The sequence below is a fragment of the Streptomyces sp. NPDC036984 genome (assembly GCF_055607665.1).
In genome coordinates, this window is the sequence record NZ_JBVJRL010000003.1 from 115,344 (window position 1) to 173,014 (window position 57,671).

Consider the following 57,671-nt stretch of genomic DNA (forward strand, 5'->3'; position numbering starts at 1 on the left):
CGGGGGCCTCGGTCTGGAGGCTCGCCGGGAACTGGTCGATGGTGAAGTGGCCGGTGAGCATGTCCTCGCTGAACTCGAAGCCGTATTTGCGGCCGTATCCGGCGAGCCAGTCGGCCAGCGGGTCGGCCTGGTCGGCGGGCGGCTGAGCGTTCTTGAGCTCGACGTAGCGCTGCCGGACGCCGCCGAAGACGTCGATGCCGAACAGCAGCCGGGCGTGCGCGGCGCCCACCGCCTTCGCCGCGATCGGGCCCGCGTACGTCAGCGGCTCCCACAGGACCAGGTCGGGCTTCCAGGACCGGGCGAACTCCACCAGGTCCGTGATGATGGGGAAGTTGCTGACCCGGTGCCAGCCCTTCGCGGCCGCGAGGATGCCGGGCTTGAGGTACTCCCAGGTGGACTTGGCCGGATCGTCGAAGGCGTCGTACGGCTCGGGTATGCCGACCCGCATCTCGGCGCGGGTCTCCGGCTTGTGCGCCGTGATCCGCCACGGGTTGCGGTCGCTGCCGAGCGGCACCGCCGTCAGACCCGCTTGGGTGACCACGTCGGCGAAGGCGGGCTGACCCGCCACCCGGACCTCGTGGCCCGCGGTGCGCAGCGCCCAGGCCAGCGGCACCATGTACTGGAAGATGGTCTTCTCGGGATTCACGGCGAGCAGGACGCGCACCGGGCCTCCTCCTTTCAGGCGGACGGACGTTCGGTGGTACGGCCCCGGTGAGCGGCCGTCAGCCGCTCCAGTTCGGGCACCAGTCGGTTGGGTGTGGGCATGTCCTCCAGCTCGGTGCGCAGCCGGTGCGCGCCCGCACGGAACGACGGATCGCTCAGCAGCGCCGCCAGCCGGGCCCGGACCACGGGCCCGGTCGCCTCGCCGGCCGGGACCTGCACCGCACCGCCCTGCGCGGCCAGGCGGCGGGCGAGTTCGGGCGCGTCGGAGTCGGAGGGCAGCAGCAGCTGCGGCACCCCGGACAGCGCGACGGTCGACAGGGTGCCGAAGCCGGCGTGGTGGATGACGGCGGAGCAGGTGGGCACGAGCGCGTGCAGCGGGACGTAGGAGACGACGCGGGCGTTGTCCGGGACGGTGCCGAGCTTGTGCTGTTCGGACTCGGCGATGGTGGCGACGACCTCGATGTCCAGGTCGGCCAGCGACTCCAGGATGTCCTGCACCCCGACGCCGTACCCGCCGTACCGCTCGGCCGCGACCAGCCCCAGGCTCAGCGCCACCCGCGGCCGCTCCGGCTCGGCCCGCAGCCAGTCCGGAACGGTGGCGGCGCCCCCGTACGGCACGTACCGCATCGGCACATAGCGCAGTGCCGCCTCCATGCGGACCGAGCCGGGCAGCTGGTCGATGGTGAACTGGCCGGTGACCAGGTCCTCGGAGAAGCCGAAGCCGTACCTGCGGCCGTAGGAGGCCAGCCACTCGCCCAGCGGATCGGCGCGCTCCGGCTCCGGTCGCAAGGCCCGCAACCGCAGGAAGCGCTCCCGGGTGACGCCGTAGACGTCCAGTCCGAACATCAGCCGGGCATGGGCGGCACCGCAGGCCCGCGCCGCGATCGCCCCGGCGAAGGTCGTGGGCTCCCAGATCACCAGGTCCGGCCGCCAGAAGCGGGCGAACTCCACCAGCTCGGCGACCATCGGCACGTTCTCCACGCGGTGCCAGTGCCGCACCTGACGGGCGTACGCCGCCCGCAGCGGCTCCCACGCGACCGCGTCCGGCGGCCGGACGGCCGCGTCGTACGGCTCCGGGAGCCCGGTCAGCCCCGCGGCCTGGGGGGCCAGCTCCATCATCCGCGCCGGATCGAGGGAGCGGCCGACCCCTACGGCGGTCAGCCCCGCCCGGGTGATCTCGTCGGCGAACGCCGGCTGGGCGGCGAACCGCACCTCGTGCCCGGCGGTGCGCAGCGCCCAGGCCAGCGGGGCCATGGCCAGGAAGTGGGTGCGTTCGGGATAGGTGGCGAACAGGACGCGCATCGGCTACCGGTCCCTTTCGCCGACGGCGTCCGGCGACGGTCCGCCGGGGGCGCCGGGGGTGCTGCGTCCGCCGGGGGTGCTTGGCGCGACCGGTGTGCCATCAGGGCCCGGTGTGTTTTCTGCGCCTGTGCCGGAGGCGCCCGGTGGGCCAGGCGTGCCGTGTCCCCCGGGTGTGCTGTGTCCGGCCACCCCCGGCTCCCGGGCGACGGCGGCGCAGGCGCGGCGGACGCCGTCCGCGAGGGGCACGGCGGCCCGCCAGCCGGTGGCTTCCTGGAACGCGGACGGATCCACCACGAAGTCCAGCAGGTCCGTGGGCAGGGCCTGCTCGGCGGGCGGCACCGACACCACCGGCACCGCGGCTTCCCCGGTGCACGCGGCGACGCCGCCGGCGATCTCGTGGAACAGGTCGGCGATGCGGGTGCCCCGGCCCGTGCCGACCAGCCAGTGCCGGCCCGCCAGCGTGTCCACGGCGTCCAGCGCGGCGCCGAACGCCCGTGCCGCGTCGTCCACGCACAGCAGGTCGCGCCGGACCGTCCCGTCGTGCCACATGGTGAGCGGTCGGCCCGCGAACGCCCGGCGGGCCATGGTCGCGACCACCCCGCGGTCCAGCTCGGTCGGGTCGGTGCCCTGCCCGTACAGCGTGGCCAGGCGCAGGGTCGCCCCCCGGGTCAGGCCCTCCTCGGTGGCCTCGCGCAGGGTGCGCTCGGCGTCCGCCTTCTGCCGGTCGTATCCGGTCAGCGGCCGGTCCGGGAGATCGCTGGTGATCCGGCCGCCGGCCGACGCGCCGCACTGGGACATGGCCCCGGAGAACAGCACCACCGGCGCCTGCCGCCTGCGCTGGGCCCGCACCGCGGCCACCAGCGCGCGCATGGTGCCGGCGTTGACCTGCTCCGCTGCGCTGTCGTCGCCGGCCACCCGCCAGGCGTTCGGCCCCCGCATGTAGGCGGCCAGGTGCACCACCGCGTCGGCGCCCTCCAGCGCCTCGGCGACCGCGCCCGCCGCGGTCAGGTCCAGCCGCCTCGTCTCCACGTCCGCGACGCTCCGCCGGGGCACGAGGGGCGCCCGCCGGCCGACCAGTCGCAGCCGGACCGGCCGCGCCGCCAGCTCACGGGCGACGGCCGTGCCCAGAAGACCCGACGCACCCAGCACCACCACCGTCGGCCTCGTCCGTCGGCCTGCCACGCGTTCTCCTCAGATATGCCAGCCGTGATCCGCACGGAGCCTGCCGCTCCCGGATCGGGGAAAATTCCGGTCTCGTGTCCGTCCCGTTCTCCGGGACGTCCGCCGCCGTCACGCCGGAGCGGTGCGCCAGCTCAGCGGCGGGGGGAGAAGCCGGTCCAGATTCCGGCCGATGTAGTACTCCCATTCGTGCCGGTGGACCTCGAACGTGTGCAAATCCCAGAAACGCCCGCGGAAATAGAGATAGTCCTCGAGGACCGCCGTCCGGCTCGGCTCGTCCTCGCTCAGTCCGAAGGCGGCGAAACTGGCCTGGGTCGTCTGGGCGATCACCTTCGAGATGTCGTACGTGGCGAACGCGAAATTGACGGTGAGGTGGACGGCCTCCGCTCCGACACCCATCCGGGCCTGCTCCGGATCCAGATAGAGCCCGCACCGCAGATGCCCGGCCGGACTGAGGCCGTGCAGCATGCTGAACCCCAGCACCCTGCCGCTGACCCGCTGCCGGACCAGGAAGGCGGCGCAGCACCGCGCCATCAGCTCCGCCGCCGGATCGCCCGCGGTGCGCACGCTCTCGAGTCCGGTCCGCAGCAGCGTGCTCACCACGTTCTCCCGCGCGTCGGCGGTGGTCGCCGGAACGAGCGCGATCCTGCGGGTCTGGGTGTGCGGGAACATCAGGACCGCTCCAATCCTGTGGGGAACCGGTCGCGGTCCCAGCTCATCTCGCCCGTGGTCGTGGGCAGTCGGGCGATGTCGGCGAAGTCCTGCGCGGTGAGCCGGAGGTCGCAGGCGGCCACGTTCTCCTCCAGCCACGCCAGCCGTCGGGTGCCCGGGATCGGCACCACGTCCGGGCCCTGCGCCAGGACCCAGGCGATGGCCACCTGGGACGGCGTCGACCCGTGCCGCCGCGCGATGGTCCGCAGCGTCTCGACGATCACCTGGTTGGCCCGGAAGGCGTCCGGGGCGAACCGCGGGTCCCGGCTGCGCGAGTCGGCCGCATCGAGCCCGGACCGGTCGACCGTGCCCGAGAGGAAACCCCGGCCCAGCGGGGCGAACGCGAGGAAACCCACGCCGTTGCGCCGGCACCAGGGCAGTACGGTGCCCAGATTCCCGGTGGCCCAGACCGACAGCTCGTACTGCACGGCCGTGATGGGGAACACCGCGTGCGCCCGCTCCAGTTCCTCGACCGTCGCGTGGGAGATGCCCAGCGCCCGCACCTTGCCCTCGGTCACCAACTCGCCGAGCGCGCCCCAGGACTCCTCCAGGGGGACGGTCGGGTCCACGCGGTGCAGCTGGTACAGGTCGATCGTCTCCCGGCCGAGCCGGCGCAGCGAACCCTCGCAGGCGCGCCGCAGATGGCCGGGCGATCCGTTCCGGTGCAGAGTGCCGTCGGGCGCGGGCACCAGACCGCACTTGCTGGCCACCTGGCCCTTGCTGCCGTGCAGCGCCCGGCCCAGCAACTCCTCGTTGCTGTACGGGCCGTAGACGTCCGCGGTGTCGAAGAGGTCGATGCCGAGGTCGACGGCCCGGTGCACGACCCGGACCGACTCCTCGTCGTCACGGGCGCCCGGGTTGTAGCCGTGCGACATGGAACTGCATCCGAGCCCGAGCGCACTCACTCGGAAATCCTCGGAGAAAATCGTCTCCCGCATCATTCTGACAATCCGTCGTTGGAGGAAGGGGGATGTGGTGACTCGCCTTCTTCGACAAAGGAAGAAAGCAGCTCCGGACTCGCCTGGCAGATAAAGGAGACGGCGTCGTCCGCGCCGATGTCGGGTGCCTGGTAGGTGCGATATCCGGCGGCCGTCGCAACGCGTACGGTCATCAGGCCGAGCCAACGTTGCACGAATGACTGGCGAACTGTCCAGCCGATGACCGCATTTGTCTGCAGTACCGCCGTGGACCTGCTGAGCAGTCCGCAGCGCAGCACGACATAGCGGCCCGCGCGTGTGTGCCCCAGGGCCCGGTACGCGACGACGGCCAGGACGACGGTGACCGGCGCCGCGGCGAGGGGCAGCGGCCAGGCCCACCCGGGCACCGCCCCGGTGGCTCCCAGCCAGGCCAGGACTCCCGCGGCGGTGAGCGGGACCAGCAGCGCCCACCACAGCCGCCGCCAGAGCGCGGCCCGCGGATGCGGCCGCAGGGGCGCGTCCAGCGGACTCGCGTCGTCGTCCAGCACGAGGCGCGCCACACGCCGCGCCTCGCCGACGGGACCGCGCGGCAGGATACGGCTGGCCGGCTCACTGCTCAGCGACCAGCTGCCGAGCCCGGTGGAGATGACCTCCGTCTCGGCCAGGCCGATCCAGCGCCAGAACAGCGGCTCGCTGAGGTGCAGACCCCGCAGCCGGGCGTCGTCACGGTGGACCTCCCGGGTCTGGAACAGCCCCTGCCGGGTGACCAGCGCCGTCCCGGTCTCCGTGGTCGTACGGACCAGCCGGAAACCGTAGTTGTCGGTGACGAAGCCGGCCGCGAGACCGGCGACGCCGATCAGGAACACCGCGCCGGTGCCCAGCGCGACGGTCCACCCGGTACCGAGACCGGTCCGGTCGAGAAGCGAGGTCACCGGCTTGCGCAGATCGAGACCCACGAGGAACAGCGACCAGTAGAGGCCGATGAGCAGGAAGCCCGCGACGAAGAACGCCCAGAGGCTGACGAGGTTGTAGGCCAGCCAGGACCAGCGGAGGGTGGCCAGCGTGGTCTCCGCCGGGTTGGGCTCGCCCGCGGCGGCCGGCGTCTCCTCCGGTGTCTCCTCTGTCTTCTCTGCATCTTTGCAAGGCGGTTCGGCGGCCGGTGTCCGTGCGTGCAGCAGCTCCCGGCGCAGCCGCTCGGCCGTGGCCCCGGAGACCGCGTTCAGGACGAACGGCGCCTGCGCGTCACCGGAGCCGATGTGCACGACGCGCACCCTGGCCAGCCGGTGCCAGAAACGGGCGGTGGTGTCCACCGTGCGAATGCGTTCCCGGGGTACGTAGCGGTACTTGCGGATCAGCGTTCCGACGCGTTGCTCCACTCGCTCGTCCGTGACCCGGTACCGCGTTCTGAGCCAGCGCCACAGGTCGCCCAGCGGACGGGCGGCTCCCAGGGCGCTGCCCACGGCCGAACTCCACACCGCGGTGGATCCGGGATGCAGGTCCAGCACGAACACCGTCAGATAGCTCGGCAGCATGGAGAGCAGAAAGGCGATGGCGTCGATCCATACCACCCGGATGTCGAGACGCAGCCAGGCGTCCGGATCCGCGCCGGGGCGGGCGGCCGTGTCACCGCTCATGTGGCGTCCCCGGGTGTGCTCTGGGTGATGGCGGTGAGCCGGGTCGCGAGGTCGGCGGCCGTCTCGGCGGTCAGGCCGGAGATGATGACCTGGCCCTGCCGGGACGCCGTGGTGACCCTCAGCGTGGCGAGCCCGAAGAGCTGCTGGAGCGGGCCGCGCACGGTGTCGATGGTCTGGATCCGGGAGACGGGGGTGACCCGCCACTCGCGCACCACCCAGCCGCGCAGCGAGTAGACCGCCTCGTCGCTCACCTCCCAGCGGTGGATCAGATAGCGGCAGGTGGGCGCGACGGTCACGCGCAGTGCGTAGACGGCGCCCAGGACGCCCAGGAGCGGTTCCAGCCAGGGCCTGGACGGCTCGAACAGCACATGGACGAGCGCCAGGGCGCCGAGAACGCCGCACCCCTTGACCAGGTTCGCCGTCGTCCACCACAGGATGCTTTTCCGCTCGACTCTGTTGCGCGGCGGACGCATCCGCAGGGGTATTCCAGGATTCGATACGAGGGTCATTCCAGTCGGTTTCTCGGTCATGGCGACGATGCTGCGGCACGCCGCCCGCGCGCAGCAATCGACTGATTCCGGCCGGGCCGGGACGTCGTATTGCGGCGGCTGCTCAGTTCTCTTCGCCTTCGGTGGTGAGCACCGTGACGGCCGCGTTGTCCAAAGTGGAGATGATCCAGTCGGCGAGATTCTTCTCGGTGCGCTCGGCGGCGGCCTCCCAACGCTGCTTCTGGTCGGCGATGAGGCTCACCTGGAAATGGACGACGTCCTGTGCGTCGCCGCGTTCCAGGTCCCGGCTGCGGCGGATCCGGCGCCGCAGTTCGTTCCGCGACCACCGGTGCTCCTCGGCCTGGGCGAGCCAGCTGTCCTGGTCCGGCTGGGGCAGGCCGGCGACCTCCGCGTGGTGCTGGAAACTCAGCTTCTCGCGCCGCCGATCCGGGCTGAACCGCCGTGCCACCCAGGCGTAGTTGCGCAGTGTCTGGTAGTCGAGCGCCGTCTCGGCGATGGCGTGCTTGTAGCGGTCGGGGTATTCGGCCTGCCCGTAGATGAGCCAGTCCCCGAGCCACCACGCCGAGGAGTCGGCGATGACGTGGATATGCCGTCCCAGATCCCGCCACTCGCCGATGGACATCCCCTGCGATATCTGGAGTGCCGTTCTTTTCGTCACCGCCCGGCCCGCGAGGGAACCACCGTTGTGCGCAATCCGGCGTACGGCCGGACCGTTCATTTCCGATGGTTTCCGCAAAATCCTCTGGTGTCGGATCTGCGGTGGTGCGGTGGCGGCTGAACGACTGGAGTTGATCATGTATGGGCGCCTCATTCCGTACGTGCCCTGTTTCCGTCCGGATCATGGCACGGCGGATATCGAAGACTCCTCGACGACTTCTAAACATCCAGGTGATGTGTCCTTCCCCCGGGCACGGGCCACGGGCAACCGGCACCTGCCGAACGGCCGGGAACGTGCGGCCGGGGAGGTGTGGCCGGCAACGTGCGACCGCGAGCGGGTGGCTGGGAGCGAGTCACCGCGAGCGCGCCGCCGGGAGAGTGCCGCCGGGGCGGAGTGCCGCCCGGGGAGGGCCGCCGGGGGGCGCGAGCGTGCCGTCCGGCGCAGACGAAAGCCCCCGCCGGTCCGGAGGTCTCGCGACCTCGGCCGGCAGGGGCGTGCGGGTCGTCCGCGTCAGTCGCCGGGTGGGGGGACCCGTGCGGTGACGAGGACGACCCCGTCCGTCTGCGGCTGCCGGGCGTACTCCACCCAGTCGACGCCGTCGCACATCTCGTACACGAGCTCCAGTTCCGCGGGCAGCGAGCCGTGGTCCCTGCGGTGCGCCGCCATCGCCAGGTGGAGACGCCCGAGTGTGTACTTGGTGTGCTCGGTGATGTCCGTGACCTCCAGCTCCTCCAGCCCCGCCGCCGTCAGGAAGCCCGGATAGTCGTCGGCCCGCACCATCGGCGCCGTCCGCGTCGCGGCGAGGATCCGCGCGGTGGCCGCGTTCTTCTCCTCGTCGTCGATCTCGGGGCCCAGCAGGATGTAGTCGGTCAGGACGACCCGGCCGCCCGGCCGCAGCACCCGCGCGATCTCCTTGAGCACCCGGACCCGGTCGGTGACGTGCACGATCGACTCGATCGCCAGCACGCGGTCGAAGGAGTCGTCCGGGAACGGCATCCGGGTCGCGTCGGCCTGCCGGAAGCCGGCCCGGTCCGCGACGCCCTCCTCCCGGGCCCGCTCCGCCGCGAGGGCGACGTCCCGGGCGCTGACGGAGATCCCGGTGACCTCCGCGCCCGACCACTTGGCCAGCCGCACCGCGGGCCCGCCCGTACCGCAGCCGAGATCGAGCACCCGCATCCCCGGCCGGACGTCCAGGCGGTCCAGCACCTCGTCCGTCATCCGGGCGTTGGCCACCTCGATGCCGCTGATGTCGTTCGGCCCCCGCCAGTAGCCGTAGTGGATGGCACCGCCGTACAGGTTGGTCAGGACCCGGTTGTTGCGGTCGTAGAAGTCGGCCACGTCATCCGGGTCGACGGCCACGGGGGAGTGGGGTCCGGTCGTCTGCCGGCTCATCCGTGGCCCCTCATCCGTCCGCGCCGGCGTCCGGGGCGCGCAGCAGCTCGGCTGCATGCTCCTCCAGCAGCTCCGCGGCCGCCCGCACCTCCTGGGCCATCGGCCGGTCCGCGTCCAGCGGCGGGGACAGCTCCGCGAGCCGCGCCCACAGGCCGCTCTGCCGGGTGTCGGGCTGCACCATCGCGGCGAGCTGGGTGACACCCAGGGCCAGCGAACCGACGGTGAGCCAGCCGAGCTTCAGCGCGTCACCGACGCCGTTGGCGCCGTTGAGCGCCATCGGGACGTGGTCCTGGTTCCAGCCGTTGGTGGGCAGGGTCGTCAGCGAGGCCGGGTAGACCAGCTGCCGGATCCGCGAGATGAAGGAGGTCGCGCTGATCTGGACCCCGGCGAGACCGCAGCCGCGGCCGGCCCGCGGGGTGAGCATGATCGGCAGGTCGCCGTTGGTGGCCGGGTTCAGCAGCAGGCCGAGCTGACGCTCCGCCAGATACGCGGCCGTGTGCAGGGCCAGGCCGGTCTGCTCCGAGGCCAGGCCGACCGGCATGGCGTGGAAGTTGCCGCCGTGCAGCAGCTGCCCCTCGAAGGTGATCGGGTTGTCGGTGCAGCCCTCGGCCTCCCGCAGCAGCACCTCGCCGGCGAAGGAGATCTGGTCCAGCGCGGCACCCAGTACCTGAGGCGCACAGCGCAGGCTGTACGGCTCCTGCAGCGGACGCTGCTCGGACCGCTCCAGCCCCGTCGGCAGGGTGTCGCGTATCCACCGAGCCACGACCTGCTGCCCGATCTGGCCCCGGGCCTGGCTCACGCCCGCGTGGAAGTGCTCCGGGTTGGCCCCCAGCAGTGTCGCGAGCCGGCCGGTGAGCACCGACAGTGCCCTGACCAGCCGGGTGGCCGACTGCTGGTTGCGGAGGGCGACGGCCAGGCCCACACCGGTGCCGTTGACGAAGGCGAGGGCCTCCCGGACCGGCCACTCGAGCGGCTCCACGCCCAGCTCGGCCAGCGCCTCCTTCGCCGGGCGCGTCCGCCACTCCCCGTCGTCCCCGCGCACCCAGGCCTCGCCGAGCCCGGTGAAGGCAAGGGCGGCACAGGCCAGCGGCTGGAGGTCGCCGCTCGCGCTGACCGTGCCGTCCCGCGGGATCGCCGGGGTGAAGCCGCGGTTCCACAGGTCGGCGAGGACCTGCCAGAACTCGGGCGAAACGGCCGAGAAGCCGCTGCGCATGCTGTTCAGCCGGAGCCGCAGCACCAGTCGGCAGACCTCGGGCGACAGCAGTTCGCCCTGGCTGGTGCCGAGGTGGGAGATGAGCGAACTGCCCTGCTCCATCTCCGAGGTGGCGGGGAACAGCACCAGCGGCCCGAAGCCCTGGGTGAGCCCGTAGATCGGCCGGCCACCCGAAAGATGCTCGGCGATGGTGGCCGCGCTCTGCTCCAGCCGGGCGATCTGCGCGGGCGTGCACGGTTCGATCCGTGCGTCCCAGTCGGCACTGGCGACGAGCTCGGCGAGCCGGCTGCCGGTGTCGCTGCTCGGGACCTCGAGGGCAAGAGTCATGTCAGTCCTTCATGTCCGTAGTGCTCGCGGCCTGGGCGTGGCGGACCTTGCCCAGGGCGGAGCGTTCGATCCTGTCCAGTACCCGGACCCGTCGGGGCCGGATACCGAGGCGCTGGTAGCCCGACGTCAGGTCGGTGTCCGCCAGCGTGGTGCCGGGGTTGAGGACGAGCAGCAGCTCGAAGTGCTCGCCGATCATGGAGTCGGTCACGGGCCGGATCGCCAGATCCCGGCAGTCGATCAGCCCGCGCAGCGCGTGCTCCATCTCGTCCAGGTTGATGCGGCGTCCGTTCACCTTGACCAGGCGTCCGCGGCGCCCGGCGAACCGGAAGGTGCGCTCACCCGTCCGCATCACCTGGTCGTCGCCCGTGAACACCGCCGGCGGGGACTCGCCGGGCCGGAACGCCAGCCGTGGGCTGCGCACCGCGAGCGGTACCTCCGTGTCGCCCGCCGGGTCGACCGGTACGGAGTCGGCGAAGGAGACGTCCCGGAACAGCGTCCAGTGCGGCGGTTCACCGGCACGCCACCGGCGGGTGGCGGTACCGCCCGCCTCGGTGGAACCCAGCACCTCCACGAGCAGCACCCGCTCGGGGCCCGTCGCGGCGAGGAACCGCCGGGCGTCCTCCGGCAGCATGGCACCGCCGTACAACACCGTGAGGTGGTCGAGCCGTTCGACCCAGTCCAGGTGCTCCAGCAGCAGCCGGAAGATCCACGGAGTGGCCGCCACCACCACCCGTCCGCAGCCCGTCTCGGGCATCGCGCCCACGAACGAGGACCGGTACCAGACGGGCAGCCCCATACGGGCCGGCATCACCACACTGGTCAGCGCGCCGTAGAGGTGCACGGGCGGAACGAACGAGACGACCGCCTCCGGCTCCTCCTCGCCGACCAGCTCGGCCAGCAGGCCCGCCTCACCCCAGACGTTCTCCCGCAGCCGCCGCCAGCAGACGCTCGGACCCGTGGTGCCCGAGGTGTGGAAGTCGATCGTCGGGGGCAGGTGTTCACGGATCAGCTCCGCCGGCTCACGGCTCGCCCGGTCCCAGCGCACGATCCAGGCCCCGTCGGCGACTTCGGGGGCGGTGAACCCGAGGGACAGCAGCTTCTCCGGGGCCATTTCCGAATAGTTCATGGGAACTCCTTGTGCGCGGCGCCAGGACAGCGCCCGGCGGTCCGCCGCGGCGGTGCGGTGTGTCCCGCCGGCGGGACCGGAGACTAAAGGGACTGGGCGATTTCCAGGAGATAGCGGCCGTAGCCCGATCCCTGCATGCTCTCGCCGATCTCCGCGCAGCTTTCCGGGGAGATGTAGCCCATGCGGACCGCTATTTCCTCCAGGCAGGCCACGCGCACCCCCTGTCGTTGTTCTATCACCTGCACGTACTGACTTGCCGCGAGCAGCGAATCGTGCGTACCGGCGTCGATCCAGGTGAATCCGCGGCCCAGTTGCGTGAGATGGGCGCGGCCCTGCTTGAGATACACCTTGTTCACATCGGTGATTTCCAGCTCACCGCGTTCCGAGGGCGTCACCGAGCGGGCTATTTCCACGACGTCGGAGTCGTAGAAGTACAGCCCGGTGATCGCGTTGTTCCCCCGTGGCCGGAGCGGCTTCTCCTCGATGGACACGAGATTTCCCTGGGCGTCGGTCTCGCCGATGCCGTACCGCTCCGGGTCGGACACCGGGTAACCGAAGAGCGTGCAGCCGTCCAGCCTGGCGATGGACTCCCGCAGCAGGCGGGGGAATCCGGCGCCGTGAAAGACGTTGTCGCCGAGGATCAGCGCCGTCGGGTCGTCGCCGATGAAGTCGGCGCCGATCAGGAAGGCGTCGGCGATGCCCCGGGGCTCCGGCTGCACCCGGTAGCTGAAGTCGAGGCCCAGCCGGGACCCGTCGCCCAGCAGATTCCTCAGGGCCGGCAGGCTCGCCGGCGTCGAGATCACCAGGATGTCGCGAATGCCGGCCAGCATGAGGACGGAGATCGGGTAGTAGACCAGTGGTTTGTCGTAAACGGGAAGCAACTGCTTCGACGTTCCCCAGGTCAGCGGTTGCATCCGCGTTCCACTGCCACCCGCGAGGACTATTCCCTTCATTGCCTCACCTGTTCGTCGATGAGAGTGTGGCGGAGCGAGACGTTAGCAGCACCCCGCGGTTTCACCGTCCCGCCGGCGAGACCATAACCCTGCTTCCATGAATGCGCCCCGGCCTTCCGGGGGTACGGTGCGGTACGGCACCCGAGGCGGCGGCCGGGGCGGATTGTTCGCCCCCGTGCCCGGGGCTATATTTCCGCGGCATCGTCCGCATTCCTCAACGGTTCGGCACGTCAGGAGATTTCATGTCGCGCACTTCCCGCTGCCGTGTGTGCAACGGCACGGTCACGGAGTTCTTCGATTTCGGACGGCAGCCGCTCTCCGACTGCTTCCTCGCGCCGGGCACCGCCGTGGAGAAGGAGTTCTTCTTCCGGCTCGCCACCGGCGTCTGCGGGGAGTGCTCCATGGTGCAGCTGACCGAAGAGGTCCCCCGGGAGCACATGTTCCACGACGAGTACCCCTACCACTCTTCCGGCTCGCTCTACATGCGCGCCCACTTCGAGGACCTCGCCAAGCGCCTGCTCGCCCGGGAACTGACCGGCGAGAACCCGTTCGTGGTGGAGATCGGCTGCAACGACGGCATCATGCTGCGCACCCTCGCGGACGCCGGCATCCGGCATCTGGGCGTCGAGCCCTCCGGCGGCGTGGCAGACCTGGCCGCCGCCAAGGGGATCCGGGTGCGCAAGTCCTTCTTCGAGGAGTCGACCGCCGAGGAGATCCTCGCGGCGGAGGGCCACGCGGACGTCATCTACGCCGCCAACACCCTGTGCCACATCCCGTACATCGGGTCGGTACTCGCCGGCGTGCGCCGGCTGCTCGCACCGGGCGGGATCTTCGTCTTCGAGGACCCGTACCTGATGGACATCACGGAGCGCACGTCGTTCGACCAGATCTACGACGAGCATTTCTTCTTCTTCACCGTGCAGTCGGTCCGGTTCATGGCCGCCCGGTACGGCCTCGAACTCGTCGACGTGGAGCGCCTGCCGGTGCACGGCGGCGAGGTCCGCTACACCCTCGCCCACCAAGGCGCACGCCGGCCCAGCCCCGCCGTGGACGAACTCCTCGCCGAGGAGCGGGAGAAGAAGATCTCCGACCCGGCGACGCTGGAGCGGTTCGGCCAGAACGTGGTGAAGATCGGCAAGGACCTCACCACGCTGCTGCGCGACCTCAAGGACCAGGGCAAGCGGGTCGTCGCCTACGGCGCCACCGCCAAGAGCTCGATGATCACCAACTTCTGCGGCATCGGCCCCGAACTGGTCGAGTTCGTCAGTGACACCACACCCGCCAAGCAGGGCCGGCTCACCCCCGGCACCCACATCCCGGTCCGCCCGCACGAGGCGTTCTCCGACCCGTACCCGGACTACGCGCTGCTCTTCGCCTGGAACCACGCGGAAGAAATCATGGAAAAGGAGCAGAAGTTCCGCGAAGCGGGCGGCAAGTGGATTCTCTACGTCCCGGACGTGCGGGTCCTGTGATCCCCGGCGGCGGTGGCACACCCCGCGAGGATGCGCCCCGCCCTGCAACGTCACCCCATGCATTGCCAATTGGAGGAGCAGATGGATCCGATGTCCCCAGGCGCCCGCGGTGCCGCGCAGATCTTCAACTCGACCGTGGCCGGATTCGCCATCGCGGCGGCCTGGGAGACGGGAGTGCTGGACGAGCTGGAGGAGTACGGCGCCCTCAGCCTGCCGGACTTCTGCGCACGCCATGACCTCCACCAGGCCAGCGTGTCCGCCACGATGACCGCCCTGGCCTCGGTGGGCGTCGTGGAGCGGCACGGTGACAAGGTGGGCACCGGGCCGGAGTTCGCCGAGGTCTACCGGGGCAAGGCCTTCTTCCACTGGCTGACGGTGGGCTGCGGCGAACTCTTCTCCGACATGGCCGGCGTCAGCCGCAACGCCAACCGCTCCGGCACCTTCTACCGGCGCAACGGCGCCGCCATCGGCTTCGCCTGCCGTGACATCAACGCCCAGTCCTTCGACCCGGTGTTCTGGCAGGCGATGGAGGCGCTGGACTTCGACTTCACCTCCGTCGCCGACCTGGGCTGTGGCAGCGGCGGCCGGCTCGCCCAGATCGCCCGCCGCTATCCGCAGGCGAGCGGCATAGGCATCGACATCGCCGGGGACGCCCTTCGGAACGCCACCGCGGAGGCCCGCGCGACCGGACTCGGTGACCGTCTGGAGTTCATCGAGGGCGACGTCATGGAGCTGCGGCCCGACCCCCGCCTGGAGTCGGTCGAGGTCCTGACCTGCTTCATGATGGGCCACGACTTCTGGCCGCGGGAGAACTGCGTGGCCTCGCTGCGCCGGCTGCGCGAGGTCTTCCCCGGAGTCCGGCGCTTCCTGCTGGGCGACACGGCACGGACCGACGGCATCCCGGACCGCGACAAGCCGATCTTCACGCTGGCCTTCGAGACCGCGCACGACCTGATGGGCGTCTATCTGCCGACGCTCGCCGAGTGGGAGGGCGTCTTCGAGGAGAGCGGCTGGCGATGCGTCGGAGTCCGACCGGTCCAGGTACCCGCGGACTCCGTGATCTTCGAACTGGCCTGATCCCCGGAGGCCCTCGTCCGCCCGCGCCGTGCCGGGTCCAGCCTGCTTCCGGCCGAGCCCGGCCCGCGCGGGCGGCAGGCGATGCCCGGGCTCGAAGGATGCGAACCGTCCGTACCGTCGCAGGCCCTTGCCCCATCCGTGCCGTGGGGTCACCCGGCGTCCGGCCGAGCCCGGCCCGCTCCGGCGGCAGGCGCTGTCCGGGTGGGAAAGAGAGGAGCACCGCTTGCTGGGCGACCTCCTGCCCGCCTCCGCGGTCTGGGCAGAACGCTTCGACGACAGCGACCCGGTCACGCTGTACCCGGAAGAGGCGGCGGCGGTCGCTGACGCCGGTCCCGAACGCAGGAACTCCTTCGGCACCGCGCGGCACTGTGCCCGGCTGGCCATGGCGGCGCTCGGGCGGCCGCCGGCGCCGGTGCCGCCCGGGGTGCGGGGCGCGCCCCGTTGGCCCCAGGGCCTGGTCGGCAGCATGACCCACTGCGCCGGTTACCGCGCGGCGGCCCTCGGCCTCACCTCGCGCCTGCTGGGCATCGGCATCGACGCCGAACCGCACCGACCGGTGCCCCCGGGCCTCGCGGAGGCGGTGTCCCTGCCCGAGGAACGCACCGCTCTCGCGCGACTCAACGCCGAACACCCGCACATCCATGCAGACCGCTTGCTGTTCAGTGCGAAGGAAGCGGTCTACAAGGTGTGGTTCCCGCTGACCCACCGCTGGCTCGGCTTCCGCGAAGCCACCGTCTCCTTCCAGCCGGACGGCCACTTCACCGCCCGGGTGCTGCCCCCGGCCCCCGTGGTCGACGGAAGCCGCCTCTCCACCTTTCCGGGACGCTGGTCGATCAGCCACGGACTCGTCGTCACGGCCATCGCCCTGGAACGGCCGGACGGCTGAGCCTCTCAGCCACGCGCGCCCGTGCACGGGGACTTCCCGGAGCGTGGCCGCCCGCATGCGGGCCACGTGGACGGCGCCGGACGGCCGACGCGCGCCCGGTGCGAGAGACCCGCCCCAGCCGGCCGCGGCCGTGAGGGGCGGCAATGCCGTACCCGGCGGCCCCGCCCACGACTCCCGAATGTCATGGCAATGATCTCGGCATGACCCGTAACCCGTTGACCGGTCCGCTGTTGTAGGCGGTGGGGGGCCTGCTGCCTGTGTCCGGTCCCCGCGGATCAACTCGCCTCTGAACAGCGGGGAGGACAGCGCGCCGTGGCCGTTATGGAGTCGATGCCAGGAGGCACACCCGGGGAAGCGCGGGCTGTGCTCGACGGGATCCTGAAACGCCAGTCGGCGCGTGAGTCCTCGGCACGCACCTACGCCCGTGCCCTGCCCATCGTGCCCGTCCGGGCGCGCGGGCTCACCATCGAGGGCGCCGACGGCCGCCGGTACCTGGACTGCCTCTCGGGGGCCGGCACCCTCGCCCTCGGCCACAATCACCCGGTCGTCCTGGAAGCCATCCGCAAGGTCCTCGACTCCGGAGCCCCTCTCTCCGTCCTCGACCTCGCGACCCCCGTCAAGGACGCGTTCATCACCGAGCTGTTCCGCACACTCCCGCCCGGCCTCGCCGACCGCGCCCGCGTCCAGTTCTGCGGACCGGCCGGCACCGACGCCGTCGAGGCCGCCCTCAAACTCGTCCGGGCCGCGACCGGCCGCACCGGCATGCTCGCCTTCACCGGCGCCTACCACGGCATGACCGCCGGCGCCCTGGCCGCCTCCGGCGGTGCCCCCGACGTGCAGGTCGCCCGCCTGCCCTACCCCCAGGACTACCGCTGCCCCTTCGGCATCGGCGGCGCACGCGGCGCCGAACTCGCCGCCCGCTGGACCGAGTCCCTCATCGACGATCCCAAGTCGGGCGTGCCCCTGGCCGCCGGAATGATCCTCGAGCCCGTCCAGGGCGAGGGCGGGGTCGTTCCCGCGCCGGACGACTGGCTGCGCCGCATGCGACGGCTCACGGCGGACCGGTCCATCCCGCTGATCACCGACGAGATCCAGACCGGAGTCGGTCGCACCGGCGCCTTCTGGGCCGTCGGTCACAGCGGCATCACCCCCGACGTCATGGTCCTGTCCAAGGCCATCGGCGGCAGCCTTCCGCTGGCGGTGATCGTCTACCGCGACGATCTGGACGTCTGGCAGCCCGGTGCACACGCCGGCACCTTCCGCGGCAACCAGCTCGCCATGGCGGCGGGCACCGCGACACTCGCCTACGTCCGCGAGAACGGCCTCGCCGACCGGGCCGCCATGCTCGGGCACCGCATGCTGTCCCAACTCCGCGCTCTGGCCGAGGAGTTCCCCTGCCTGGGTGACGTCCGAGGCCGCGGCCTGATGATCGGACTGGAGCTGGTCGATCCGGAGGCCGACGGGGCCACCTCCCACGCCGGGTCCGCCTCCGACCCCGGGTGCGGACCCGGTGCCGCGTCCGCCTCCCGTACGGGGTACGCCTCCGACGCCCGGTACGCCTCCGACGCCGGGGCGGCTTCCGGTGCCGGGCCTGGCTGGGGTGCCGGGTCCGCCCCTGGTGTGGGGCCGGCGTCGGGTGTGGGGCCCGCGTCGGCCGCCGGGCTTGCCTCCGGTGCCGGGCCTGCCTCCAGTGACGGGTCGGCCACGAGTGTGGGGTCGGCCTCCGGTGTCGGCTCGGCCTCCGGCGACCACCTCGCCGCCCCGACGGGACGGAAGCCCACCCGCATTCCGCCCCCCGCCGCGCCCGAACTCGCCGCCGCCGTGCAACGGGAGTGCCTCCAGCGCGGGCTCATCGTGGAACTCGGCGGCCGTCACGCGTCCGTGGTCCGGCTGCTTCCTCCCCTGACGATCAGCGACGAACAGGCGGCGGCCGTCCTCGACCGCCTGGCCGACGCGGTGGCAGCCGCGGCCCGCCACCACCAGACCCAGGGCCCATACCAGCAACGCGGCCACAGCCCCGCCCAGCGCGCGGGCTGAGCTCCGTACTCCTCCCACCCGGCCCCCGAGGCCGGCTTCGGCCCTCAGGCCGTTACCCCGCACCATCTCGACCCGCCTCCCTTTCCGGGCATTCAGGCCGACGCCCACCGTCGTCGACAACCGCATAGCCATCTCGTCCACGCCCCGCTTCTTCGCCCATCCGGCCCGTCGTCACGGTCCGTCGACACCGGCCCGGCGGCCACCGGCCACGACGCCACGGTGACCGAGCGGACGCCGGAGCGAGCCGCGCCGCCTCCCCATCCCCCAAGGAGCCGTCATGAACGCCACCCCAAACCCCGACGGCCGCTCCGGCGCTCCCGACGAACCGGGAGGCTCCGGTGCCTCGCCCTCTCGCGTACCGCTCACCGAGTCGGTCCCCCAGCAGAAGAGACGGGAGGCGGACCCCGCGCGACGCACAGAGCCCGGCGCGGACCTGCTGGAGGACCCGGATCCCCGTACCGCGGCCGAGGCAGCCGCCGTCGAGAACCTGCTGCGCTGCTGGGTCCGCGAGACCGGCCTCGCCGCCCCCACGACCGGCAGCCTCCACATCCCGTTGCCCGCCAGCGCCACCGCGCTGATCGCGCCCGTCCGCTACTGGTCCCCGACGGGCTGGCACCGCTTCGGCCCGCCGCGCTTCCCGGACGCCCCCGAGACCGCGCCTCCCGTCGACGCCGTCACACTCGCCGCACTGCTTGTCAGGGAACCAGCCGGTGACACCGGCAGCCCCCTCCCCGCCGCGGCCCCCGCTGTGACCGGCCAGGGCGAGGCCGGTGACCTCGTGGCCAGGGTGGCCGATTCCGTCCGACGCACCGCGACCTTCATCCGCCACCGGCGCGACCACCCCGCCGACACCCCCGACCTCTTCCTCGACGCCGAACAGGCCCTCCTCCTCGGACACCCGCTCCACCCCACCCCGAAGAGCCGAGAGGGCCTCACCGAGGCCGAAGCCGACCGGTACTCACCGGAGTTGCGCGGCTCCTTCCCCCTGCACTGGCTCGCTGTCGCCCCCTCTCTCCTCGCGACCGACTCGGCCTGGACCGAGCGCGGCCGTCCCGTTCCCGCCGACCACCTCGTCCGACGGCTCGCCGGCACCGGACTGCCGCTGCCGGACGGCTACACCGCCCTGCCGCTGCATCCCTGGCAGGAGCGGGAGGTACGGCACCGCCCCTCCGTCGCCGCACTGCTCGACTCCGGGCTCCTGCGCGACCTCGGCCCCCTCGGCACTCCTTGGCACCCCACCTCCTCCGTACGAACGGTCCACCGGTCCGGCGCCCCGGCGATGCTCAAGCTGTCGCTGGGCCTGCGCATCACCAACTCCCGCCGGGAGAACCTGCGCAAGGAACTCCACCGCGGAGTCGAGGTGCACCGGCTGCTGCGCACCGGCCTGGCCAAGGAATGGCAGGCCGCACACCCCGGCTTCGACATCGTGCGCGACCCGGCCTGGCTCGCCGTCGACGACCCGGACGGCCTGCCCGTACCGGGACTCGACGTCGTGATCCGGCACAACCCGTTCGCCCCGGCCGACGATGTCGGCTGCGTCGCCGGACTCGTCTCACCTCGCCCCCTCGCCGAGCCGGCCGCCAACGCCCCATCCCACCCGGCGGCTTGGCCGATGCGATCCCGGCTGGCCCAGCTCGTCGCGCGGCTCGCCACGCGCACCGGACGGCCCGTCGGTGCCGTCGCCGCGGAGTGGTTTCTGCGCTACCTGGAGCAGGTCGTCCGGCCCGTGCTCCGGCTGGACAGCGAAGCCGGCATCGCCCTCGAAGCCCATCAGCAGAACACGCTGCTCCTGCTGGACGGCGCCGGCTGGCCCGGCGGTGGACGCTACCGCGACAACCAGGGCTACTACTTCCGCGAGTCCCGCCGAGCCGAACTGGACGCCCGGCTGCCCGGCGTCGGCGAGCGCAGCGACACCTTCGTCTCGGACGAGGTCACCGACGAGCGCTTCGCCTACTACCTCGCCGTCAACAACGTGTTCGGGCTGATCGGTGCCTTCGGCGCCCAGCGCCTCGCCGACGAGCGGCTGCTCCTCGCGGCCTTCCGCCGGTTCCTCACCGACCTCGCCTCCGGGTCCGCCCCGCTGCGCACCTCCCTGCCCGGCCGCCTGCTCGACTCACCCGTCCTGCGCTGCAAGGCCAACCTGCTGACCCGGCTGCACGGTCTCGACGAACTCGTCGGTCCGGTCGACACCCAGTCCGTCTACGTCACCATCGCCAACCCCCTTCATTCCTGAGCGAACACCTCAGCGCACCACGTGAGCGGTGCGCACCCGTGAGCGAGCCGCCCCCGTCCTCCCGCACATCCGAGGAACATGACTCACTTCGTCTCCTGAGAGGAGCGCACCGTGCCTCCCACCGACGCGAGCGCCGGAATCGGCCCCGCCTCTGCCCATCCGGGCTGTGCCGGGCCGCGAGCGGACATCGCGGGCCCCCGGAACTCTGTCTTCCGCGAGTTCACCGTCGTGGACGAGGACCCGGACAGCGAGGACACGCTGGACCTGCGTCTGCCGGCCGAGTTCGTCGCCCTCCGCGCCGGGACGACGGCAGACCTCCTCGGCCGGCTCCCGGCGTGGGGGCAGGTGCCGACCCCCGTGGGCTCCTTCCAGTTGCTGCCCGTACGCATTGATCAGGACCCGTCGCTCGTCCACCGCTGGATGAACGACCCCGCCATCGCGGAGTTCTGGGAGCTGGCCGGGCCCCCGGACCGTACGGAACACCACCTGCGGGCCCAACTGCACGGCGACGGGCGCAGCGTGCCGTGTCTCGGCGTGCTCGACGGCACCCCGATGAGTTACTGGGAGATCTACCGGGCCGACCTGGATCCGCTGGCCCGCCACTACCCGGCCCGGCCGCACGACACCGGCATCCATCTTCTCGTCGGTGACGCCGCCGACCGGGGGCGAGGGGTGGGATCCACCCTGCTCCGATCCGTGGCCGACCTGATCCTCGACCGGCGTCCCGCGTGCGCCCGGGTCGTAGCCGAACCCGATGTTCATAACACCCCCTCCGTCGCCGCGTTCCTGAGCGCCGGCTTCCGGTTCGCGGCCGAGGCCGACCTGCCCGGAAAGCGGGCCGCCCTCATGATCCGGGACCGGGTCCTGCGCGATGTGTTGTAGCGTCGCGTGACCGGCCGCTCACAATGAGATACGAACCGCGGGTCATCGGTGTTCCCGCGCCGGAGAAAAAAAGTTCGCGGCCGTCCCACAGCCCCCATCGCGGCCGTCCCACAGCCCCCCATCGCGGGCGCCGCGCACTGCCTCGACCCTGGCATCCCGCACCGGACCCCGGTGCCGCCCACCGCCTGCACTCTGCTGTCGCCCACCGAGCCCCGGTGCCGCCCACCGCCCCAGCCCACTCGACCTCAGCCCACCGCCCCAGCCCACTCGACCCCGTCCCACCGCCCCAGGAGCCCCGACCGTGATCCCGCCCCCTGCTGTCACCGTGACCACCCGTTTGTCAGTGCAGGGCCGTAGGGTGGTCAGGCTATGACGAAGCCCTCCCTCTCCGAACTCCTGCATGCCGCCGTCGCCGCCGTCGGCGGCACGGAGCGCCCCGGCCAGGTGACCATGGCCGAATCGGTCGCCGAAGCGATCGACGACGCATCCCACCTGCTGGTCCAAGCCGGCACCGGCACCGGAAAGTCGCTGGGCTATCTCGTGCCCGCGCTCGCGCACGGAGATCGGGTGGTCGTCGCGACGGCCACGCTCGCGCTGCAGCGCCAGCTCGTGGAGCGGGACCTGCCCCGCACGGTCGACGCGCTGCACCCGCTGCTGCGCCGCCGCCCGGAGTTCGCAATGCTCAAGGGCCGGTCGAACTACCTGTGCCTGCACCGACTGCACGAGGGCATGCCGCAGGACGAGGAGGACGGTCTCTTCGACCAGTTCGAGGCCGCCGCGCCCACCAGCAAGCTGGGCCAGGACCTCCTGAGGCTGCGGGACTGGGCGGACGAGTCGGAGACCGGCGACAGGGACGATCTCACCCCAGGCGTCTCGGATCGCGCCTGGGCGCAGGTGTCGGTGTCGTCGCGGGAGTGCCTGGGCGCGTCGAAGTGCGCGTACGGCGCCGAGTGCTTCGCGGAGATGGCCCGCGAGCGAGCCAAGCTCGCCGAGGTCGTGGTCACGAACCACGCCCTGTTGGCCATCGACTCCATCGAGGGCGCTCCGGTGCTGCCGCAACACGAGGTGCTGATCGTCGACGAGGCGCACGAGCTCGTCTCCCGTGTCACCGGCGTCGCCACCGGCGAGCTCACGCCCGGCCAGGTCAACCGTGCCGTGCGCCGGGCCGCCAAGCTCGTCGACGAGAAGGCCGCCGATCAGCTCCAGACCGCCGCCGAGGGCTTCGAGCGGCTCATGGAGCTGGCGCTGCCGGGCCGCCTGGAGGAGATCCCCGAAGATCTCGGCTACGCCCTGATGGCGCTGCGGGACGCCGCCCGTACGGTCATCTCGGCGATCGGCGCCACGCGCGACAAGTCCGTCCAGGACGAGGACGCGGTCCGCAAGCAGGCGCTGGCCTCAGTCGAGACGGTGCACGACGTGGCGGAGCGGGTCCTGAACGGCTCGGAGTGGGACGTCGTCTGGTACGAGCGGCACGACCGCTTCGGCGCCTCACTTCGGGTGGCCCCCATGTCCGTCTCCGGACTGCTCAGGGAGAAGCTCTTCGCGGACCGCAGCGTCGTCCTCACCTCCGCGACGCTCAAGCTGGGCGGTGACTTCAACGGCGTCGGCGCCTCGCTGGGCCTCGGCCCGGAGGGTGTGGAGGGCGAGGACCTGCCGAAGTGGAAGGGCGTCGATGTCGGCTCGCCCTTCGACTACCGCAAGCAGGGCATCCTGTACGTCGCCAAGCATCTGGCCCGTCCCGCGCGCGACGGCGAGCGCGCCGACATGCTGGACGAGCTGACCGAGTTGATCCAGGCGGCCGGCGGCCGGACGCTCGGGCTGTTCTCGTCCATGCGGGCCGCCCAGCTCGCCGCGGAGGAGCTGCGGTCCCGGATCCCCGAGTTCCCGATCCTGCTGCAGGGCGAGGAGACGCTCGGCGAACTGATCAAGAACTTCGCCGCCGACCCCAAGACGTGTCTCTTCGGCACGCTGTCGCTGTGGCAGGGCGTCGACGTCCCGGGGCCGAGCTGTCAGCTGGTCGTCATGGACAAGATCCCGTTCCCGCGCCCCGACGATCCGCTGATGAGCGCGCGCCAGAAGGCGGTGGAGGACGCGGGCGGCAACGGCTTCATGGCGGTGGCCGCCACCCACGCGGCCCTGCTCATGGCGCAGGGCGCGGGCCGTCTGGTGCGGGCGTCCGGCGACCGGGGCGTGGTGGCCGTACTGGATCAGCGGCTGGCCACCGCGCGGTACGGCGGTTACCTCAAGGCGTCACTGCCGGACTTCTGGTACACCACGGACCGCAATCAGGTCCGCAAGTCGCTCACGGCGATCGACGCGGCGGCGAAGCAGGCGGAGATGCAGCAGGCGGCGGCAGAGTGATCGCGGGGTGGCCTGACCGGCGTCGGTCGGGCCACCCCGCGATGGGCGACCGTCCCGCGGCCGCCCGGGCACACGCAGGGCCCCGGAACCGGCGCAGGGGTTCCGGGGCCCGGTCAGGGAGCGAGCCGGGGCCCGCCGACCGCAGGCGTCACACGCGCCGCAGCACTGCGACGACCTTGCCCAAGATGGTCGCATCGTCGCCGGGGATGGGCTCGTAGGCCGAGTTGTGGGGGAGGAGCCATACGTGGCCGTCCTCGCGCTTGAAGCGCTTCACGGTCGCCTCGCCGTCGAGCATGGCGGCCACGATGTCGCCGTTCTCGGCGACCGGCTGGCGGCGCACGGTCACCCAGTCGCCGTCGCAGATCGCGGCTTCGATCATGGAGTCGCCGACGACCTTGAGGACGAACAGTTCACCGTCACCGACGAGCTGGCGGGGGAGGGGGAAGACGTCCTCGACGGACTCCTCCGCGAGGATCGGGCCACCGGCAGCGATACGGCCGACCAGCGGGACGTACGACGCGGCGGGCTTGCCGGCGGTGTCCGTGGGCTGCACGGTCACGGCCTGGTCGGAGCCGCGCACCTCGTACGCGCGCGGGCGGTGCGGGTCGCGGCGCAGGAAGCCCTTGCGCTCCAGCGCCATCAGCTGATGGGCGACCGACGAGGTGCTGGAGAGGCCCACGGCCTGGCCGATCTCCCGCATCGACGGCGGGTAACCGCGTCGCTGCACGGAGTCCCTGATGACCTCGATCACCCGGCGCTGCCGGTCGGTGAGCCCGGAGCTGTCCGCCCGGATGCCTGGAGGTCGGCCCGGCAGGGAGCGCTTGTGTCCCTCAGGATTCGTGGCTTCGTTCATCGCGTGTACCGGCTCGACTCGGCCCTGGGAGCGGTCCTGGGCGGTGATGGTGGCACTGTCTGCGGTGGTGGTCACGTCGGCCCCTCTCGATGGTCTCCCTGCTGCACAACGGTAGTTGCTTTCGAAAGGTTGCGCCAAACACACGTTCGAGTGAAAAAGTGCGTTTCACCTGACGCGATCAGGTGTCTGGGTGTATGGCTCACGCGACACTTGGCGGACAAAAGCGGCCATTGTTGTACTCTTCACCGCCGGGGTTGCTCGCCTCGTGGGCTGCGCCCCCAGTCTGCCATCCGGAATCCCGCAGTCCGGGACCCGGGGCCCTTTTGTGCGGGAGTGACGCGCGTTCGCCGCGCGGCACCCACGCTATCCCTCTGAGTGTCCGGCTGATGCGGCTTGGCGCGCGCGTGTCCGTGACGGGCCGCCGCCGTTTGCCGCGACACGCATGTCTGCCTCGGTGAATGCGTCAATCCCCACATGTAGTGGTTGGATGGCTACACCGACCCACAAGTTGTGGTCCCCGGGGTCGGAGAAGGCTCGGCGATCGCCTATGCTTAGGGCTGCTTCGCGGGGCCTGTGGGTCCGGCGAGGCTGACGAGTCTGCTGTGAGGAGGGTTGGAGATCATGCACTGCCCCTTCTGCAGGCACCCCGACAGCCGCGTGGTCGACAGTCGTACGACCGACGACGGCACGTCCATCCGCCGGCGCCGCCAGTGTCCTGACTGCTCCCGTCGTTTCACGACCGTGGAGACGTGCTCGCTCATGGTGGTCAAGCGGTCCGGAGTCACCGAGCCTTTCAGTCGTACCAAGGTCATCAATGGCGTGCGCAAGGCATGCCAGGGACGGCCTGTCACCGAGGACGCGCTCGCCCAGCTCGGCCAGCGGGTCGAGGAGGCGGTGCGCGCCACCGGAAGCGCCGAGCTGACCACCCACGACGTGGGCCTGGCCATACTCGGCCCGTTGCAGGAGCTCGACCTCGTCGCCTATCTGCGGTTCGCCTCCGTCTACCGAGCCTTCGACTCGCTCGAGGACTTCGAGGCCGCCATCGCGGAGCTGAGGCAGGCGACGCGAGGCCCCGCCGTGGATGACGGAGACGCGGAGGCGGGGAGCCAGGAAGACCGGCGCGGGCCCGGCGGGACCACTCAGGTGCCCGTGCCCGCGAACGCCGCCGACTGACCGGCGGGCCGGAACCGGGAGGAGGACCGGGTTCCGGCCGGAAGGCGGCGAACCAAGACCTGTTGCGGGCGACAGCCGAGGGTGCCCGCGACGCAAGACAGATACACGTGCCCTTGGGAACAACGGGGCATTTCAGGGCGTTTTGCCCGTACAGGGAGGCGGCATGACAGAGACGGCGAGCGGTCCGGCACGAGGTTCCCGAGCGAAGGGCGCCAAGGCCACCAAGGGGCTGCGTATCGAGCGCATCCACACCACCCCCGGCGTGCACCCGTACGACGAGGTGACGTGGGAGCGCCGTGACGTCGTCATGACCAACTGGCGCGACGGCTCGGTCAACTTCGAGCAGCGTGGCGTCGAGTTCCCCGACTTCTGGTCGGTGAACGCGGTCAACATCGTCACCAGCAAGTACTTCCGCGGTGCCGTCGGCACCCCGCAGCGCGAGGTCAGCCTCAAGCAGCTGATCGACCGCATCGTGAAGACGTACCGGAAGGCCGGCGAGGACTACAAGTACTTCGCCTCGCCCGCCGACGCCGAGATCTTCGAGCACGAGCTGGCGTACGCCCTCCTGCACCAGATCTTCAGCTTCAACAGCCCCGTCTGGTTCAACGTCGGCACCCCGCAGCCCCAGCAGGTCTCCGCCTGCTTCATCCTGTCCGTCGACGACTCCATGGAGTCGATCCTCGACTGGTACAAGGAAGAGGGCATGATCTTCAAGGGCGGCTCCGGTGCCGGCCTGAACCTCTCCCGCATCCGCTCCTCCAAGGAGCTGCTCTCCTCCGGTGGCAACGCCTCCGGTCCGGTCTCCTTCATGCGCGGGGCCGACGCCTCCGCCGGCACCATCAAGTCCGGTGGCGCCACCCGCCGCGCCGCCAAGATGGTCGTGCTCGACGTCGACCACCCCGACATCGAGGACTTCATCGAGACCAAGGTCAAGGAGGAGGAGAAGATCCGCGTCCTGCGCGACGCGGGCTTCGACATGGACCTGGGCGGGGACGACATCGCGTCCGTCCAGTACCAGAACGCCAACAACTCGGTCCGCGTGAACGACGAGTTCATGACGGCGGTCGAGAACGGCGGCAACTTCGGCCTGCGCGCCCGTATGACCGGCGAGGTCATCGAAGAGGTCGACGCCAAGGCCCTCTTCCGCAAGATCGCCCAGGCCGCCTGGGCCTGCGCCGACCCGGGCATCCAGTACGACGACACCATCAACAACTGGCACACCTGCCCCGAGTCCGGCCGGATCACCGCGTCGAACCCGTGCAGCGAGTACATGCACCTGGACAACACGTCCTGCAACCTGGCCTCGCTGAACCTGATGAAGTTCCTGAAGGACGACGGCAAGGGCAACCAGTCCTTCGAGACCGAGCGTTTCCAGAAGGTCGTCGAGCTGGTCATCACCGCGATGGACATCTCGATCTGCTTCGCGGACTTCCCGACCCAGAAGATCGGCGAGAACACGCGCGCGTTCCGCCAGCTCGGCATCGGCTACGCCAACCTCGGCGCCCTGCTGATGGCCACCGGCCACGCCTACGACTCCGACGGCGGCCGCGCCCTGGCCGGTGCCATCACCTCCCTGATGACCGGTACGGCCTACCGCCGCTCCGCCGAGCTGGCCGCGGTCGTCGGCACCTACGACGGCTACGCCCGCAACGCCGACGCCCACAACCGCGTCATGAAGCAGCACGCCGACGCCAACGGCACGGCCGTCCGCATGGACGACCTGGACACCCCGGTGTGGGCCGCCGCCACGGAGTCCTGGCAGGACGTCCTGCGTCTCGGTGAGAAGAACGGCTTCCGTAACTCCCAGGCGTCCGTCCTCGCGCCGACCGGCACCATCGGTCTCGCGATGTCCTGCGACACCACCGGTGTCGAGCCCGACCTGGCGCTGGTGAAGTTCAAGAAGCTGGTCGGCGGCGGCTCGATGCAGATCGTCAACGGCACCGTTCCGCAGGCCCTGCGCCGCCTGGGTTACCAGGAGGAGCAGATCGAGGCGATCGTCGCCCACATCGCCGAGCACGGCAACGTGATCGACGCTCCCGGCCTCAAGCACGAGCACTACGAGGTGTTCGACTGCGCCATGGGCGAGCGCGCCATCTCCCCGATGGGCCACGTCCGCATGATGGCCGCGATCCAGCCGTGGATCTCCGGTGCCATCTCCAAGACGGTCAACATGCCGGAGACGGCGACCGTCGAGGAGGTCGAGGAGATCTACTTCGAGGCCTGGAAGCTGGGCGTCAAGGCGCTCGCGATCTACCGCGACAACTGCAAGGTCGGCCAGCCGCTGTCGGCCAAGAAGAAGGAGACCGAGGAGAAGAAGGCCGAGGAGCCCGCGGTCGTCGAGCCCAAGGTCGAGAAGGTCGTCGAGTACCGCCCGGTCCGCAAGCGCCTCCCGAAGGGACGTCCCGGCATCACCACGTCCTTCACGGTCGGCGGCGCCGAGGGCTACATGACCGCCAACTCCTACCCGGACGACGGCCTCGGCGAGGTCTTCCTGAAGATGTCCAAGCAGGGCTCCACCCTCGCGGGCATGATGGACGCCTTCTCCATCGCCGTCTCCGTCGGCCTCCAGTACGGCGTGCCGCTGGAGACGTACGTCTCGAAGTTCACCAACATGCGCTTCGAGCCGGCCGGCATGACGGACGACCCGGACGTGCGGATGGCGCAGTCGATCGTCGACTACATCTTCCGCCGCCTGGCGCTCGACTTCCTGCCCTTCGAGACCCGCTCCGCGCTCGGCATCCACTCCGCCGAGGAGCGCCAGCGGCACCTGGAGACCGGCTCCTACGAGCAGTCCATCGACGATGACGACGTCGACGTCGAAGGCCTGGCCCAGTCGGCCCCGCGCGCCCAGGAGCTGAAGGCGGTCGCCACGCCGAAGCCCGAGTCGGAGGCGGCCAAGCCCGCCGCGAAGCAGGCCCACACCAGCGCCGAGCTGGTGGAGATGCAGCTGGGCATCCAGGCGGACGCCCCGCTGTGCTTCTCCTGCGGTACGAAGATGCAGCGGGCCGGTTCCTGCTACATCTGCGAGGGCTGCGGCTCGACCAGCGGTTGCAGCTGATGACACGCCGTTCCTGAAGTAAGGGGCGCCGGCCATGGCCGGCGCCCCTTACTCGTGCGGGACCAGGACGTCAGGGCTGGTGCGCCCTGCCCATGACCCGGGTGAAGGTCGTCGGGTCCTCGTCGAAGCCGTGCACGCCGGGACGGAACATGAACTCCCCGGAATCGTCCCGCACGAACTCGGCGAAGGTGGCGGCCGTCGCCACGGGCACCGAGCCGAAGTCGTCCTCGGCGAGCACCGCGTAGCCCTCACGGACGCGCACGGCCGGATTCAGCACATCGCCGAACGACTTGTGTCCCGACCGCTGTTGGATGACGACACCGACCACCACGCGCGCGTACCGGCCGTCGAGCCGGTCCAGCTCCAGCGTCATGACCTCGTCCCAGCCGAAACCCTTGCCGTCCGTGCTGTCGCGGTTGAGCAGGATCGTGCCGTCCGGCGAGCGGCTGTCGAAATGCACGACATAGGCCGGAGTTCCGTACGGGTCGCCGGACACGAAGGTCGCGGCCACGACGTCGAGGTCGGTCGGCGGCCGACCCGCCGGACTGGGGTCCCACTTGAGCGAGACCTCGACCTTGCGAATTCCCTTGCTGAAGCCGGTCACCAGGCTTCCCCTTCCCCCCTGTGTCTGCATCGACCCCAACGCCCGTTCAGCCGGGGTTCCTTGTCCATCGTGCCACGAGCGCCGGGGCGTACGTGCGGACGATCTCCGCCGGAGCGTGACCGGCGCCACGCTCGGTGGCCTTACGATGGCGCGGTGCTGGTCAAGTGGATTCGCTGCACCGTGGTGGACCGCCGCGGCTTCGAGCGGGGGCAGCGAAAATGGGCGGGGCTTCTGGGGGAGCCGGGTTTTCGCGGACAGGGCGGGGGTTGGAGCCGGCAGCGGCAGGGGGTGGCGCACATCTTCGCCTTCTGGGAGAGCCGTGCCTTCTACGACTCCTTCATGGCCCGCTCCCACGACCGCCTGGCCGCCGCCCAGTCCGGCACGTTCAGGGACGCCCAGGTCAAGCTGTTCGAGTACCGCTTCGACGTGAAGACGGGCTTCGAGCCGCGGTTCACCGACGCCGATCTGGTCCGTGTGGCCCTGTGCCGGGTCCATGAGGAGCGCGTCGAGCACTTCACCCTCATGCAGGAGAAGGTATGGAACCCCGCGATGGCCGGCTCGCCCGGCATGATTCGCGGCATGTTCGCCGAGGCGTCCGAGCAGGAGTTCCTGATCCTGTCGATGTGGCGGTCGGCGGCCGAGCACGGCAAATACCGCACGGAACGGGTGGAACGCCTCGCCCTGCGCGCCCAGACCGAGGCGGACGTCGCGGCGCTCTCCGGTGACATCGTGGAGCTGGAACCGTCCTGGACGGTCTGAGGCGCATGGGTTCGATAAGCAAACCCACTGCCCGAAGGTGCCCCAGGGTGCGTACCGAAACGGCGCTGGACGCTGGATTTGTGTGACCTACGCCGTATGAGGCCCATACGAGTGCTCGACTGGGCACCGTTCGATCTAGGGTTTTGGCATGGCACGACCACGGCGCATCGTCCTTGTCCGGCACGGCGAGTCAACGGGCAACGTCGACGACTCCGTGTACGAACGCGAGCCCGACCACGCCCTCGCGCTGACCGAGCGCGGCCGGCGGCAGGCCGAGGAGACCGGCAAACAGCTCCGGGAGCTCTTCGGCAGGGAGCGCGTGAGCGTGTACGTCTCACCGTACCGCCGCACCCACGAGACCCTCGACGCCTTCCACCTCGACCCTGATCTCATACGCGTCCGGGAGGAGCCCAGGCTGCGCGAGCAGGACTGGGGCAATTGGCAGGACCGCGACGATGTGCGCCTGCAGAAGGCCTACCGCGACGCGTACGGCCACTTCTTCTTCAGGTTCCCGCAGGGGGAGTCCGGCGCCGACGTGTACGACCGGGTCGGCGGCTTCCTGGAGAGCCTGTACCGCAGCTTCGAGGCCCCCGACCATCCCCCGAACGTTCTCCTGGTCACCCACGGCCTTGCGATGCGGCTGTTCTGCATGCGCTGGTTCCACTGGACGGTCGCGGAATTCGAGTCCCTGTCCAATCCCGGGAACGCCGAGATGCGGATGCTCGTTCTGGGGCAGGACGGCAAGTACACACTCGACCGGCCCTTCGAACGCTGGCGCAAGCCGCTCCCGTACTGGGTCTCCGGATAGAGTGGCAGAGCGATGACCGCTGACTCCTCTTTCCTCGGGCGCCTGGAGCGCGCCCTGGCCAGCCTGCGTGGACTGGCCGTGGGGGACGCGCTGGGCTCCCAGTTCTTCGTTCCCGCGAACTACCCGCTGCTGAAGCGCCGCGAGCTGCCCGCCGGCCCGTGGCAATGGACGGACGACACGGAGATGGCCTGCTCCGTGGTCGCCGTCCTCGCCGCCCACCACCGCATCGACCAGGACGCGCTCGCCCGCTCCTTCGCCGAGCACCACGACTTCGACCGGGGCTACGGCCCCGCGGTCAACCGGCTGCTGCGCCTCGTCCGGGAGGGCGAGGACTGGCGCGAGCTGGCCGCCGGGCTCTTCAACGGTCAGGGGTCCTGGGGCAACGGCGCGGCGATGCGGATCGCGCCCCTGGGCGCCTGGTACGCGGACGATCCAGAGCAGGCGACCCACCAGGCGGAGATCTCGGCCTACCCCACGCACCAGCACCGCGAGGCCGTCGTCGGCGCCATGGCCGTGGCCGCGGCGGCGGCACTGGCCGGCTCGCCGGACGGGCCGCCCGCGCCCGAGGCCCTCCTGGACGGTGTCATCGCGCTCGTACCGAAGAGCGCGGTCGGCCAGGGTCTTCGCCGCGCCCGTGACATGCTCGACTACGGCGACGCGACCACCGTCGCGGCCGTCCTGGGCTCCGGACGGCGTACGACCGCCCATGACACCGTCCCCTTCGCCCTCTGGTCCGCCGCGCGGGCCCTCGGTGACTACGAGTCGGGGTTCTGGACCACCGCCCAGGTCGGCGGAGACGTCGACACGACCTGCGCGATCATGGGTGGTGTGCTCGCCGCCGGCAAGGCGGGGGCACCGCCCGCGGAGTGGGTCCAGCGCACCGAGGCACTGCCGGACTGGGTCCCCACGGGGCTCTGACCGGGCTTTCGCCCTGAGTCCGGGCACCTGAAACTCTGCGTGGCCGTCGGGAACTCTCCGTGACCACTCCTCGTTCTTCCGGTATTCGCCGTACGCCGCGTCCCTGGTTCCCGGGCCGGCGGCGGTGAAGCGAAGGTCGAGGCGAGGGGTGGAGGGGGTGCGAGGCGATGCCCGTCCGGTTGGTGCCGGCGCCGGAGCCGGCCCCGGCTGTGCTGTCGGTCGTGGCTCTGGTGTCGGTCATGGCGTGTGCACTGCCGGCCATGGTGCGGCCGGCCGGACCGCCGCGTGTGCCGTCTGGCCCCCGGCAGCGGTCCGAACGGCCGCTTGGCGCGGCGCGGCCCGGATCAACCCATGTGCGGGCCCGCCGTGCCCGCGAGGGCGTCGAGGTCGCCCTTGCGGACCCTGAGCACCAGCCAGGTCGTGAGGAAGGCGAGCCCGGCCATGGCGGCGGCCGGCACGAAGGCGGTGGAGATGCCGTGGGCGAGCACGTCGTGCCCCCAGGGTGCGGGCAACTGGTGCGTCTTGGCGAACTGCGCCTGCTGCTCCGGCGAGGCGTCGGAGAGGAACTTCGGCAGCTGCTTCTTCGTCTCGTCCGTGCTGGCCGACCCGAAGACGGTGGTCAGGATGGAGAGCCCGAGCGAACCGCCGACCTGCTGCATGGCGTTGAGCAGACCGGAAGCCGCGCCCGCCTCGTGCTGGGCGACACCGGACACGGCCGTGACGGTGGCCGTCACGAAGTTCAGGCCCATGCCGAAGCCGAACACCAGCATGGGACCCAGCACACCGCCCACATAGGTGCTGTCGGGCCGGATGAAGGTCTGCCAGACCAGCCCGATCAGCACGAGTGCCGAACCGCCCATCATGAACGGCTTGGGGCCGACGGCCGGCAGGAAGCGCTGGGACAGACCCGCGCCGACCGCGATCGCGACGGTCACGGGAAGGAAGGCGACACCGGCCTCGATGGCGCTGTAGCCGAGCACGTTCTGCACGAACAGCACGATGTAGAAGAACATGCCGAACATCGCCGCGGCGAGGCTCAGCATGATCACGTACGTGCCCCAGCGGTTGCGGTCGGCGAACATCCTCAACGGGGTGATCGGCTCCTTCGCGCGCATCTCGGTGACGACGAAGGCGAACAGCAGCACCACGGCCGCGCCGAACGAGCCGAGGGTGAGGCTGTCCCGCCAGCCCTCCTCCGCCGCACGGATGAACCCGTACACGAGCGAGGCCATACCCAGCGTGGAGGTCAGCGCACCGGCGATGTCGAAGCGTCCCGGATGCCGCTCGGACTCGTTGATGTACAGCGGCGCGAGCGAGGCGATCAGCACACCGATGGGTACGTTGACGAACAGCACCCACCGCCAGTCGAGCCAGTCGGTGAGCATGCCACCCGCCAGCAGGCCGATGGCACCACCGCCCGCGGACACGGCGGCGAACACCCCGAAGGCGCGGTTGCGTTCGGGACCTTCGGGGAAGGTCGTCGTGATCAGCGCCAGCGACGTGGGCGACGCGATCGCGCCACCGACACCCTGCAGGGCCCGTGCGGCCAGCAGTTGCCAGGGTTCCTGAGCCAGACCACCCAGCAGCGAGGCGAAGGTGAACAGCAGGATGCCGGCCATGAACACCCGGCGGCGGCCGAGGATGTCACCGGCCCGAGCACCGAGCAGCAGCAGACCACCGAAGGTCAGCGTGTAGGCGCTGACCACCCAAGTCAGGTCGGTGGTGCTGAACTGGAGCGCGTCTTGAATGTGCGGGAGCGCGATGTTCACAATCGTCGCGTCGAGTACCACCATGAGTTGGCAAGCCGCGATGACGGTGAGTGCGATGCCGGGATGCCCCTCCCGGCGGGCCACGCCCGGTTTCTGGTCGTCCTTGAGCAGCTGAGAGGTCGTCACTATGGGTCCCCCATACAGACATTAGTGAACGATGGCGTTCACTGTCGCGTCCAAAGTAGTGAGTCCTCAACAGTGAACGCAAGCGTTCACTTAATCGTGCGCCGCGCCCCGCGTCCCCCTGTTGCTGCAGCGCGGCGTCACTGCCCCGAAACCCCCCGCTTCCCTTGCATGCTGGAGAAAGACTGATGATTACCTCGCGCTGCACGGCCGTGCCTGCCCGGTCGACTTCCCCTCGTCGGCGCGGTGCGGTGCTGGAGCGCGCGATCCTGGACGCCGCTCTGGAACAGCTCAGCACGGTCGGCTGGAAGGGGCTGACCATGGAAGGCGTCGCGGCCGGCGCCCAGACCGGCAAGGCCGCGGTCTACCGCCGGTGGCCCTCCAAGGAGGACCTGGTCGCGGACGCGTTGGTCACCGGACTGCCCCGGGTGGAGCAGGCTCCGGACCTCGGAAGCGTCCGCGAGGACCTTCTCGACCTGTGTCGGCAGGTGCGCCGGATCATGTACTCGCGGCCTGGTACGGCGCTACGTTCGATCATTCACGAATGCGATCATGTGCAAGTGGCGCGCTTCGAGGGGCTGATCCTCGGGAGTGTGGTGGAGCCGACGGTCGAGTTGCTTCGCGAGGTCATCACCCGTGGCATAGAGCGAGGAGAGGTGCGCTCGGATGCGGCCAACGGATATGTCTTCGACGCCATCCCGGCCATGATGATGTACCGATCGAAGATGTGCGCAAGCGAATGGCATGATCAGGATCTCGAAGAGATGATCGACCGGCTGATGCTCCCGTTGCTGCGACCCTACGGAGCCTGATGCCGCGCGCCGGCGCAGCCGGCGCCGGTCGGGCGACCGGGGTGTCGCACGGCGATCCCGGCGGCGTACGCTAAGGGCGCCATGCCGTACGAACCACCTACTCACACCGTCGAGCGCTCCTTGCGGGCCACGACCGGAGCGAAGGTCATTGCCGGTGTCGACGAGGTGGGACGCGGCGCCTGGGCCGGGCCCGTCACCGTCTGCGCGGCGATCACCGGACTGCGCCGTCCGCCCCAGGGGCTCACCGACTCCAAGCTGCTGACGATCAAGCGGCGCACGGAACTCGCCGAGGCCCTGCGGACCTGGGTGACGGCGTACGCGCTGGGGCATGCTTCCCCCGAGGAGATCGACGACCTGGGGATGACGGCCGCGCTGCGGCTCGCCGCGGTCCGTGCCCTGGACGCCCTGCCGGTCCGCCCGGACGCAGTGATCCTCGACGGGAAGCACGACTACCTCGGCACCCCCTGGAAGGTGCGCACGGTGATCAAGGGCGATCGCTCGTGTGTGGCCGTGGCGGCGGCGTCGGTGATCGCCAAGGTTCAGCGCGACAAAATGATGGCCGAACTGGGTCTCGACCATGCAGACTTCGGATTTGCGGACAACGCCGGGTATCCGTCGCCCGTGCACAAGGCCGCACTGGCGGAGTGGGGACCCACCCCGCATCACCGGTTGTCGTGGGCGTATCTTGATGCGTTGCCTCAGTGGCGGCACCTCAAGAAGGTCCGCAGCTGGGCGGACGGAAGCGTTCCGGAAATTGAGGGTCAGCTCGGCTTCGATTTCTGACGGTTCCGCTCGCACTGATGTGCCACCCGGTCATCCGCGCCGCACCAACGTTTGATAAATATCAGCTCATGCCTCTCATTCCCGAGGAGCCTCAGATTCACGAGAGTGCCCAGGGTCCCCGCGCCACTCCGGCCAGCGGCCGTACCGCGCCGACCCCCCGCCCCGTACCCGGCCCCCGCCCCGCGGCTCCGTCCCGCCCCGGTCGTCCCGGCCCTCTGCGGCCCACGCCGCCGGTGCAGCGCGCGCCGCGTGACGTGGCTCCGGCCAAGCCTGGCCCCTCCGGCCCGGCCGCTCCCGCCGCCACCGCGGCGAACCCGCAGATCCAGCTGATCCCGGCCTCGGCCGAGGGTGCGCTCGACGCCGCCGAAGAAGCGGTGGACCTGCTCCTGGACTCGGGCCGCGCCCCCGGCGACGTACTCGTGATCACCACAGGTGCCCAGCACCCGTGGGCCGACCACGAGCTGTCCTTCGGTGAAGCTGCCTATTGGGCACAGCACGACGCCGGCGACGACGTCTTCTACATGGACGCCGCCGTCGCCGCTCGTGCCGAGTCCCGCCCGGTGGTCGTCGTGGCCGTCAATGGAGGTCCCGCCTCCGTCGCTGCCACCGCCCTCTCGATCGCCCACGCGCGGGCCGGTGCACTGCTGATCGTCTGCGGCGACCCGCAGCAGATCAACTCGGTGCTGGGCGCCGGCGTCTGAGCCGCGTCAGGCACCTCGGGGCACCGAGGCGCCGAACGGGCCGCTCCGGCGGATCCGCACGGTGAGGCTTCTGGCGTGCCCGGACGACGGGCCGCGGTAGAGCCGCCGCCCGGCCGGCTCCCTCTGGGTACTCCGGGGAGTGGAGCAGGGGCTGGCCGGCGGGTCCGATCCCGGCTGGCCACCACGGCGGCACGTGCCGGGCCGGGCGGTGTGCCCCTCCCCGGCGCAGCCCTGGACGAGGCGACGGAGCGGCAACGCCCAGGAGTGGATCCCGGTTACCGCCGGGCACGACGTGCGGGCTCGCCTGCGCTCCCTCGGTACTGCTCGCGGGGGGCGCCGGCACGGCTCGGTCCTCGCGCACCGGCCGGTCTTCGCGTTCGTACGGCCCGGTCGGCGGCGCAGGCCCTCGTACCGCCCGAGCCGTTGCCGTTCAGCGAGCGGCCGCCCGGCGCAGCACCTCGGAGACCGGGCCGCCGGTGCGCGGCACGAGTGGCGTGGTCTCCGACGTGGCGAAGGGCTCCGGCGCGGAGTGCGCGTTGGGCCGGCGTCCGCCGCGTCCCTCGCCGAGCACCTGCCAGCCGTCATGCGTCAGCGTGATGTACGCCCCGCAGCGCAGCCCGTGGAGCGTGCAGGCATCGCGCAGTCCCCACATCCAGGCGCCGTCCTCCTCGGTCCAACGCGCGTCGCCCTCACGGCAGTAGAGCAGGACGGCCGTACGCACAGGGGTGCGGCGACGCAGGTCGTGCGGAATCACCCGGCGCAGCTGGGACAGCAGCGCGTTGCGGAACATCCAGCCGTCGGCCGGGGCCGGACGGCGCGTGAAGGAGGCACTGGCCCGCAGCCGCTCGTCCGGGTCGAGAATCGCGACGATCGCCGTGGACGGCTTCGGGTGATGACGGGCATGCAGCCCGCTGACGACCTCTCGGGGGTTGCGCAGCAGTGGGATTCCGGCGGCGGCCCACTCGGCCGGCTCGAGCAGGCGACTGGCGGAGGCGGATGTCGACAACGAGGCCGCCGAGGACGAGGCGAATCCGAAGGTCACGTTCCTCCCTTCGGCTACGCGCCCATACTGCGGGCGAGGTCGGATTCGGGGGAGCGCGCACCGCAGTGGAGCCCAGCCGGATCACGGACGAGCTGTGCGGGTAGCGGACCTCAATTCTTCCTGTCGAACTTGGATGCGGCAACGAGCAATTGGGACCACCGACTGTTATCTGGCGGTGCGTGGCTTATATCCCTACCCAAGTGTTCGGCCGGTGATGCCTGAGGCGTTCGCTCACGGTGCCGCGGGCTGTCGTGAGCGGACGCCCGGTCACCCCCGGACGGTGACCGGCGGCCCTGCTCCGGTCATCCCTGCACGGCGAGGACCAGCGGCAACACGGCCTGCGCGCCGGACTTTCTGAGCAGGCGGGCCGCCATCGCCAGGGTCCAGCCCGTCTCCGTGAAGTCGTCGACCAGCAGCACCGGACCGTGCGCCTCGGCGAGTGCCGACGCCAGGGCGGGCGGCACGGTCAACATGCCGTCGAGAGCCTTCAGCCGCTGCGCGCTGTTGCTCCGCGGCAGCCGGGGTGCGTCCCCGGCGTACTCCACCGAGCCGAGCAGGGGCAGTCTGCCGACCTCGGCGATCCGAGCGCCCAGGGAGTGGATCAGCCGGGGCCGGCTGCGCGAGGTGACGGTCACCACACCCACCGGCCGGGGCGGGGCGTCAGACGCGCCGGAGGCCCAGCCGCCGGGGCCTCGGGCCCAGTCGGCCAGCACGTCGACCACGGCTCGCGCCACGTCGTCCGGCACAGCGGCGTCCGGCGCCTGGGGTGCGAGCAGCGGACGCAGCCGGTTGCCCCAGCCGATGTCCGACAGACGCCCCAGCGCCCGACCCGGTGCGGCCTGTTCCCCGGCGGGGATGCGTCCCTTGAGGGCGATGCCGATGGCCGGGAGGCCGGTCGGCCACATCCGGCGGGGTTCCACTTCCACCCCGGCCCGGCCCAGGTCGCTCCGCGCGGCGTCCAGGGCCGCCGTGGACAGGCCGGCGGTGAAACGCGGTCCCGCGCAGTTGTCGCAGCGGCCACAGGGTTTGGCGCCCTCGTCGTCCAGCTGGCGCTGAAGGAACTCCATCCGGCACTCGGTGGTCGTCGCGTACTCACGCATCGCCTGCTGCTCGGTGGCACGCTGCCGGGCCACCCACGCGTAGCGCTCGGCGTCGTACGACCACGGCCGTCCGGTCGCGATCCAGCCGCCCTTGACCCGCCGCACCGCTCCGTCCACGTCGAGGACCTTCAGCATCGTCTCCAGGCGTGAGCGGCGCAGCTCGACCAGCGGCTCCAGGGCGGGCAGCGACAGGGGCCCGTCCGCCCGGGCGAGGACGTCGAGGGTGCGCCGGACCAGGTCTTCGGAGGGGAAGGCCAGCGATGCGAAGTACTCCCAGATCGCCTCGTCCTCCTTGCCCGGGAGCAGCAGCACCTCGGCGTGTGCGACCCCACGGCCGGCCCGGCCCACCTGCTGGTAGTAGGCGATGGGGGAGGAGGGAGAGCCGAGATGGACCACGAAACCGAGGTCCGGCTTGTCGAATCCCATGCCGAGCGCGGAGGTGGCGACCAGGGCCTTGACACGATTGGCGAGCAGGTCGTCCTCGGCCTGCTGCCGTTCGGCGTTCTCCGTCTTGCCCGTGTACGAGGCGACGGTGTGCCCGCGCTGCCGCAGGAAGGTGGTGACCTCCTCGGCGGCGGCGACGGTGAGCGTGTAGACGATGCCGGAGCCCGGCAGCTCGTCGAGGTGGTCGGCGAGCCAGGCCATCCGGTGCGCGGCGTCCGGGAGCCGCAGCACGCCGAGGCTCAGACTCTCCCGGTCCAGCGGCCCGCGCAGCACCAGCGCGTCGGATGCGCTGCCCGTGCCGAGCTGCTCGGCGACGTCCGCGGTCACCCGTGCGTTGGCCGTGGCAGTGGTGGCCAGCACGGGGACGCCGGGCGGGAGCTCGCCCAGCATGGTGCGCAGCCGGCGGTAGTCGGGGCGGAAGTCGTGGCCCCAGTCGGAGATGCAGTGCGCCTCGTCCACGACCAGCAGGCCGGTGGCCGCGGACAGCTTGGGCAGGACCTGGTCGCGGAAGTCGGGGTTGTTCAGCCGCTCCGGCGAGACGAGCAGCACGTCCACGTCGCCCGCCGCGATCTCGGTCTGTACGGTCTCCCACTCCTCGGTGTTCGCGGAGTTGATGGTCCGGGCGTGGATACCGGCCCTGGCCGCGGCCTCCACCTGGTTGCGCATGAGCGCGAGCAGCGGCGAGACGATCACCGTGGGCCCGCTTCCTCCGGCGCGCAGGAGCGAAGTGGCCACGAAGTACACCGCGGACTTGCCCCACCCCGTGCGCTGGACGACCAGGGCCCGGCGTCGCTCGGCGACCAGTGCCTCGATCGCCCGCCACTGGTCCTCGCGCAGCCGGGCGGCGCCCGTGTCATCCCCGACGAGCCGGGCGAGGACGGTGTCGGCCTGTGCCCGGAGATCCGCGTTGCTCGTGTGCTCCATGCGTTCCATACAACAGGACGGGACCGACAACCGGGCGGGCCCGGCCCGGGGCTGTGGACAACGAGACGACCTTGTCGTGTCCCTGATTCGACTTATCCACAGGCCCAACCGGAATCTCAAGATCCGCGAGATCGTCGGCGCATGACGAACCACAGCGGAACCACCGGACCCTTCGAAGACAACGACATCTCGCGCCGGGAGCCGTCGGCCGGACCGACCGAGCACGCCACACAGGTCACTCTGCGCACCCCGGCCGAGCTCGCCGATGCCCTGCCCTATCTGCTCGGCTACCGCCCGGAGGACAGCATGGTGCTCGTCGCGCTGAACGACCGCGCAGGCCGCGGCAGGTTCGGCGGCCGGGCCCGCCTCGGCATCCCCGCAAACGAGGATGACTGGGAGGCCGCCGCCCGGCAGCTGGCCCGCGGGCTGGTGACCGGCAGCGAGCGACGCGGTGCCCGGCCCGAGCGGATGGTCGCCTACGTGTGCCAGGAGCCGGGCCCCGGAGAGTCCGGCCGGGACGTCAAACACCGGCTCGAGAGGCTGGCCCACCTGATGCGCACCGAGTGCGGCAACCTCGACGTGCCGGTCATCGAGGCCCTGTGCATCTCGGACGGCCGCTTCTGGTCGTACTGCTGCCCGGTCAAGGGCTGCTGCCCCGAGGACGGCTCGCCGATGGGCATCCCCGGCACCTCCGTCCTGGCCGCGGCGGCCACGTACGCCGGCATCCAGGTGCGCGGCACCCTGCGGGAGTTGCGCGCCAGGTTGCAGCCCTGGGAGACGAGCGCGGCGCTGGAACAGGAGATCGCACTGGACGCGGCCGGCATGACCCTGGTGCCACGCATCCTGGACGAGTCGACCCGCCAGGACGTCGCGAAGGAAACCCTCGGCCTCGCCGAGCGGGTCATCCGCCGCTTCGCCGCAGCGGCACCCGTGTCCGGCACGCATCCGGCCGACGTACGCGACGACGACCTCCTCGGAGACGACGAGGCGGCGGCGCTCGTCCTCGGGCTCCAGGACCGCACCACCCGTGACCAGGCCGCCGCCTGGATGGAGGGGGACGAGGCAGCCCCGGCGCTCCGGCTCTGGCGCGCCCTGGCCCGCCGCTGTGTCGGGCCCTACGGCGAGCACGCTGCCGCACCGCTGACCCTCGCCGGCTGGGTCGCCTGGTCCACAGGTGACGAGTTGGAGGCGCGGGAGGCACTGGCCATGGCGCTGGGTGCGGACCCCGACTATCTCTTCGCCCGTCTGCTGCACCAGGCGTGCAACGAAGGACTCGACCCCGAGGCGGTCCGCCGCTGTCTGCGCGCGGAGAGGGTGGGGCGTACGCCGGCCGAGACCACGGAACAAGCGGACCGGGCACCGCAGACCGCTCTCCCCGAGTCCCCGCAGCCCCTGTCACCGGCATCCGGAGCCGACGCCCAGGCGGACGACCCGGATGCCGAGCCCGGCTCGCGGACGCGCACACGGCGACGGCGCCGTGCGCGATCCGCGGACAGCGCCGACGGCCGCCACACCGCCACGGCGCAAGGAGGCCGACGGAGGCCGGCCGACTCCCGGCCCCGAGCGTCCGCCGCCGAAGCCGCCCGGCCCGGCACCCGCGGCCCGAGCACCACACGCACGCGTGCGGCGGGCTCCGGTGACGCCACGACCGGTGGCGCCAGGCCGGAGAGCGGGGGCCGGCAGCCCGAGGGGGACGGATGAGCGCCGTCCGCCGTTGTGAGGCCGGGCAGACAGCGACCCTCGGCGCGGCGGCCGGCCATGCGCTGGCGGAGACCGTGGGCATGCCCGCACGCCGCCGGAGCCCGCGCCTGGGGCGGTCCGGAGGGCGACTGGCGGGGTCCGAGCGCCGGCCCGGCGAGCCCGGCCCGCCGGCCGCGACGCCGGAGCCTGCCGCGGCTGCATGTGAGCCCGCCGTGCCACCGATGGCGGCGCCGGCCGAAAAGCGCCCCGACAGTCATCCCCGCGGTCAGTCGCGCAGCCATTCGGTCGGCTTCGCCGAGGGAAGCCGTGACCCGGACGAGCTCCCTTGCGTTCACCTGAGTGGCGGAATGCCTGGACCGGCCATGCCGCCGTACTTCCCCCGTCCCCCGGGACGGCCCACCAGGCGCCCGGCACGCCCTAGGCGCACCGAGAGCAGAAGAAGCCACCCCATGCACCAACAGCCGACTCCGCCCTCCGCGGCAGGCCGGCGTCCGCCCCGGAGCAGGCTCGACCCGTTCCCGGCCGACGATGCCGGCCCCCGCACGCCGAAGACCACCGACCTGCCGGTGCCGGGGTCCGCCGACCTGCGCTCCCAGTCCCCGGCCACCCAGGGCGGCCACCCTTCCCCGGCCCCCGCCCGGCCTCGCCGACCCGCCACGGCCCCGCCACGCACCGCCTCGGCCGGCCGGCCGGCGCCCGGGCTGCCGCCCACGCACGCCGCGCTGATCTGTGTGGCCCTGCCCGGCCTCGCCGTCTGCGGCGAGCTGGGACAACTGACAGGCCGGGGACTGGACGGCTTCTACCGAGGCGGCAGGCGTCTGCTCTCCCGGTGCCAGGTCCGGGTGGCCGGCCGCGAACCGCTGCCGCTACAGGCCAGGATGACCGGAGCCGACAGCGCCCGCTTCGTGGGGACACTGCGCGCTTCCCCAGCTGCCGGCCCCGACCCGGATGTCGTGGTCGAACGAATCCGTCACGCCGACGGAACCGAACGGATCACGCTCCGCAACGCCGCCCTGCGTCCGCTGCGCCTGCCCGTCGAGGTCGCCCTCGGCACCGACCTGGCGGAGCTCGGTGCCATCGCCGCCGGTGCGGCTGGCCCCGAACTCCCGGCGAGTGTCCACGACTCGGGACTGCGCTGGGCCACGGCCGACGCCGCCGCCTGCGTCACCGCCGACCCACCGCCCTCCGACGCCCTGGCATCCGCCGGACTGCTGCGCTGGGAACTGGACCTGCCACCGGGCGGGGCGGCAACCGTGGAACTGCGGGTACGACCGGCAGGCGCAGGCCCCTTGCGGGCCGTGGGACACGCCGCCACCAGTCCTCTCGCCCCCGCCCGGGCGGCGGGCGACGACCCCCGGGTGGCCCCTCTGCTGCACGCGGCCATCGCCGACCTCCAGGCGCTGCTCCTGCGCGACCCCGCACATCCCTCCGACACCTACCTCGCGGCCGGCGCTCCCTGGCGCTGCGGAATGGCCCCGGCCGAAGCCCTCGCCGCCGCCCGCATGACGCTGCCGCTGGGCACCCGGCTGGCCGCAGGGACGCTGCGCTCCCTGGCCCGCACCCAACTCCCGGGCACCGGTCCCCGGGCCGGCACGATCCCCGGCCCGCGACGCGACGCCGGGCCGCACCTCCCGCCGAGCTGTACGGGAACGGAGGCCACCCTGCTCTTCCCCGTCCTGCTCGCCGAAGCCCGCCGGTGGGGGCTTCCCGAACAGGAGACACAGGAACTGCTGCCCGCGGCCGAGCGCTGCCTGACCTGGCTGCGGACCACCGTCGGCGAGGGCACCTACGTCCCCGACCCGCACCCCTCGGGACCGGCCCGCTGCGAGACCCAGGCCCACGCGCATCGCGCCGCCCTGCTCGGTGCCGATCTCCTCGACGCCTATGACAGACCGGGCGCCACGGAGTTACGGCAGTGGGCGCAGACACTGCGGACGGAGTTCCGGGCCGACTTCTGGGTGGAGGACCGCGGCGGCGGACGCCCGGCCGCAGCCCTGGCACCGGACGGTCGACCCCTGCCCCATCTGGCTGCCACCGCCGTCCACCTCCTCGACACCGGACTGCTCGATGCCGGCCGCCTCGCCCCGGGCCTGCTCGACAAGGTGCACACCGAACACCTCGCCCGGCTGCTCGGCACCCCCGCCATGGACGCGGGCTGGGGACTGCGCGGCCTCGGCACCAAAGAGGCGGGATACAACCCGTTCGGGCACCGGACCGGAGCCGTGCGGGTCCAGGAGACCGCAGTCGCGGTCGCCGGACTGGCCGCGGCAGGCTACGAGAAGGAAGCCTCCGGCCTGCTGACAGGGCTGCTGGAAGCGGCGGAACACTTCGACCGTCGGCTGCCCGAGATGTACGCCGGCGAACAGCGCGCCGCCGGCACCGCGCCGCTCCCGCACCCCGCGGCCTGCCGGCCGGCCGCCACCGCAGCCGCATCCGTGGTCCTGCTGCTCACCGCGCTCGCGGGGATCCGCCCCGACGCCCCGGCCCGCGCGGTCACTCTGCGCCCGGTGCGGAGCGCTCCACTCGGCGAACTGGGCCTCAGCGGACTGCGCATCGCGGGCGCCCCCTTCGCCGTGCGGATCAGCCGACTGGGACTCGCCATGGTGGAGGAGGCGGCGGAAGGACTGCAACTCGGAGTGTGATCTCCCGGAAGGGCAGCGTGACCTCGTAGGACATCATCGGATCGGCGGACGGGAGCCGACCCCTGCGCCCCACAGGGGAGTGAAGCGGAACCAGCACGGATGCGGCTCACGATGGGAGTGTTTATCGTCAGGCAGACGACTATGATCGCGGCATGCCCTACGACCCGTCAGCGTTCCCGCCTTTCGCCGTCACCGTGGACCTGGTCGTGCTGACCGTGCGCCGCCATGCCCTGTGCGCGCTGGCGGTACGCAGGGGTGAGCCGCCTTTCCAGGGGCGCTGGGCACTGCCCGGCGGGTTCGTACGGGCCGATGAGGACCTTTCCCAGGCGGCGGCGCGCGAGCTGGCCGAGGAGACCGGGCTGTGCGCCCACGAGCCTTCGGCGCCGGCTCAGGACAACGGAGCCCACCTGGAGCAGCTCGCCACCTACGGCGACCCCGAGCGGGACCCGCGCATGCGCGTGGTCAGCGTTGCGCATCTCGCGCTCGCACCCGACCTGCCCGCTCCACGCGCAGGAGGCGACGCCAGCAACGCGCGCTGGGCCCCGGTCGAGGAACTCCTCCAGCAGGGCGGTTACGGCCGCGACGGGGAGCCCGTGGCGCCGCTCGCCTTCGACCACGCCCAGATCCTCGCCGACGGTGTGGAACGCGCCCGCTCCAAGATCGAGTACTCGTCGCTCGCCACCGCCTTCTGCCCGCCGGAGTTCACGGTCGGAGAGCTGCGCCGGGTGTACGAGGCGGTGTGGGGCGTGGCCCTCGACCCGCGCAACTTCCACCGCAAGGTCACCGGGACCCCCGGATTCCTCGTCCCCACGGGAGGGACGACCACCCGCCAGGGCGGCCGGCCGGCCCAGCTCTTCCGGGCCGGCGGCGCCACGCTGCTCAACCCGCCGATGCTGCGACCCGAGGTGTGACCCGGGGGCGGCGGGACCGTCGGACGCCCGGCGCACCGGCCGCCCGAGCCCCCGGTTCCATCGAACGGCGGACACAAGCGGGCTAAGCCACCGCGGCATATCCGCGCAAGACTCCTTATACCCGGAAAACCGGACATGTCGCGCTATCTTGCTTCGGGTGATCCAGGCCTTCGGACTGACCAGCAATCCCCGCAAGGCGCACCCGCCCGCCATCGACGACCTCACCTTCGAAGCGCGGGCCGGGCATGTCACCGCGCTCCTCGGCGGCGCCGACGCGGGCAAGACGACGGCGCTCAGACTCATGCTCGAGCTTCAGCCTGGGCGCGGCATCACCTACTTCAGGGGGCGGCCCCTGCACCGGATCGCCCACCCGTCGAGGGAAGTCGGCGTACTCCTCGGCGACGTACCGGGCCACCCGGCCCGCACGGTCCGCGGCCATCTGCGCATGCTCTGCGCGGCCTCCGGAGTTCCCGCGCGGCGCGCCGACGAAGTCCTCGAAGTGGTCGGGCTCGTCAGCCTCCGCGACGAGCGCCTCGGCACCCTGTCGCGCGCCATGGACCGCAGGCTCGGACTGGCCTGCGCCCTGCTGCCCGACCCGCACACGCTCGTCCTGGACGAACCCGCCGATGGCCTTTCCGCCCGTGAGGCCCAGTGGTTGCACAGCATGCTGCGGGCCCACGCCACCCAGGGCGGCACGGTGCTGTTCACCACGGCCGACACCAAGGAGGCCGCACGTACCGCCGACCGGGTCGTCACGCTCGACGGCGGCAGACTCGTCGCCGACCAGGAGGCCAAGGAGTTCGCCCGTACCCGGCTGCGCCCGCGCGTGGCCGTCCGCAGCCCCCACGCCGCACGCCTCGCGGCCCTGCTCAGCAAGGACGCCCGCACAGCCCGCCGCTCCGTCGAGGTCGTACGCGAGGGCGGCAACCGCCTCTCGGTGTACGGCACCACGACCGCCGACGTCGGCGAGATCGCGTTCCGCCACGGCATCCTGGTCCATCAACTGGCGGACGAGATCGGCGACATGGGGCCGGGTGCTGGCGGCGAGGGTGATGGCACGGCATGCCCCGCCGAGTCCCAGCAGGCCGTCGCCGACTCGCCGTCGGGGCAGCGGGAGGCCCGGCCGGCGGAGCGGGACACAGCGGCGCCTGTCGTCTCCCGGGGGTGGGAGCAGGACTCGGCAGGCCGTTCGTGGTGGGGGCGCAAAAGTGCCGTGAACGGCTTCTCTGCGCCGGACTCCGCCCCGTTTTCCCCGCTGGAGTCCGGCCCGGCCGCGCCCGACCGCTCGCCCGAAGACTCGGGCCGAGCCGCGGACAAGGTGCCGACGCTGCCGGAACACGCGAGGTCGGCGCTGTCGCAGGAGGCCGCGACGCCCGGCTTGCCGTTGGCGGAGCCGCGCACCGCTCAGTCGGTGACGGAAGCGGGGGCCACGGCACCGGAACCGACAGCGGCCGAGGCGGGTGTGGACCGCGACCCGTCCGCCCTGGAGCCGGGCACGGCGTCCGGACCCTCGTCGGCGGACGCCACCGCCTCCGGTCACCCGTCCGGACCGCGGAAGCACATCCCGGCGGACCCGTCGGCGCCGGAGGGGGAGCGGGCCGCGGCCGGCTCTTCCCCGGCCGATGAGGGGCGGGCGCCGTCCGGCCGTCCGGCGGGCGAGCGGGTGCGAACCGCCGACGGCGACCCGTCCACATCCGGCCATGCCCTCCGTCAAGGATCGGTGCCCGACGTCGGCCGGCGACCCGTTCCGGACCCCACGGAGGCCCTCTCCGCCGCTCCGGCCCACCGCGCAGCGCAGCCCGACGCCTCGCCGACCGACGGCACGGCCGGCGGCACCGCATCCGGCGAGAAGGGCACGTCCGGTGGTGGCTCCGGCGAGCTGCCCACGAGAGCCGTCGGCGGCCGGTCCGCCGACTCGACGACCACTCCGGACGCCGGTCTCGGAGGAGTCACGACGACCCCCGATCCGCAGACCGGCAGCAAGAGCACCTCCACCACGACCATGATCGGCACCCGCACTCTCCTCCCCGGAGCCAGGAACCCCGGCGCCCGGCAGCCGCAGGCCGCCCGCGCCGCCCGTCCCGACGGCGTCCGCACACCCGTCGCCCTCTCCCCGCTCCCGCCTCCGATCTCCGTCCGCCCGGCCACCACCCCCCTCCGCCCTCTCCGCTACGAGATCAGGCGCGCCACCGGAATCGGCACCGGCTTCCTCACCTGCGGTGCCGTGCTCCTGGTGTCCGCGCTCACCGCCGTACTCCTGGCGCGGATCGGCCACACGCCACAGGCGCGGCTGTTCGCGGCATGGCCGCGGGAGATGCCGCTGCCGCCCGCGGCGCTCGCGGCGGGGCTGCTCGGTGCGCTGGCCTTCGGGGACGAGTTCCGTCACCCCGCCCTGGCGGCGGACCGCGGCACCGTCCCCCGCCGGCTGGGGCTGCTCACCGCGAAACTGCTCGTCTCCGGAGCCACCGCGATGCTGCTCGCCTTCCTGACCCTGGGCTGCGACGCCGAGGCGCTCTACATCGTCTATGGGCGGGAGCTGACACAAGTTCCCGCGGACTGGCTCTCGCTCACCGCGAGCTGGTTCGGGCTGATCGTCGGCTGTGCCTGGGCGGGGGTGCTGGCGGCCGGCGTGTTCCGGTCCACCACGGCCGGACTGGCCGCTGTCCTCGCCGTACCCGTCCTCGTCGTACCTCTCGTGCACAAGGCGCTGCAAGGCCCGGCTGTGCGGTTGGCGGCCGACTTCCCGGTGCGTATGCGGGAGGTCTTCCTGCTGCAATGGCCCTTCGGCGGGGAGCGGTACCTGCTGGCAGCCGCGCGTGTCGTCGCTCAACCCGTCGGCGGGGCACTGGCGTTGTCGCTCGCGGGGCTGCTCTGCGCGTACCTGGTCACGGCGCTGCGCACCAGGTTCCGATGACACCCGTGGTTACGGTTCCGGTCTCGCTGTGTGCACAACTCCCCGCAGAAAGCCCATTTCTTTCCGATAAGGCGTCAATTGCGACGGAGTGAGCGATCACCCTTTCGTGTGCTTTTCACCAAAGACCTCAAGGGAGTTGGAAGCGACGCCGACAAAGGATCCGTGAGTACCCTTGCGCACACCATGATGACCGCCGCCCGCTCCGCAGACTCAGGTCTGGCCGGCCCGGGCGAACTCGACCGCTACCCCTACGCCGAGGCCCCCGTGGTCGACCGCGTCGGCGCGCCCGTCTGGGACGGCGGGGACCCCGAGCTGGGCCGGGTCGGCCGGCGGGCCGCGGGCAGCCGCGGCCGCGGACTGCACGGCCAACTCGTCCAGCAGCTGGGGCAGATGATCGTCTCCGGCGACCTGGGCGCCGACCGTCCGCTGGTGCCGGAGGAGATCGGCCAGCGCTTCGAGGTCTCCCGCACCGTCGTCCGCGAGTCCCTCCGTGTCCTCGAGGCAAAGGGCCTGGTCAGCGCCCGTCCGAACGTCGGCACGCGCGTGCGTCCCGTCAGTGACTGGAACCTCCTCGATCCCGACATCATCGAGTGGCGGGCCTTCGGGCCCCAGCGCGACGACCAGCGCCGCGAGCTGAGCGAGCTGCGCTGGACGATCGAGCCACTCGCCGCCCGGCTCGCCGCGGGGCACGGCCGCGAGGAGGTGCAGCAGCGCCTCTGCGACATGGTCGAGATCATGAGCCACGCGATGGCCCAGGGTGACGCGCTCACCTACTCGCGCGCCGACACGGAGTTCCACGCGCTCCTCATCCAGATCGCGGGCAACCGCATGCTGGAGCACCTGTCCGGCATCGTCTCGGCGGCCCTCCAGGTGTCCGGCGGCCCGGTCACGGGCTGTGACCGGCCGAACGAGGCGGCCCTCGCGCAGCACGCGCGGATCGTCGACGCGCTCGGCACCGGCGACGGCATGGCGGCGGAGACGGCCATGCGCCAGCTGCTCACAGTCCACCCTGAGGTGGAGCGTGTGGTGCCCGCCCCGCGCGAACACTGACCCCGCGAGGGACGCGGTGCGGTCGCCAGTGTGCGGCGTCCTCGTGGTGCTCGGGGCGGCGCCGGACCCGGGTTCCGGCCGTCGCCGGACCCCGCCGGACCTCAATGGAGTCCGGCGGGGTCCGGCGGTGCGACGGGGGCCGTGGCCGAGCGCGCGTCCGGGGCGGAGGTCACGGATGATGTCTTCTGTGCACATCTGACCGCTTTTGACCGCTTACGGGGTGTGACTCGGGCCACGCAGATTGGGCGTAACGCTGGTGGAGACAGCGCGATGACCTAAGAGGTGACAGCCGCGGAGGGAATACGGACGCCATGCAAGGCGCTGTGCATCTTCCCGGCCCCCGCCCGCGCCGTCGGCCCATCCCCAAGGCCGGTGGTCGGCTCCTGTCCGCAGTGGACGGTGCCGGAAGCCGTTTTCCAACGTTCCGAGAGGTTGTTCGTGTCGGCCAGCACATCCCGTACGCTCCCGCCGGAGATCGCCGAGTCCGTCTCTGTCATGGCGCTCATTGAGCGGGGAAAGGCTGAGGGGCAGATCGCCGGCGACGATGTGCGTCGGGCCTTCGAAGCTGACCAGATTCCGGCCACTCAGTGGAAGAACGTACTGCGCAGCCTCAACCAGATTCTTGAGGAAGAGGGTGTGACGCTGATGGTCAGTGCCGCAGAGCCCAAGCGCACCCGCAAGAGCGTCGCAGCGAAGAGCCCGGCGAAGCGCACCGCCACCAAGACGGTCGCGGCGAAGACGGTGACCACCAGGAAGGCCACCGCCACGACGGCCGCCCCCGCGGCGCCCGCCGCTCCGGCCGCAGCCGATTCCGCCGAGGAAGCCGCACCCGCGAAGAAGGCCGCCGCCAAGAAGACGACCGCCAAGAAGGCAGTCGCCAAGAAGACCGTCGCCAAGAAGACGGCCGCCAAGAAGACCACCGCCAAGAAGGACGACGTCGAGATTCTCGAGGACGAGGTTCTCGAGGACACCAAGGTCGCCGACGAGCCCGAGGGCACCGAGAGCGCCGGCTTCGTCCTGTCCGACGAGGACGAGGACGACGCCCCCGCGCAGCAGGTCGCCGCGGCCGGCGCCACCGCCGACCCGGTCAAGGACTACCTGAAGCAGATCGGCAAGGTCCCCCTGCTCAACGCCGAGCAGGAGGTCGAGCTCGCCAAGCGCATCGAGGCCGGTCTGTTCGCCGAGGACAAGCTGGCGAACTCCGATAAGCTCGCCCCGAAGCTGAAGCGCGAGCTGGAGATCATCGCCGAGGACGGCCGCCGCGCCAAGAACCACCTTCTGGAGGCCAACCTCCGTCTGGTGGTCTCCCTGGCCAAGCGCTACACCGGCCGCGGCATGCTCTTCCTGGACCTGATCCAGGAGGGCAACCTCGGTCTGATCCGCGCGGTCGAGAAGTTCGACTACACCAAGGGCTACAAGTTCTCCACGTACGCCACCTGGTGGATCCGTCAGGCGATCACCCGCGCCATGGCCGACCAGGCCCGCACCATCCGTATCCCGGTGCACATGGTCGAGGTCATCAACAAGCTCGCGCGCGTGCAGCGCCAGATGCTCCAGGACCTGGGCCGCGAGCCCACCCCGGAGGAGCTGGCCAAGGAGCTCGACATGACCCCGGAGAAGGTCATCGAGGTCCAGAAGTACGGCCGTGAGCCCATCTCGCTGCACACCCCGCTGGGTGAGGACGGTGACAGCGAGTTCGGTGACCTCATCGAGGACTCCGAGGCCGTCGTCCCCGCCGACGCGGTCAGCTTCACGCTCCTCCAGGAGCAGCTGCACTCCGTTCTGGACACCCTGTCCGAGCGCGAGGCCGGCGTCGTCTCCATGCGCTTCGGTCTCACCGACGGTCAGCCGAAGACCCTCGACGAGATCGGCAAGGTGTACGGCGTGACGCGTGAGCGCATCCGCCAGATCGAGTCCAAGACCATGTCGAAGCTGCGCCACCCGTCCCGTTCCCAGGTGCTGCGCGACTACCTCGACTAGGTCGAGGTCGCACGACGGCGAAGGCCCGCCTCCCCTCGCGGGAGCCGGGCCTTCGTGCTGCGCACTTCGGCCGGGTGCATGACTCTGGGTGTCCCAGGAGCACCCGGAGTGAGGAGCCTGCATGCGCCGTACCGTTGCCCGGGCACTGGTCGGGCCGCTGGCCCTGGCGGCCGCCACCACCGCGATACCTCTGGTCGGCGCGGCCCCGGCCGTCGCCGGCAGCGTGGTCGTCGGAGGGTTTCCGATAGACGTCTCCCAGGCCCCCTGGACGGTGGCACTGGCCAGCCGTGACCGGTTCGGAGGTATGCGGGCGGGTCAGTTCTGCGGCGCCGTGGTCGTCGAACGCGCCACGGTGCTCACCGCGGCCCACTGCCTGGCCGAGGACGTCCTCGGGGCACCGCCGGACCGTGTACCCGACCTGAAGGTCATCGCGGGCCGCACGGACCTGCTGTCGGCGCAGGGCGAGGAGATCGCCGTGCGGGAGATCCGGGTCAATCCCCGGTACGACATCACGACGAACTCCGGTGATTTCGCGGTCCTCACACTCAGCAGGCCACTGCCGCACAACGCGGTCGTGGCCATGGCACGGGCGGACGACCCGGCCTACGCGCCGGGCACGCGGGCCCTGGTGTCCGGGTGGGGTGACGTGACCGGCGGAGGGGCGTACGCGCGCCGGCTCCGCGCCGCACGGGTACGCGTACTTCCCGACGACATGTGCGCTCGCGCCTACCCGGGCGGCCCCGACGGCACCTTCCGAGCCACCACGATGCTGTGCGCCGGGGAGCCCGCCGGAGGCCCCGACGGCTGCCAGGGGGACAGCGGCGGGCCTCTGGTGGCCGGGGGACGGCTGATCGGCCTGGTGTCCTGGGGGAGCGGCTGCGGGCGGCCGGGATTCCCCGGTGTCTACACACGCGTCTCGGAGATCGTACGGACCCTGGAGGCGGCCACAGCGTCCCAGAAGCGGCCGATCCCACGCTCGTGAGCGTGTGAGGGCATGAGCACGGGCGGCCACTCCTGGCGAGGAGTGGCCGCCCGTTCACCGGCCTGTGCCGGGGCTGGCTCGTCGTGGTGCGAGATTCAGCGTTCTTCGTCGGAAGCGGTGTTCGGCGCGGACGTCGTCAGCCGCTCCGTCTCGTCCTGTATCTCAGCGGCGATCTTCTTGAGTTCCGGCTCGAACTTGCGACCGTGGTGGGCGCAGAAGAGCAGCTCTCCGCCGCTGAGCAGGACGACGCGCAGGTATGCCTGGGCGCCGCAGCGGTCGCAGCGATCGGCGGCCGTCAGCGGGCTCGCGGGGGTCAGAACAGTAGTCACGTCGCCTCTTCTCTAGCTCGACGAGCTGTCGTACCAGGGTCAACATCCAACCAGCCCGAAAACGTTCCCGCTCGTGGCTTTTCCTCGAAAAAATTTTTCCGGGGCGACTGTCTGCTGCCGGTTGGCGGCGAATGTGCCGTATTGCGTCTCTTGTGTGCTTACGGGTTCGCGCTGTCTTGCTGTCTCGGTCCTCCCGGCGGGGTTGCCGGTTGTTCATGAGGACGTGCCCGGAGCCTAAATGGTTCATGCCTCGAAGGGAACGTGATGTGTACTTCACTCCATCGAGGTATCGAACGCATATGCGAGCGTGGACTAGTGTGAGTTCTCGACGAGGGTGGCGTTACACCGGCTCTACCAGGGCTCGGTACCCTCTGTGCGGCGACCGAAGCCGCCCCCTTACCCAGAAGGGGGCAACCTGAAATTCAGCGAGGAGCGAACCGCGTGACCGCCGATACGTCCGTGCCGTCCACAGCGCTGCTGGCAGGAGCAGACCGGGACGGTTCCAACTACACCGCGCGGCACCTGCTCGTCCTCGAGGGCCTCGAAGCCGTGCGCAAGCGACCGGGCATGTACATCGGCTCGACCGACAGCCGCGGCCTGATGCACTGCCTGTGGGAGATCATCGACAACTCCGTGGACGAGGCCCTCGGCGGCTACTGCGACCACATCGAGGTCATCCTGCACGACGACGGCTCCGTGGAGGTCCGTGACAACGGTCGCGGCATCCCCGTCGACGTCGAGCCCAAGACCGGCCTGTCCGGCGTCGAGGTCGTCATGACCAAGCTCCACGCGGGCGGCAAGTTCGGCGGCGGCTCCTACGCCGCCTCCGGCGGCCTGCACGGCGTCGGCGCCTCCGTGGTCAACGCGCTCTCCGCCCGTCTCGACGTCGAAGTGGACCGTGGCGGCCACACGCACGCGATCAGCTTCCGGCGCGGCGTGCCGGGCGTCTTCGCGACGGACAGCGCAGAGGCGAAGTTCGAGGCGAAGAGCGGCCTGCGCAAGGCCAAGAAGATCCCCAAGACGCGCACCGGCACGCGCGTGCGTTACTGGGCCGACCGGCAGATCTTCCTCAAGGACGCCAAGCTCTCCCTGGAGAACCTGCACCAGCGCGCCCGGCAGACCGCGTTCCTGGTACCCGGTCTGACCATCGTCGTCCGCGACGAGTTCGGCCTCGGTGAGGGCGGCAGCAAGGGCGAGGAGTCCTTCCGCTTCGACGGCGGCATCAGCGAGTTCTGTGAGTACCTGGCGGGTGACAGGCCGGTCTGCGACGTCCTGCGCTTCTCGGGCCACGGCACCTTCAAGGAGACCGTCCCGGTCCTGGACGAGCACGGGCAGATGACCCCGACCGAGGTCACCCGCGAGCTGGGCGTCGACGTCGCGATGCGCTGGGGCACGGGCTACGACACCACGGTCCGGTCCTTCGTCAACATCATCGCCACGCCCAAGGGCGGCACCCATGTCGCCGGCTTCGAGCAGGCCCTCACGCAGACGATGAACGATGTGCTGCGGGCCAAGAAGCTGCTGCGGGTGGCCGAGGACAACATCGTCAAGGACGACGCCCTGGAGGGCCTCACCGCCGTCGTCACCGTGCGCCTGGCCGAGCCGCAGTTCGAGGGGCAGACCAAGGAGGTCCTCGGCACCTCGGCGGCCCGCCGCATCGTGAACAACGTGGTGACCAAGGAACTCAAGGCGTTCCTGACCGCGACCAAGCGTGACGCCGCCGCACAGGCCCGGGTCGTCATGGAGAAGGTGGTCGCCGCCGCCCGTACCCGTGTCGCGGCCCGCCAGCACAAGGACGCCCAGCGCCGGAAGACCGCTCTGGAGTCCTCGTCCCTGCCGGCGAAGCTCGCCGACTGCCGCAGCGACGACGTCGACCGCAGCGAGCTGTTCATCGTCGAGGGCGACTCCGCGCTCGGTACGGCCAAGCTGGCGCGGAACTCCGAATTCCAGGCGCTGCTGCCGATCCGCGGCAAGATCCTCAACGTGCAGCGCTCGTCGGTGACCGACATGCTCAAGAACGCCGAGTGCGGCGCGATCATCCAGGTCATAGGGGCCGGCTCGGGCCGCACCTTCGACATCGATCAGGCCCGCTACGGCAAGATCATCATGATGACCGACGCCGACGTGGACGGCTCGCACATCCGCTGCCTGCTGCTCACGCTGTTCCAGCGGTACATGCGGCCCATGGTCGAGGCCGGCCGGGTCTTCGCCGCCGTGCCGCCGCTGCACCGCATCGAGCTGATCCAGCCGAAGAAGGGGCAGGACAAGTACGTCTACACGTACTCCGACCGCGAGCTGCGCGACAAGCTCATGGAATTCCAGAGCAAGGGCGTCCGGTACAAGGACTCCATCCAGCGCTACAAGGGTCTGGGCGAGATGGACGCCGACCAGCTGGCCGAGACCACGATGGACCCGCGCCACCGCACCCTGCGCCGCATCAACCTCTCCGACCTGGAGGCCGCCGAACAGGTCTTCGACCTGCTGATGGGCAACGACGTGGCGCCCCGCAAGGAGTTCATCTCCAGCTCCGCGGCGACGCTGGACCGGTCGCGCATCGACGCATAGCCGCTGCGCTCGGCCTCGGCCGACGAGGGTTGGTGCGGGCCGCTTGCTCGAAGGTGCGGTTGCCGGGGGCCGGCTGCGAAGGCGGGCCCCTGGTCAGCGGTTCTTGTCGGGCGGTGGCTGACCGACGAGGGTGCTTGCAGGGTGCCGCCGACTGAGGTCGTGCTGTGGCAGCAGGGCAGCAGGGCAGCAGGGCAGCGGGTAGCTGGCGGCGTCCGGGCAGCTGGGGGCGTCCGGGCGCGCGGCGTGCGAAGGCCGGCGTGCCGAGGTGAGCGGGCCCGGCTCGGCGGCCGGGGCGGGAGGGCGGGCGTCCGCTCTCGGCGCGTCAGCCCACAGCCGGGGTGACGGGCACGGTCGACTCGGTGGCCGTGCCTTCGCATGCCGTCATCCTGTCGCGCCGCAGGCCGCCGCCATTCGGCCCTCAGCGGCCCCCGGTCGTCCGCCCCCCGCTCGTCCGCCTCGGGTCATCCGCCCCCGGTGCATCCGCCATCAGCCCAGTCTTCGGCCGCCGTGCCCGTGGGCCGTTGCGAGCGGCACTTGGCCCAATGAGCCCCCATCAGCCCTTGACGCGTGGGCGAGCGAGGGCTGAGCGGGCCCGGACGTGGCGCAGGCGAGGTGTCCGGCTGGGCTCGTCTCGCCTGATCCCCGCTCACCACCGCACCCTGCCGAACTGCCCCCTCCCCTCCGCTCGGACCGTCCGGCCGCCCGAAGAGTCTCTCCACCCGTGGGTGGAGAGAGGCCGCTGCGAGGTTCCACCCGTGATCCACCCTGGCTCCGATCTCCGGACCTGCGAATTTCCGTAACTTCGAAGGCGTCGGCAGCGCTCGCTCCCGGTACCACCTTCTCGCTCACGGAGGCTCTGATGCCCGGGCTCGTCAACGCGCTGGTGATCGTGGCCGTCGTCGCCATAGTGCTCGCGCGCCAGTTCCGCGCCCGTGCGATCGACACGGACCGGCGCTGGTGGCTGCTGCCCGTGGTCCTCGCTGTCGTCGCGCTGCGCGAGCCCGGCATCCTCGACGTCCACCACCGCGCCGAATCCGGAGTACTGGTCGCGGCGGAACTGCTCATCGGCCTGGTCACCGGCGTCGGCTGGGGCTGGACCACCCGTATCTGGACTGCGCCGGACGGCGTCGTGTGGACGAAGAGCACAAGCGCGAGCGTCGCCGTATGGGGAGTGGGCATAGCCCTGCGGGTCGGTGTCTTCGCCCTCGGCTCCGCACTCGGCCTGCACCAGGACAGTTCCGCCCTGATGCTCGGTCTTGCCGGCACCCTGCTGGTCCGCGGCGGAATCCTGGCCTGGCGGGCCCAGTTGCTCGGCTCCGCGAGCCGCCTCGCCGCGGCGTACGGTGACGACGAGCCGTCGGCCTGGAAGGAGCGCGCGTGACGGAGAACGCCTGGACACGCTGGCCGTCACGCGAAGCACTCGGCCGCGCGGGAACCACCACATCCCGGCGCCTGCTGATCTGGACCACCCGACTGCTCGTGCTGGCCATACTCCTGTGGGGCGCCTTCAGTCAGAGACACGTCGGCGTCTGGGGAGCGCTCGCGGCAGCGGCGGCAGTCGTCCTTGCCGGTTTCGCCGCCTGGGCCTTCTTCCGCAGCACCTACGAGCACAGACTGGTGCCGTCCCTGGCGCTCATGGGTGTCCTCCTGGGGATCGCCGTCGCCGCCGAGGCGACGGGGTTCAGAGTGCCGGCCCTCGTGATCTGGTGCGGCTGCGGAGTCAGCGCGCTGGAGCGGTTGCCGCTCGCGGCTGCCGTCCCCGTGGCATCGGTGGCCCTGGCCGCGTACTCCGCGTTCACCAACGATGCCTGGCTGACCACGGCCGCCACCGTGGCCGGCATGGCCCTCGCCGGCTATGTCCTGCGGCTGGACGCGGAAGCCCGGGGCAGTGCGCACCGGTTGCTCGAGCAGGAGCGTGCCGCCCGCGCGGCCGAGGCCGAGTCCGCGGCGCTGGCCGAGCGGGCCCGCATCGCACGGGAGATCCACGACGTGCTGGCGCACAGCCTTTCGGCGCAGCTCGTGCACCTGGAGGCGGCCCGGCTGCTGATCGAGAACGGCGCGGACCGCGAGCGGATCATGGAGCGGGTGGTGGCCGCCCGCGGGATGGCCCGGGACGGCCTCGCCGAGACCCGGCAGGCGTTGTCCGCGCTGCGGGGCGAGCTGACACCGCTGGAGGACTTCCTGACCGAGCTCGTCAGCACTGCCGACGGCGCCGAGGTCACCATCACAGGTGAACGCAGACCCCTGCCGGCCGAGGCGTCCCAGGCCGTGCGGCGGGTCGCGCAGGAGGCGCTGACGAACGTCCGCAAGCACGCTCTCGGCGCCAAGGTGGATGTGCGGCTGGACTACAGCGAGCACGAAGTGACGCTGAACGTGAGGGATTCGGGCGGACGGCCGGGTGAACTCAACGCGGCCGGTGGCGGGTACGGTCTGCTGGGCATGCGTGAGCGCGCCGAGCTGCTGGGCGGTTCGCTGGACGCGGGGCCGGGCGAGGAGGGGTTCGTGGTGACGCTGAAGGTGCCCGTATGACGGAGACGGAGGGGGAGGAGAAGACCGCACGGGTCGTGGTCGCCGATGACCAGACCGTGGTCCGGGAGGGCATCGTGATGCTGCTCGGGCTGCTTCCCGGCGTGGAGGTCGTGGGGGCCGCGGGCGACGGTGAGGAGGCGGTGCGGCTGGTCGGTGAACTCGCTCCGGACGTCGTCCTGATGGACCTCAGGATGCCCCGCTGCGACGGGGTGGAGGCCACCCGGCGGATCCGGACACAGTACCCGGGAACCCAGGTCGTGGTGCTCACCACCTACGCGGACGACGAGTCCCTGTTCCCCGCGCTGCGAGCCGGCGCCCGGGGGTATCTGACCAAGGACGCGGGTGGTGACGAGATCGTACGTGCCGTGCACAGCGTGCTGTCGGGAGACGCGGGGCTGTCGCCGAGTGTCCAGCGCCGGTTGCTGGAGCGGCTGTCGCAGCCTGAGCCCGAGCCGGCACCGGCGGCCGGCGAGGTACCCGACGGGCTGACCTCGCGGGAGACCGAGGTGCTGCAGCTGATCGCCGAAGGTCTCAGCAATCAGGAGATCGCTCACAGACTGCATGTGTCGACCGCGACCGTGAAGACGCACATCAACAACCTCTTCGCCAAGACGGGGCTCAAGGATCGGGCACAGGCGGTGCGTTACGCCTACAGCAAGGGGCTG

General features: G+C 71.4%; 44 protein-coding genes (2 of these 44 cut by a window edge). 26 read left to right on the forward strand and 18 right to left on the reverse strand.

The window, feature by feature from the left end:
- From ACZ7DL_RS07320 to rfbA, 12 genes are all read right to left on the reverse strand, one after another.
- On the reverse strand, positions 1 to 664 hold the 5' portion of the coding sequence (locus ACZ7DL_RS07320) for an activator-dependent family glycosyltransferase (protein ID WP_470772136.1). It extends 611 nt beyond the left edge of the window; the window shows 664 of its 1,275 coding nt (coding positions 1-664); the start codon lies at positions 662 to 664; the stop codon falls past the left edge of the window.
- A gap of 14 nt (positions 665 to 678) precedes the next feature.
- A complete protein-coding gene (locus tag ACZ7DL_RS07325) occupies positions 679 to 1,965 on the reverse strand; it encodes an activator-dependent family glycosyltransferase (RefSeq protein ID WP_470772137.1) in 1,287 nt (428 codons plus the stop codon).
- Positions 1,966 to 1,968: 3 nt separating this feature from the next.
- The gene (locus ACZ7DL_RS07330) at positions 1,969 to 3,147 is read right to left on the reverse strand and encodes an NAD-dependent epimerase/dehydratase family protein (RefSeq protein WP_470772139.1); all 1,179 of its coding nucleotides are present in this window, start codon (positions 3,145 to 3,147) and stop codon (positions 1,969 to 1,971) included.
- A 108-nt stretch (positions 3,148 to 3,255) separates the two neighbouring features.
- On the reverse strand, positions 3,256 to 3,816 hold the full coding sequence (locus tag ACZ7DL_RS07335; RefSeq protein ID WP_470772141.1) for a GNAT family N-acetyltransferase: 561 nt from the start codon (positions 3,814 to 3,816) through the stop codon (positions 3,256 to 3,258).
- A complete protein-coding gene (locus tag ACZ7DL_RS07340; protein WP_470772143.1) occupies positions 3,816 to 4,796 on the reverse strand; it encodes an aldo/keto reductase in 981 nt (326 codons plus the stop codon). Before ACZ7DL_RS07340 ends, ACZ7DL_RS07335 begins: the two co-directional genes overlap by 1 nt.
- A complete protein-coding gene (locus ACZ7DL_RS07345; protein WP_470772145.1) occupies positions 4,793 to 6,406 on the reverse strand; it encodes a PH domain-containing protein in 1,614 nt (537 codons plus the stop codon). The genes ACZ7DL_RS07340 and ACZ7DL_RS07345 overlap by 4 nt, the downstream gene beginning before the upstream one ends.
- Entirely contained in the window at positions 6,403 to 6,936 is a 534-nt protein-coding gene (locus ACZ7DL_RS07350) for a PH domain-containing protein (RefSeq protein WP_470772147.1), read from the reverse strand. The genes ACZ7DL_RS07345 and ACZ7DL_RS07350 overlap by 4 nt, the downstream gene beginning before the upstream one ends.
- 82 nt (positions 6,937 to 7,018) lie before the next feature.
- Positions 7,019 to 7,633, reverse strand: coding sequence for an LmbU family transcriptional regulator (locus ACZ7DL_RS07355; RefSeq protein WP_470772149.1), 615 nt, complete (start codon positions 7,631 to 7,633; stop codon positions 7,019 to 7,021).
- A 450-nt stretch (positions 7,634 to 8,083) separates the two neighbouring features.
- Positions 8,084 to 8,965, reverse strand: a complete 882-nt coding sequence (locus ACZ7DL_RS07360) for an SAM-dependent methyltransferase (RefSeq protein WP_470772150.1) — start codon at positions 8,963 to 8,965, stop codon at positions 8,084 to 8,086.
- A gap of 10 nt (positions 8,966 to 8,975) precedes the next feature.
- Positions 8,976 to 10,505, reverse strand: coding sequence for an aromatic amino acid lyase (locus ACZ7DL_RS07365; protein ID WP_470772152.1), 1,530 nt, complete (start codon positions 10,503 to 10,505; stop codon positions 8,976 to 8,978).
- 1 nt (position 10,506) lies between these two features.
- Positions 10,507 to 11,631, reverse strand: a complete 1,125-nt coding sequence (locus tag ACZ7DL_RS07370; protein ID WP_470772154.1) for an AMP-binding protein — start codon at positions 11,629 to 11,631, stop codon at positions 10,507 to 10,509.
- An 83-nt stretch (positions 11,632 to 11,714) separates the two neighbouring features.
- Positions 11,715 to 12,584: a glucose-1-phosphate thymidylyltransferase RfbA gene (gene rfbA, locus ACZ7DL_RS07375; RefSeq protein WP_470772156.1), complete on the reverse strand. Its 870-nt coding sequence runs from the start codon at positions 12,582 to 12,584 to the stop codon at positions 11,715 to 11,717.
- Between the two features lie 242 nt (positions 12,585 to 12,826).
- On the opposite strand from rfbA, the gene ACZ7DL_RS07380 reads away from it, so the two are divergent.
- From ACZ7DL_RS07380 to ACZ7DL_RS07410, 7 genes are all read left to right on the forward strand, one after another.
- Entirely contained in the window at positions 12,827 to 14,056 is a 1,230-nt protein-coding gene (locus ACZ7DL_RS07380) for a methyltransferase domain-containing protein (protein ID WP_470772158.1), read from the forward strand.
- Between the two features lie 90 nt (positions 14,057 to 14,146).
- Complete coding sequence (locus ACZ7DL_RS07385; RefSeq protein WP_470772160.1) at positions 14,147 to 15,133, forward strand: class I SAM-dependent methyltransferase; 987 nt, start codon at positions 14,147 to 14,149, stop codon at positions 15,131 to 15,133.
- 223 nt (positions 15,134 to 15,356) lie between these two features.
- The gene (locus ACZ7DL_RS07390; RefSeq protein WP_470772162.1) at positions 15,357 to 16,019 is read left to right on the forward strand and encodes a 4'-phosphopantetheinyl transferase family protein; all 663 of its coding nucleotides are present in this window, start codon (positions 15,357 to 15,359) and stop codon (positions 16,017 to 16,019) included.
- Positions 16,020 to 16,340: 321 nt separating this feature from the next.
- Positions 16,341 to 18,056, forward strand: coding sequence for a diaminobutyrate--2-oxoglutarate transaminase family protein (locus tag ACZ7DL_RS07395; protein WP_470772780.1), 1,716 nt, complete (start codon positions 16,341 to 16,343; stop codon positions 18,054 to 18,056).
- A 277-nt stretch (positions 18,057 to 18,333) separates the two neighbouring features.
- Entirely contained in the window at positions 18,334 to 20,289 is a 1,956-nt protein-coding gene (locus ACZ7DL_RS07400; protein WP_470772164.1) for an IucA/IucC family protein, read from the forward strand.
- A gap of 111 nt (positions 20,290 to 20,400) precedes the next feature.
- Positions 20,401 to 21,171: a GNAT family N-acetyltransferase gene (locus tag ACZ7DL_RS07405; protein WP_470772166.1), complete on the forward strand. Its 771-nt coding sequence runs from the start codon at positions 20,401 to 20,403 to the stop codon at positions 21,169 to 21,171.
- Positions 21,172 to 21,540: 369 nt separating this feature from the next.
- Complete coding sequence (locus ACZ7DL_RS07410; protein WP_470772167.1) at positions 21,541 to 23,532, forward strand: ATP-dependent DNA helicase; 1,992 nt, start codon at positions 21,541 to 21,543, stop codon at positions 23,530 to 23,532.
- A gap of 148 nt (positions 23,533 to 23,680) precedes the next feature.
- Here the strand turns inward: ACZ7DL_RS07410 and lexA are convergent, their stop codons facing one another.
- A complete protein-coding gene (gene lexA, locus ACZ7DL_RS07415) occupies positions 23,681 to 24,460 on the reverse strand; it encodes a transcriptional repressor LexA (RefSeq protein WP_333772146.1) in 780 nt (259 codons plus the stop codon).
- Between the two features lie 546 nt (positions 24,461 to 25,006).
- On the opposite strand from lexA, the gene nrdR reads away from it, so the two are divergent.
- Together nrdR and ACZ7DL_RS07425 are read left to right on the forward strand one after the other, a co-directional pair.
- Entirely contained in the window at positions 25,007 to 25,558 is a 552-nt protein-coding gene (nrdR, locus tag ACZ7DL_RS07420; RefSeq protein WP_470772168.1) for a transcriptional regulator NrdR, read from the forward strand.
- Between the two features lie 163 nt (positions 25,559 to 25,721).
- Entirely contained in the window at positions 25,722 to 28,616 is a 2,895-nt protein-coding gene (locus ACZ7DL_RS07425) for a vitamin B12-dependent ribonucleotide reductase (protein WP_470772169.1), read from the forward strand.
- A gap of 70 nt (positions 28,617 to 28,686) precedes the next feature.
- Here ACZ7DL_RS07425 and ACZ7DL_RS07430 read toward each other — a convergent pair whose 3' ends face one another.
- Positions 28,687 to 29,250 carry a TerD family protein gene (locus tag ACZ7DL_RS07430; protein ID WP_470772170.1) on the reverse strand — a complete coding sequence of 188 codons (564 nt, stop codon included), beginning with the start codon at positions 29,248 to 29,250 and terminating at the stop codon, positions 28,687 to 28,689.
- Between the two features lie 123 nt (positions 29,251 to 29,373).
- Here ACZ7DL_RS07430 and ACZ7DL_RS07435 point away from each other — a divergent pair, with 123 nt between their 5' ends.
- From ACZ7DL_RS07435 to ACZ7DL_RS07445, 3 genes are all read left to right on the forward strand, one after another.
- Positions 29,374 to 29,979 carry a YdbC family protein gene (locus ACZ7DL_RS07435; protein ID WP_470772171.1) on the forward strand — a complete coding sequence of 202 codons (606 nt, stop codon included), beginning with the start codon at positions 29,374 to 29,376 and terminating at the stop codon, positions 29,977 to 29,979.
- Positions 29,980 to 30,127: 148 nt separating this feature from the next.
- A complete protein-coding gene (locus ACZ7DL_RS07440) occupies positions 30,128 to 30,787 on the forward strand; it encodes a histidine phosphatase family protein (protein WP_470772172.1) in 660 nt (219 codons plus the stop codon).
- A gap of 12 nt (positions 30,788 to 30,799) precedes the next feature.
- Entirely contained in the window at positions 30,800 to 31,705 is a 906-nt protein-coding gene (locus ACZ7DL_RS07445) for an ADP-ribosylglycohydrolase family protein (RefSeq protein ID WP_470772175.1), read from the forward strand.
- 344 nt (positions 31,706 to 32,049) lie between these two features.
- On the opposite strand, the gene ACZ7DL_RS07450 is transcribed toward ACZ7DL_RS07445, so the two are convergent.
- Positions 32,050 to 33,600 (reverse strand): MFS transporter, encoded by a 1,551-nt coding sequence (locus ACZ7DL_RS07450; protein ID WP_470772176.1) that lies wholly within the window; start codon positions 33,598 to 33,600, stop codon positions 32,050 to 32,052.
- A 185-nt stretch (positions 33,601 to 33,785) separates the two neighbouring features.
- On the opposite strand from ACZ7DL_RS07450, the gene ACZ7DL_RS07455 reads away from it, so the two are divergent.
- From ACZ7DL_RS07455 to ACZ7DL_RS07465, 3 genes are all read left to right on the forward strand, one after another.
- Entirely contained in the window at positions 33,786 to 34,409 is a 624-nt protein-coding gene (locus tag ACZ7DL_RS07455; protein ID WP_470772177.1) for a TetR/AcrR family transcriptional regulator, read from the forward strand.
- An 81-nt stretch (positions 34,410 to 34,490) separates the two neighbouring features.
- Positions 34,491 to 35,192 carry a ribonuclease HII gene (locus ACZ7DL_RS07460; protein WP_470772178.1) on the forward strand — a complete coding sequence of 234 codons (702 nt, stop codon included), beginning with the start codon at positions 34,491 to 34,493 and terminating at the stop codon, positions 35,190 to 35,192.
- 68 nt (positions 35,193 to 35,260) lie between these two features.
- Positions 35,261 to 35,893, forward strand: coding sequence for a hypothetical protein (locus tag ACZ7DL_RS07465; RefSeq protein ID WP_470772179.1), 633 nt, complete (start codon positions 35,261 to 35,263; stop codon positions 35,891 to 35,893).
- A 430-nt stretch (positions 35,894 to 36,323) separates the two neighbouring features.
- Here ACZ7DL_RS07465 and ACZ7DL_RS07470 read toward each other — a convergent pair whose 3' ends face one another.
- Both ACZ7DL_RS07470 and ACZ7DL_RS07475 read right to left on the reverse strand, forming a co-directional pair.
- Positions 36,324 to 36,935, reverse strand: a complete 612-nt coding sequence (locus ACZ7DL_RS07470) for a hypothetical protein (protein WP_470772181.1) — start codon at positions 36,933 to 36,935, stop codon at positions 36,324 to 36,326.
- 302 nt (positions 36,936 to 37,237) lie between these two features.
- Complete coding sequence (locus ACZ7DL_RS07475; RefSeq protein WP_470772183.1) at positions 37,238 to 39,403, reverse strand: RecQ family ATP-dependent DNA helicase; 2,166 nt, start codon at positions 39,401 to 39,403, stop codon at positions 37,238 to 37,240.
- Between the two features lie 141 nt (positions 39,404 to 39,544).
- Between ACZ7DL_RS07475 and ACZ7DL_RS07480 the strand changes: the two genes are divergently transcribed.
- From ACZ7DL_RS07480 to ACZ7DL_RS07510, 7 genes are all read left to right on the forward strand, one after another.
- The gene (locus tag ACZ7DL_RS07480) at positions 39,545 to 41,104 is read left to right on the forward strand and encodes a DUF4192 domain-containing protein (RefSeq protein WP_470772185.1); all 1,560 of its coding nucleotides are present in this window, start codon (positions 39,545 to 39,547) and stop codon (positions 41,102 to 41,104) included.
- A 449-nt stretch (positions 41,105 to 41,553) separates the two neighbouring features.
- On the forward strand, positions 41,554 to 43,746 hold the full coding sequence (locus tag ACZ7DL_RS07485; RefSeq protein WP_470772187.1) for a glycogen debranching N-terminal domain-containing protein: 2,193 nt from the start codon (positions 41,554 to 41,556) through the stop codon (positions 43,744 to 43,746).
- Positions 43,747 to 43,898: 152 nt separating this feature from the next.
- A complete protein-coding gene (locus ACZ7DL_RS07490; protein WP_470772189.1) occupies positions 43,899 to 44,657 on the forward strand; it encodes an NUDIX hydrolase in 759 nt (252 codons plus the stop codon).
- Between the two features lie 157 nt (positions 44,658 to 44,814).
- The gene (locus tag ACZ7DL_RS07495) at positions 44,815 to 47,571 is read left to right on the forward strand and encodes an ABC transporter ATP-binding protein (RefSeq protein ID WP_470772191.1); all 2,757 of its coding nucleotides are present in this window, start codon (positions 44,815 to 44,817) and stop codon (positions 47,569 to 47,571) included.
- Positions 47,572 to 47,733: 162 nt separating this feature from the next.
- Positions 47,734 to 48,621 carry a FadR/GntR family transcriptional regulator gene (locus ACZ7DL_RS07500; protein WP_470772192.1) on the forward strand — a complete coding sequence of 296 codons (888 nt, stop codon included), beginning with the start codon at positions 47,734 to 47,736 and terminating at the stop codon, positions 48,619 to 48,621.
- Between the two features lie 438 nt (positions 48,622 to 49,059).
- Positions 49,060 to 50,601, forward strand: coding sequence for an RNA polymerase sigma factor (locus ACZ7DL_RS07505; RefSeq protein ID WP_470772194.1), 1,542 nt, complete (start codon positions 49,060 to 49,062; stop codon positions 50,599 to 50,601).
- 121 nt (positions 50,602 to 50,722) lie between these two features.
- Positions 50,723 to 51,583, forward strand: coding sequence for a serine protease (locus tag ACZ7DL_RS07510; RefSeq protein ID WP_470772196.1), 861 nt, complete (start codon positions 50,723 to 50,725; stop codon positions 51,581 to 51,583).
- A gap of 95 nt (positions 51,584 to 51,678) precedes the next feature.
- Here the strand turns inward: ACZ7DL_RS07510 and ACZ7DL_RS07515 are convergent, their stop codons facing one another.
- Complete coding sequence (locus tag ACZ7DL_RS07515) at positions 51,679 to 51,912, reverse strand: DUF7455 domain-containing protein (RefSeq protein WP_470772198.1); 234 nt, start codon at positions 51,910 to 51,912, stop codon at positions 51,679 to 51,681.
- A 441-nt stretch (positions 51,913 to 52,353) separates the two neighbouring features.
- On the opposite strand from ACZ7DL_RS07515, the gene ACZ7DL_RS07520 reads away from it, so the two are divergent.
- The 4 genes from ACZ7DL_RS07520 to ACZ7DL_RS07535 form a co-directional block, all read left to right on the forward strand.
- Positions 52,354 to 54,477 (forward strand): DNA gyrase/topoisomerase IV subunit B, encoded by a 2,124-nt coding sequence (locus ACZ7DL_RS07520; protein ID WP_470772200.1) that lies wholly within the window; start codon positions 52,354 to 52,356, stop codon positions 54,475 to 54,477.
- 859 nt (positions 54,478 to 55,336) lie between these two features.
- On the forward strand, positions 55,337 to 55,858 hold the full coding sequence (locus ACZ7DL_RS07525) for a DUF1453 domain-containing protein (RefSeq protein WP_470772202.1): 522 nt from the start codon (positions 55,337 to 55,339) through the stop codon (positions 55,856 to 55,858).
- Positions 55,855 to 57,006 carry a sensor histidine kinase gene (locus ACZ7DL_RS07530; RefSeq protein WP_470772204.1) on the forward strand — a complete coding sequence of 384 codons (1,152 nt, stop codon included), beginning with the start codon at positions 55,855 to 55,857 and terminating at the stop codon, positions 57,004 to 57,006. The genes ACZ7DL_RS07525 and ACZ7DL_RS07530 overlap by 4 nt, the downstream gene beginning before the upstream one ends.
- Positions 57,003 to 57,671, forward strand: partial view of a response regulator transcription factor gene (locus ACZ7DL_RS07535; protein ID WP_470772205.1) — the 5' portion only. Its footprint extends 30 nt past the window's final position; 669 of the gene's 699 nt are visible here — the first part of the coding sequence; its start codon is at positions 57,003 to 57,005; the stop codon falls past the right edge of the window. The genes ACZ7DL_RS07530 and ACZ7DL_RS07535 overlap by 4 nt, the downstream gene beginning before the upstream one ends.

Bases quoted from the DNA above. Each gene is read 5' to 3' on its own strand.
- ACZ7DL_RS07445 (WP_470772175.1), top strand. From the start codon at position 30,800: ATGACCGCTGACTCCTCTTTCCTCGGGCGCCTGGAGCGCGCCCTGGCC.
- ACZ7DL_RS07525 (WP_470772202.1), top strand. From the start codon at position 55,337: ATGCCCGGGCTCGTCAACGCGCTGGTGATCGTGGCCGTCGTCGCCATA.
- ACZ7DL_RS07480 (WP_470772185.1), top strand. From the start codon at position 39,545: ATGACGAACCACAGCGGAACCACCGGACCCTTCGAAGACAACGACATC.
- ACZ7DL_RS07360 (WP_470772150.1), bottom strand. From the start codon at position 8,965: ATGAGCCGGCAGACGACCGGACCCCACTCCCCCGTGGCCGTCGACCCG.
- ACZ7DL_RS07355 (WP_470772149.1), bottom strand. From the start codon at position 7,633: ATGAACGGTCCGGCCGTACGCCGGATTGCGCACAACGGTGGTTCCCTC.
- ACZ7DL_RS07345 (WP_470772145.1), bottom strand. From the start codon at position 6,406: ATGAGCGGTGACACGGCCGCCCGCCCCGGCGCGGATCCGGACGCCTGG.
- ACZ7DL_RS07455 (WP_470772177.1), top strand. From the start codon at position 33,786: ATGATTACCTCGCGCTGCACGGCCGTGCCTGCCCGGTCGACTTCCCCT.
- ACZ7DL_RS07460 (WP_470772178.1), top strand. From the start codon at position 34,491: ATGCCGTACGAACCACCTACTCACACCGTCGAGCGCTCCTTGCGGGCC.
- ACZ7DL_RS07385 (WP_470772160.1), top strand. From the start codon at position 14,147: ATGTCCCCAGGCGCCCGCGGTGCCGCGCAGATCTTCAACTCGACCGTG.
- ACZ7DL_RS07350 (WP_470772147.1), bottom strand. From the start codon at position 6,936: ATGACCGAGAAACCGACTGGAATGACCCTCGTATCGAATCCTGGAATA.
- ACZ7DL_RS07365 (WP_470772152.1), bottom strand. From the start codon at position 10,505: ATGACTCTTGCCCTCGAGGTCCCGAGCAGCGACACCGGCAGCCGGCTC.
- ACZ7DL_RS07340 (WP_470772143.1), bottom strand. From the start codon at position 4,796: ATGATGCGGGAGACGATTTTCTCCGAGGATTTCCGAGTGAGTGCGCTC.
- ACZ7DL_RS07335 (WP_470772141.1), bottom strand. From the start codon at position 3,816: ATGTTCCCGCACACCCAGACCCGCAGGATCGCGCTCGTTCCGGCGACC.
- ACZ7DL_RS07430 (WP_470772170.1), bottom strand. From the start codon at position 29,250: ATGCAGACACAGGGGGGAAGGGGAAGCCTGGTGACCGGCTTCAGCAAG.
- ACZ7DL_RS07510 (WP_470772196.1), top strand. From the start codon at position 50,723: ATGCGCCGTACCGTTGCCCGGGCACTGGTCGGGCCGCTGGCCCTGGCG.
- ACZ7DL_RS07370 (WP_470772154.1), bottom strand. From the start codon at position 11,631: ATGAACTATTCGGAAATGGCCCCGGAGAAGCTGCTGTCCCTCGGGTTC.
- ACZ7DL_RS07485 (WP_470772187.1), top strand. From the start codon at position 41,554: ATGCACCAACAGCCGACTCCGCCCTCCGCGGCAGGCCGGCGTCCGCCC.
- ACZ7DL_RS07440 (WP_470772172.1), top strand. From the start codon at position 30,128: ATGGCACGACCACGGCGCATCGTCCTTGTCCGGCACGGCGAGTCAACG.
- ACZ7DL_RS07465 (WP_470772179.1), top strand. From the start codon at position 35,261: ATGCCTCTCATTCCCGAGGAGCCTCAGATTCACGAGAGTGCCCAGGGT.
- ACZ7DL_RS07475 (WP_470772183.1), bottom strand. From the start codon at position 39,403: ATGGAGCACACGAGCAACGCGGATCTCCGGGCACAGGCCGACACCGTC.
- ACZ7DL_RS07380 (WP_470772158.1), top strand. From the start codon at position 12,827: ATGTCGCGCACTTCCCGCTGCCGTGTGTGCAACGGCACGGTCACGGAG.
- rfbA (WP_470772156.1), bottom strand. From the start codon at position 12,584: ATGAAGGGAATAGTCCTCGCGGGTGGCAGTGGAACGCGGATGCAACCG.
- ACZ7DL_RS07395 (WP_470772780.1), top strand. From the start codon at position 16,341: ATGGAGTCGATGCCAGGAGGCACACCCGGGGAAGCGCGGGCTGTGCTC.
- ACZ7DL_RS07425 (WP_470772169.1), top strand. From the start codon at position 25,722: ATGACAGAGACGGCGAGCGGTCCGGCACGAGGTTCCCGAGCGAAGGGC.
- ACZ7DL_RS07325 (WP_470772137.1), bottom strand. From the start codon at position 1,965: ATGCGCGTCCTGTTCGCCACCTATCCCGAACGCACCCACTTCCTGGCC.
- ACZ7DL_RS07410 (WP_470772167.1), top strand. From the start codon at position 21,541: ATGACGAAGCCCTCCCTCTCCGAACTCCTGCATGCCGCCGTCGCCGCC.
- ACZ7DL_RS07490 (WP_470772189.1), top strand. From the start codon at position 43,899: ATGCCCTACGACCCGTCAGCGTTCCCGCCTTTCGCCGTCACCGTGGAC.
- ACZ7DL_RS07400 (WP_470772164.1), top strand. From the start codon at position 18,334: ATGAACGCCACCCCAAACCCCGACGGCCGCTCCGGCGCTCCCGACGAA.
- nrdR (WP_470772168.1), top strand. From the start codon at position 25,007: ATGCACTGCCCCTTCTGCAGGCACCCCGACAGCCGCGTGGTCGACAGT.